Origin of the sequence: Tianweitania sp. (genome assembly GCF_032053605.1) — a bacterium.
In the GTDB taxonomy this organism is placed as follows: Bacteria; Pseudomonadota; Alphaproteobacteria; order Rhizobiales; family Rhizobiaceae; genus Tianweitania.
The window spans coordinates 1-57,671 of the sequence record NZ_DAMBUH010000009.1 but is presented as its reverse complement, the minus strand read 5'-3'; the positions used below and the strand labels follow the sequence as shown (position 1 = coordinate 57,671).

The window sequence follows — 57,671 nt, the reverse complement described above, 5'->3', positions numbered from 1 at the left end:
GCCGCCGGCCGCCAATATATCGGGCAGGCCGACTGGATGACCTACTTCCCCGGCTTTGCCACTATTCTCTCCGTTCTTTCGCTGCAGATGGTCGGCGACGGCTTGAGAGACATGCTCGATCCGAGACTTCGAAAGGACCTCTAGATGACAGGTGAAAAAGCGGGCAAGCCGCTCCTCCTCACCAATGTGAAGCCCATGGCCTTCGGCGACAAAGCTGGGGGCAGCGCATCCGATGGAACGACCGACATTCTGGTCGGCGCCGACGGCAAGATCTCGGCCATCGGTTCGCAGTTGGCAGCCCCCGGCGAGGTCGAGCGCGTTGATGGCAAGGGAGCCTGGATTTCGCCCGGCTGGATCGACCTGCATGTCCATATCTGGCATGGCGGCACGGATATCTCGATCCGCCCGTCGGAATGCGGTGCGGAGCGCGGCGTCACCACGCTGGTCGATGCGGGTTCGGCAGGCGAGGCCAATTTCCACGGCTTTCGCGAATACATCATTGAGCCCTCGAAGGAGCGCATCAAGGCGTTCCTGAACCTTGGTTCGATCGGTCTGGTGGCCTGTAACCGCGTGGCTGAGCTGCGCGACATCCGCGATATCGACCTCGATCGCATCCTTGAATGCTATGCTGAAAACAGCGAGCATATCGTCGGCATCAAGGTGCGCGCGAGCCATGTCATTACCGGCTCATGGGGCGTCACTCCGGTCAAGCTCGGCAAGAAGATCGCCAAGATCCTGAAAGTGCCGATGATGGTGCATGTCGGCGAGCCGCCGGCACTTTACGACGAGGTGCTGGAAATCCTCGGACCCGGCGACGTCGTCACCCATTGCTTCAACGGCAAGGCCGGGTCGAGCATCATGGAAGACGAGGACTTGTTCAACCTGGCCGAGCGTTGCGCCGGGGAGGGCATCCGCCTCGATATCGGTCACGGCGGAGCGTCGTTCTCTTTCAAGGTTGCGGAAGCGGCGATCGCGCGCGGCCTGATGCCCTGGTCGATCTCCAGCGACCTGCACGGCCACTCCATGAACTTCCCGGTTTGGGACCTCGCAACCACGATGTCCAAGCTCCTGTCGGTCGGCATGCCGTTCGACAAGGTGGTGGATGCCGTCACCCACGCACCGGCCGATGTTATCCGGCTGCCGATGGACAATCGGCTTTCGGTCGGCGATCGGGCCGACTTCACCATCTTCGATCTTATCGACGAGGATCTGGAGGCAACGGACTCCAACGGTGACGTGTCGCGGCTGAAGAAGGTTTTTGAACCGCGCTATTCGGTTATCGGGGCAGAAGCGATCACCGCCAGCCGGTACGTTCCCCGAGCCCGCAGGCTCGTCCGGCACAGCCATGGTTTGTCATGGCGGTAAGCCGGGATTCTAGAGACATCGCATGACAGAAGCTTATCTGAAAACTGAGCCAGCAGGGACGGTTGAAGCGGTGCAGGCGCCTGCGCAAACGCCCTCCGAGCGGCTGGCTGCACTGGGCATCACGCTTCCCGCTTCGCCGCCGCCGATTGCCAATTTCGTGACGCATGTGCGCGAAGGCAACATGCTGTATCTCTCGGGGCAGGGACCACGCGAGGCAGATGGCCATCTTTACACCGGTAAGGTCGGTGGTGATGTGAGCGTGGATCAGGCCTATCAGCATGCACGGCTGACGGGGATCAACCTGCTTGCGGTGATGCAGGAAACGCTGGGTGATCTGTCACGCGTCAAGCAGGTGGTGAAGCTGCTCGGCATGGTCAATGCCGTGCCGCTGTTTGAAGATCATCCGAAGGTGATCAACGGCTGCTCGGATCTGATGATCGAGGTGTTTGGCGAGGCAGGCCGGCATGCCCGCTCGGCTGTTGGCTTCGGCTCTCTGCCCGGCAACATCACCGTCGAGATCGAGGCGATCGTCTCGCTCAACGATTGAGGAGGTCCGTCGTGCGCCAACCCATCAGCTGTTCGATCCGCTGGGCGGACGCGCGCACATGGTCCGTATAATGGCTCTCGTCCGAAAGCACCTTCTGTTCCGGCAGAACGATCGAGATGGTGGCGATGCATTCGCCATCCCGGTCGCAGATCGGCGAAGCGATACAAGCGACGGAATAATCGGACTCGGCAACCTGGATCGACAGCCGCTCATTGAAGGCCTTGCCGGCTGCATCGGAAAGGGTGCGGGCGTTGATCTCGGCGCGGCCGGTGGGCGACGTGCGGGCGCAGCGCTTGAACAGCTCGATCCGCTCGTTCTCAGGCAGATGGCCGACGAGAAGCCGGCCCGACGCCGTCCAGTTGAGGGGAACGCGGGTTCCGACGCGCGAAGCAACCTGGAAATGGCTCAGACCTTCGGCCATCGCGAGAACGAGCATGTGGTCGCGGTCCCGGCCGCAGACCTGCACCGTTTCGCCGGCCGTGCGGCAAAGGTCATGCATTTCCTGCGTCGCTACGCTCATGAAATCGAGCGAGCGGGCATAGGCCAGGCCGTAGTGGTAGAGCCGCGCGCCGAGCCAGATCGAACCGTCCGGATTGCGGGCCAGCATGTTTTTTTCCACCAGATCGTCGATTATGACGTAAACAGTGGACAACGGCGCCTTGACCGCTTTCGCAATCGCGTAGGCTCCGGCCGGAGCGCCGGTCTCATAGAGATAGTCGATCACCTGCAACGCGCGGTTGATGCCGCTGACGCGCGAGCGCCGCGCGCTTTTCGGCTCGAAGTCTTCCACCGCAACGGCATCGTCAGGGAATGCCTGGGATGAGGGTCTGTCGTCCAACTCAACGGTCCTCGCAAGAAGTCGGAGCGTTATTGCATTATTATGGCATAACTGTCGATGGCATTTCGGTGCCAGCATTAGCTTTGGAGAACCAGAATGTCCGATGACATGCGCGCTCAGATCGGCCTCCGTCCGGTCATCAACGTGTCAGGCACGATGACCAGCCTTGGCGCCTCGATCGTCGTTCCCGAGGCTATCCAAGCCATGGCTGCGATCCTGCCGCAATTCGTGGAAATGAACGACCTTCAGCGCAAGGCAAGCGCCGTCATCGCGCGGCTGACGGGAGGCGAAGCAGGTTTCGTGACGGCATCCTGCTCAGCCGGCATCAGTCTGGCCGTGGCAGGCACGCTCACCGGCAACAATCTGCTGGCCATCGAAACGCTGCCGGATGTAGCACCGGAAAAGAACGAAGTGCTGGTGCAGATGGGCCATGTTGTGAGCTACGGCGCACCCGTGGACCAGTCGATCAGACTGGCAGGCGGCAAGGTCGTGCTGATTGGCCAGGCGACCTCAACGCACCGCTTCCACATGGAAAACGCCATTACTGAAAAGACGGCGGCGGCAGTCTATGTCATCTCGCATCACGTGGTCGATTACGGCCTGCTGAACCTGGTCGAGTTCGTCGAAATCGCCCATGCTAAGGGCGTGCCCGTCATCGTGGACGCGGCTTCGGAATATGACCTCAAGCTGTTCCTCGAGCAGGGCGCGGACATCGCTCTTTATTCCGGCCATAAATTCCTGGGTGGCCCGACCTCCGGCATCGTCGCGGGAAACAAGGATCTTGTCCGCAATGCCTTTCTGCAGAATATGGGCATAGGCCGCGGCATGAAAGTCGGCAAGGAAAGCGTATACGGCGTCATGGCCGCTTTGGAAGCCTGGGAAAAGCGGGATCATGCCGGCATCCGGGAGCGCGAAACCGGCTATCTCAACCTTTGGAAGGAAACGCTGGACGGTCGGCCGGGCGTCACGGCGCTGATCGAGCCCGATCCGACCAACAATCCGCTGGACCGCATGCGTGTGATCATCTCCGCGCCCGAAGCGCATATCACGGCGTGGGATCTTGCGGCGGCACTTCGCAGCGGCGAGCAGCCGGTGATCGTGCGCGACCACGAGGTGGAGCACCACTACTTCTATCTCGACCCATGCAACCTGCATCCCGGTCAGGAAACGATCGTCGCCGCCCGTTTAGCGGAAGAACTCGACAAAGCGCGGGCGTCAAACGAGATCATCGCGACCCCGATCGAACTTCTCAGCAAGCATCGCTTCGATGGCATGCTGCGCTGGCCGGACTAAGCCGCAGCCAAGCGGCAGGGATAGAAAGGGAACAATCATGGCTACCGCGCATGTCGAAGCCGTTCGATCCGCTCAGCCCGTTTTGTCCGTGGAGAACCTGACGACGTCCTTCAACGTCGACGGCAGATGGAAGCCGGTGGTGCGTGATATCTCCTTTACGGTCGCGCCAGGCGAGACGGTGGCGATCGTGGGCGAATCCGGATCCGGCAAGAGCGTCACGTCGCTGTCCATCATGCGGCTCTTGCAGGAAGGCACCAGCCGTATCGAAGGCAAGATCATGCTTGGCGGGCGCAACCTCCTGGCATTGTCCGAACACGAGATGCGACAGGTGCGCGGCAACGACGTCGCGATGATCTTTCAGGAGCCGATGACGAGCCTTAATCCGCTCTTCACCATCGGTGACCAGATCTCCGAAGCGCTTCTTTGCCATAAAGCGATGTCGGCGGCTGAGGCGAAGGCCGAGACCATCCGGCTGCTCGACAAAGTGCGCATTCCCTCGGCCGCTTCGCGTTTCGACGAGTATCCGCACCGGTTCTCCGGCGGCATGCGCCAGCGCGTCATGATCGCAATGGCGCTCGCCTCGAAGCCGAAACTCCTGATCGCGGATGAGCCGACAACAGCGCTTGACGTGACGATCCAGGGCCAGATCCTCGATCTCATCAAGATGCTGCAGGACGAGGAAGGAACATCGGTCCTGTTCATTACCCACGATATGGGCGTGGTGGCCGAAATCGCGGATCGCACCGTCGTGATGTATCGCGGCGAGCAGGTCGAAACCGGAGCCACGGCCGACATCTTCCATCGCGGTCAACATCCTTACACCCGAGCGCTGCTATCCGCCGTGCCGGTGCTCGGCTCGATGCAAAACTACCAGCGACCGCTGCGCTTTCCGGTGGTGGACAACGTGACCGGCCTGTCCGACACGCCGGCCGAGGTGGGTGACACGGTTTCCCGGGAACGACCGATTCTCGAGGTCAAGAACCTCACCAAGCGCTTCGCGATCCATTCCGGCCTGCTGAGCCGCCTGGTTGGGCGGGTGCATGCAGTGGAGAACGTGTCGTTTGACCTTCATGCCGGCGAAACGCTGTCGCTGGTCGGCGAATCCGGTTGCGGCAAGTCCACTACCGGCCGCGCGATCATGCGGCTGATCGAACCCACCTCGGGCTCGGTCACGGTTGAAGGACGCGACGTGCTTGCGCTGGACAAGCGGGAAATGCGCGAGATGCGTAAATCCGTGCAGATGATCTTCCAGGACCCTTATGCCTCGCTGAACCCGCGCATGACGGTGGGACAGGCGATTGCCGAACCCTACCTCGAACACAAGATGGGTACGGCAAAGCAGGCCAAGAATGTCGTTGCCGACATGCTGCGCAAGGTTGGCCTGACCCCCGATATGGCTGGCCGCTACCCGCACGAATTTTCCGGCGGTCAGCGCCAGCGCATCTGCATCGCGCGTGCTCTGGCTCTTGAACCGAAGGTGATCGTCGCCGATGAGAGCGTTTCGGCGCTCGACGTGTCGGTCAAGGCGCAGGTCATCAACCTCATGCTCGATCTGCAGCAGAGCCTGAACCTTGCCTTCCTGTTCATCAGCCATGACATGGCCGTGGTGGAACGGGTCAGCCACCGCGTCGCCGTCATGTATCTTGGCGAGATCGTCGAGATCGGCCCACGCGCTTCCGTGTTCGGCAATCCGCAGCACGACTATACGAAGAAGCTGATGGCGGCCGTTCCGGTGCCGGATCCGGATCGTCGGCGTGACAAGCGGGTGCCGATCGGCGATGAGTTGAAAAGCCCGATCCGGGCAGCCGACCATGTGCAGCCGATCCGGAAATATCGTACCATCTCGGACGGTCATCTGGTTGCTGTTTGATAACAGTTCGACTGAAGGGGAATACCTCGTGCAGCAGACATTGCTTTCCGTCGGCGAAGCCATGATCGAGATGTCGGCGGGCACGAGTGGGCAATGGCGCATGGGCTTTGCCGGCGACACGCTGAACACCGCCGCTCATGCCCGCGCCCATCTCGGCAGTGATTGGCGCGTGTCGTATTTCACGGCGCTCGGTAGGGATCGCTATTCGGCAGCATTGCGCGCGTTTATCGAAGAACGCGGCATCGAGACCGATCGGATCATGACGATCGATGATCGCCGGCCCGGGCTGTATTTCATTCATCAGGAAGATGGCGACCGGCATTTCACCTACTGGCGCGACCGTTCCGCAGCCCGCCTCCTCGCCTCGGATGCAACGGCGCTGCAAACAGCCTTCGCCGATGTCGCGATGATCTATGTCTCGGGCATCACCCTGGCGATTCTTGATGCTGCGGGACGTGAAGCGCTTTTTGCAGCACTTGAAACCGCGCGCAAAAGCGGCGCGCGCATTTGCTTCGATCCAAACATCCGCCCCGTTCTTTGGAGCGGTGAAGAGGAAATCCGGCAAACGCTTCAACACTTTGCTTCCGTCTGCGACATCGTCCTGCCGACTTATGGCGATGAGGCGGGGATCTTCAACGACAAGGACATTGCGGCGACACGCGACCGCTATCTCGGCTGGGGTGCGCGGGAGATCGTGGTCAAGAACGGATCAGAGGCAGCGCTTGCAAGCGCGGACGGGCAAGAGGTTTCCGTAGATCCGAAGCCTGTTTCTACGGTTGTCGATGCCACCGGCGCCGGCGACAGCTTCAATGGCGCCTACGTCGCAGCACGCATCCAGGGAGCGTCCTTGCAGGAAGCCGTGGAAAAGGCGCATCAGGTCGCAGCCATCTGCATCGGGCACCACGGCGCTTTGCCGAGCCGACAGACCGCTGACCTTTGATCACCTGATCTGGTCGGCCAATCCAACCAAGAATGCTCAGTGAATGAGCGTCTGGCACCCGATCAGGAAGCCTTTTCGCGCTTCTGTTCGTCCTGCGACTGCAGCAGTTTGGATAGTTCTACTTCGTTTACCGGCTTGGACATCAGGAAGCCTTGCAAGTCGTCGCAGCCGGCGCGTTGCAAGTGCTCTTCCTGTTCGATGGTTTCCACGCCTTCGGCCGTGGTTTTCAAGCCGGTTGCCTGTGCAAGCTTGATGATGGCTTCAACAATGGCCGCGTCGCTGCTGCCGGGCGTGCCCAGACCTTGCACAAAGCTCTTATCGACCTTGATGCGATCGACTGCCAGGCTTTGCAAACGGCTCAGGGAGGAGAAGCCGGTGCCGAAATCATCCAGCGCAATAAGAACGCCGAGTTCGCGAAGGGCCTCGATGTTGGCGGCACAAATCCCGTTTTCGTCGGTCAGGGTGCTTTCCGTCACCTCTAATTCGAGCTGGTGAGGATTGAGCCCCGTTGCCATCAGGATGTTGGCCACTTTCATCGGGTAAAGCGGGTTACGAAGTTCCACCACCGACACATTGACTGCGAGCTTGATCGCGCCCCAGCCGCGGGCGGCCTGACAGGCAGCGCGCAGAACACGATCTCCAAGCTGTTCCACCAGACCGGTATCTTCAGCAACGGGTATGAAAGCATCCGGAGTGATCCAGCCCCTGGTTGGATGGTGCCAGCGGGCAAGCGCTTCGACCCCGGTGATTCGGCGGGTGCCGGCGGAATACAAAGGCTGGAAGAGCACGACGATCTCGTCGTTTCCTTCCAAGGCAATGCGCAGATCATGCTCTACGGCGCGACGCTCCTGAACCAATGCGTCCATGGCTTGGCCGAAGATGGCATAGCGTCCACGGCCGCCACCTTTTGCATGATACAGGGCGATGTCGGCCTTGCGCAGAAGGTCGGTCCGAGTGGAGCCATGAAGCGGCGCGAGCGAAACGCCGATGCTGACGCCGACATTGATGTGGTTGCCGTCGATGTTGAACGGTTGGCTGACTGCGTCGATGATGCGCTCGCAAACACCTTCCACGAACTTGACGCTTTCCACATTCGTGAGCGCGATGGTGAACTCGTCGCCACCTACGCGGCCGATCAGATCGCGAGACCGAATGATCTTGTTCAGACGCTCGGCAAATTGCCGGATCAGCTCATCGCCTGTCGGATGACCCAGTGTGTCGTTCACATGCTTGAAGCGGTCAAGGTCGAGGTACAGCACAGCGATCAACTGGTCGGTCTTTTCGCGACCAAGCAGCAGGTCATCGAGCCCGTTGTTGAAGGTCAGCCTGTTGCCGACGCCCGTCAGAGTGTCGTGTAGGGCGAGATGGCGCACTTCCGCTTCGCTGGCCTGCAGCGTCACCGAGCGTTTGTGCAGGCGCATGATGAGGAAAGCCAGCACGGCTGCCGTGATGAGAAAGAGCAGCCCCAGCACAGGCGCCATGAAGGACATGACGGCAGAGCCGGGCCGGAAAGGCAACCAGATGAGATGGCCAACAGGCTGGCCTGCCTTGGACATCAACGGCTCGTCTGCTTCATGCGACGCCGTGTCGGAAGTCCAGCTGAAGCGGAGTCCATCGAACAGGTACTCGTCGCGAGTATCGTCGAGGAAGGTGCCGTCCAGGTAGCGCAAGGCGACATGCAGGTATTCTGTGCCCGGCTCCTGCCTGATTTCGCCAGAATCGGAAACAACGGGTTCGACGCTGATGATGGTGGGGTGGCCGTGAACGATCGCGAGATCGGTGATGCCGGGGCTTGGCGTGTGTTCGCCGGTGATGCTTTCGCCATCGAGGGTTTTAAGATCACGCCGCAACTGCGCCGTCAAAGGAAGAACCTGAGCGGATATGTCCGAAAAGGCGGGACCTGCAGGAGACACCTTGCCATCGATGAAGGCGTAGGTCGGCACGTCGGCTTGGTCGAGAACAAAAGCGCCGTCATGCCCGAAATAGGTGTGCATCCATGCGCCGAGGTTGGCGTCCATCCATTCAGGGTCGTTTTCCTTAACGCCGCGGATCGCATCATCCCAGACGGTCGCGCTTTCCTGATCATGCGCGACGCTTTCCTGCGCCTGGGAGATCACCAGGCGCATCAAGCTGGTTTGTCGATCAATGGAGATCCGGTCGGCACGAAAGCTCGACCAAAACAGAACGGCACTGACCAGAGCGGCGGCAGCAAGCGCCGCCAGGATAATCGGCAGCGCTGTTTTGATGAGGAAGTGCCGCACCATAGATACTTCCGCCACGCCAGCCATGCCCAAGGTCCAACCCCATTCTCGCGCAGCCTAGACGCGATTCATTAAGGGCTACCCTAGTGTTCGTGATCGGTCTGCCAATGTTTTGAGCGACATTTCCTTGGAGATCAGGATCCCGGCGAGATCATTACCGTTCGCGAAATGGGTTTAAGCCCTTTGCATCGTCAGCTGCAGCGTATCGGTGGCGATCATGCGCTCTTCGTCGGTCGGTATGACGAGGGTGGCGACACGGGCATCTGCGGCGCTGATGTCGGGATGTCCGTTGCGGGCAATCTGGTTCAGATCTTCGTCGATCGCGACGCCGAGTACACCCAGGCCGGAGCAAACGAGCTTCCGGATTTCGGCGCTGTTCTCGCCGATGCCTGCGGTGAAGACGAGCGCGTCGAGGCCGTTCATGGCGGCGACATATGCGCCGATCTGCTTGCGCAACTGATACACGAAGACGTCGACCGCCAGCTGGCACCGCTTGTTGCCGGCAGCCGCTGCCTCGCAGACCTCGCGCATGTCGTTAGACAGGCCGGACAGTCCAAGCAGGCCACTCTTCTTGTAGCAGATGGCCTCGACCTCATCGATGCTCATGCCGAGCGTTTTCACGAGATGGAAGATGATGGCCGGATCGAAGTCGCCGGCGCGCGTGCCCATTGGCATGCCGCAGAATGTGCCAAAGCCGATGCTGGTGTCCACGGACTGGCCGCCTTTCACAGCGTCGATGGTGACGCCGTTGCCGAGATGGCAGATGACCATCGACAGCGCTTCGATCGGCCGTCCGAGGATATCGGCCGCCGCCTGGCTGACATAGCGACAGGACGTTCCATGGAAGCCGTAGCGGCGGATGCCGTGGTCGGTGCAAAGCTCATAAGGCAGAGCGTAGACATGCGCGTGCTGGGGGACTGTCTGATGGAAGGCCGTGTCGAACACCACCACGTTGGGTGTTCCTGGAAAGAGGCGCATCGCTTCCTCGATGCCAGCGATGTTGCAGGGGTTGTGCAGCGGCGCAAAGGTCGAGCATGCGCGTAGTCCTTCCATGACCTGGTCATTCACGATGACCGATTCAACGAATGTCGAGCCGCCATGCACGGCGCGGTGGCCGATGGCGGTGATCTGCGCCGGCTCGGTGATGACGCCGATGTCGGGTGAAAGGAGGTTCTCCATCATCAGTGTGAAAGCGGCCTGGTGATCGGCGATATCTCTGACGACGCGGGTCTTGCCGTCATCGACCTTGTGATCGGCATAGCCGCCGGCTTCGCCGATCTTGGCGATGATACCGGACGCGATCACCTCAGCGAGGTCGGCGCTGTAGAGTTGGTATTTCAGGCTCGAACTGCCGCAGTTGATCGTCAGTATCATGGAGAAAATCCTTTAGACAAAACGGATGGCGGCGCGGCCAGGGTGGGAGGAATAGCCGCGCCGTAGAGACCTCGATCAAGCGGGTCTCGATCAGACCGGCAGCGGAACGAGTGCCCAGAAGCCGAGGAAGGTGAGACCGTTAAAGACCATCGTCATCAGCGCAATGGTGCAGGCTGGCGGGTCGATGTGGGTGTCGCCGTGGCAAAGAAATAGGCGGGCGAAGAATTCGCCGACAAAGGCGCAGACGAGCCCGGCGATGGCCGCCCATAGAATGCTGCCCGAGGAGGCGCCGACGATTGCCGCCGGCAGCATGATGTGGTGCGTCACGGGGGTCAGTACGCCAAGGGTGAGGAAGAGGAGGCTCGAGGCGGCAATGCCGAAGGCAAGCAGCACGCCGGGTGTGCCGTAGGTCACGCCAAGCCAGCCGCCGAGAAGACCGCCGCCGATGCCGATCATCAGCAACTGGCCGCGATGGCTCTGGAATGCCAGCCACCTGGTGGCATCGGTCGGCGCAAAGAACTTCTGGCCGGGTTCAGCCTTGCCGCACAGGCCGCAGGTGCCCCACGCGAAGCGGGCGATGAAGGCCGAGATGACGACAGTCATGCCGGGCAGGTCGGTCCAGGCGAGCGTGGGTGAGAAGTTCGGGATGAAGGTCAGCAGCCAGAAGATCAGGTAGCCAATCGCGCCGAAGATGCCGCCGACCAGCAGCACGTCGGGGCTGTTCAATCCCATGCCCGCTGTAACGATGTTGCGGCCGGTATCGAGCTTGCCTTTCTTGGCTGCGTAAGCCGCCGCCGCGACGCCGGACGCGAAGCCGCCGACATGGGGCCCGAACACGCCGAAGGGGACGCCGAAGAAGTCGGTGGCGTCAGGAGCAACCGCCAGCTGAATGGCGACGCCGAGCATTGTCAGAATGCCCACAAAGGAAAAAGCCGGCAGCGCGCCGATGGCTGCGCCGAATATCCCGCCGCCAAAGGCGACGAGGAGCCCGAGTGCTGTCATGTTAGTCTCCCGGGATATGCGGCCGCCGCGTCTCTGCTTTAGCCGAAGTCCCTTTATTGACGTTGCGGGAGGTCGCATGGTTTTGCGGCCTGATCAGGCACTCTCAGCCAGGTTCACGCACACATTCGCAGCTGGGGAGCGGCAAGCTCCCACCGACGCATCCGTCAGGGCCAAGATGTGTGGGGTCGATCCCGAATTCGGGGTGTTGATCGGCCTCAAAATTACTGAGGCGATGTCGCGACGGTCAACGTGATGGTTTTGGCCTGTAAGGGTAGTTTCTTGTCGCGCTGTGGCCCGAGCGTCGGCGAAACCTTCCGCCCTGCGAAAACAGTAACGATTTCAGCACCGGCTCCTGATGATCACCGCGCAAGGTGCGGCAGTTGTGCCCAGGTCGTGTCCACTTAGCACTTGGCGCCTGTCGTTTCAGGCAGCCGGGACAGGTGCGAATTTGTTCTGCAAGGACAAGAAAACACCTGGTCATAATCAGTTGCTCCCAAGCCTGTCCGGCTTTTCCCAAAGCACGTCGCTGGAAACTCAGTGATTTGAATGAGTTCTGAGGATTTCCCTGTCAGGTCAAGTCTTTACCCGTGCTGGTCAAGGCCGTCGCGTTGACCCTTTGAGGTGCCGGGGCCTACCTTTTCCTCACAAGACGCGGCCTAAAGACGACTGCGCCGGACGGTGAAAACCATGGCGAATTCCAGCGACAACACGATGCCTACGAGCCTCGGGCCTAGGCATCCTTCCGATGCGAACCATCCTGCATCGCGTCGCTCCTGACATCCTCAACTGATCAACACGCTCCCCGCCACGAGGGCTCGGGACGTTCACCACACTGGAGGTCGTAATGATCGAAAAAGGATTTTCTCAACCAACCGACCGCGTCAAGCGGTTGAAGAAGCAGATCATCGAGGCACGACCCTATGTAGAATCGGAGCGTGCGGTGCTCGCGACCGACGCTTACAAGGCCACCGAAGGCCTGCCTCCGATCCTGCGCCGTGCACGGGTCGTTCAGAAGCTCTTCAACGAGCTGCCGGTGACCATCCGCGAAGACGAACTCATCGTCGGCGCAATCACCAAGAACCCGCGTTCCACGGAAATCTGCCCCGAATTCTCGTTCGACTGGGTCGAAAAGGAATTCGAGACGATGGCAACACGTCTCGCCGATCCGTTCGAAATCCCGACACAGACGGCCAATGAGCTGCGCGAAGCCTTCAAATATTGGCCGGGCCGCACAACCAGCGATCTCGCTTCGTCCTACATGTCGCAGAAGACCAAGGACTGCATCGCCAACGGCGTGTTCACGGTCGGCAATTACTTCTATGGCGGCGTCGGCCATGTCTGCGTCGACTACGGCAAGATCCTGAATGTCGGCTTCCGCGGCATCATCGCCGAAGCGATCAAGCATATCGAAATGCTCGATCTGATGGACCCGTCCTATATCAAGAAGCAGCAGTTCTATAACGCCGTCGTCATTTCCTATAAGGCTGCCATCGATTTCGCCCACCGCTATGCTGCAAAGGCTGCGGAGCTGGCAAAGGCCGAAAGCAACCCGACCCGCAAGGCTGAACTCGAGCAGATCGCCAAGAATTGCACGAGGGTTCCGGAATATCCGGCTTCGAACTTCTGGGAAGCCTGCCAGACGATGTGGTTCGTGCAGTGCATGCTGCAGATCGAATCCAGCGGCCACTCGATCTCGCCCGGCCGTTTCGACCAGTACATGTATCCCTTCCTGAAGGCCGACACGTCCATCAGCCGCGAGTTCGCGCAGGAACTGGTCGACTGCATCTGGATCAAGCTGAACGACGTCAACAAGACACGCGACGAAGTTTCCGCTCAGGCTTTCGCCGGTTACGCGGTGTTCCAGAACCTGTGCGTCGGCGGTCAAACGCCTGACGGTCGCGATGCCACCAACGACGTGTCTTATATGTGCATGGAAGCGACCGCGCATTGCAAACTGCCGGCCCCATCCTTCTCGATCCGCGTATGGCAGGGCACGCCCGACGAGTTCCTGCATCGCGCTGCCGAAGTGGTACGTCTCGGCCTCGGTGTTCCCGCCGTCTACAATGACGAGGTGATCATCCCGTCGCTTCAGAACCGCGGCGTTTCGCTGGCCGATGCCCGCGATTACGGCATCGTCGGCTGCGTCGAGCCGCAGGCGATCCATAAGACGGAAGGCTGGCACGATGCCGCGTTCTTCAACGTCGCCAAGGTGCTCGAGATCACGCTGAACAACGGCAAGGTCGGCGACTTGCAGCTCGGCCCGATCACGGGGGACGCCAAGAGTTGGACGTCGATCGACGACTTCTACGACGCCTTCAACAAGCAGATGGCCTTCTTCGTGAAGCATCTGGCCGAAGCCGACAACTGCGTCGACCTCGCCCATGCGGAACGCGCTCCGCTGCCCTTCCTGTCGCCCATGGTCGAAGACTGCATGGGTCGCGGCAAGTCGGTTGCGGAAGGTGGAGCGATCTACAACTTCACCGGCCCGCAAGCCTTCGGTGTCGCCGATACCGGTGACTCCGTCTACGCCATGAAGAAGTTCGTCTTCGACGACAAGAAGATGACGATGGCCGAACTGAAGGAAGCGCTCGACGCAAACTTCGGCCTGGCACTCGGTGGCAAGCCGACCACCGCCGGTGGCGAGTTGACGGAAGGCCAAATCCAGGAAGCCGTGCGCAATGTGCTGGCATCCAACAAGTCAGTCGACGTGGCAACGCTGAAGGATGAGGTCTATCGCACGCTTGCAACGCAGACGGTGCCTGCCGGTTCGTCGAAATATGAGGGCGTCCGCCGCCTGCTCGACTCGGCCGAAGCCTTCGGCAACGACAATGACGATGTGGATCTGATCGCCCGTCACTGCGCTCAGGTTTATTGCAAGGAAGTCGAGAAATACACCAATCCGCGTGGCGGCCAGTTCCAGGCCGGTATCTACCCGGTCTCGGCCAACGTGTTGTTCGGCAAGGATGTCGGCGCTCTGCCTGACGGTCGGCCGGCCAAGGCACCGCTTGCCGATGGTGTGTCACCCCGCCAGGGCAAGGACCGGCTCGGTCCGACGGCTGCGGCGAACTCGGTGGCCAAGCTCGACCACTTCATCGCCTCGAACGGCACGCTCTACAACCAGAAGTTCCTGCCTTCCGCGCTTGCGGGTGACATCGGCCTGCGAAATTTCGCTTCGCTCGTCCGCTCCTACTTCGACCAGAAGGGCATGCACGTGCAGTTCAACGTGATCGACCGAAAGACGCTGCTGGCAGCGCAGGCCGATCCCGAAGCGCACCGCGATCTGGTGGTCCGCGTGGCCGGTTACTCCGCACAGTTCGTGGTGCTCGCCAAGGAAGTGCAGGACGACATCATCAGCCGCACGGAACAATCCTTCGGCTGATGCAAGGACCGGTTCTGCGAGGACCGGTCAAAGGAAAAAGCGCGGGCCGACATGAAGCCTGGCCCGCGACCTTCCACCAACACTGACGAAAACAGGTAATCCGATGCCAACCTTCAAAAGCTTTTCCCCCCGGACCGAGATCGTGTTCGGCGAAGGGCTGCTCGATCGGCTGCAGGCCTATCGCGGCCAGAAGGTCGGGATCGTGACCGACGCGTTCATGGCAAAATCCGGCCCGCTGGACCGCGTGCTTGCTCATCTCGACGGTTGCGAGATCAAGGTCTTCGACGAGGCCATTCCCGAACCCCCGATTGCCACGGTCACCAAGGGCGCCGGCATCTTTGCCGCGTTCGGCCCAGATGTGGTGGTGGCACTGGGTGGGGGCTCGCCCATCGATGCGGCCAAGGCGATCGTTGCCGTGGTCAGGGCGCAGGATCCGTCACGCACCATCCATTTCGTGGCCATCCCGACCACCAGCGGAACAGGCTCCGAAGTCACGGCTTTCGCCGTGATCTCGGACCCGGACAACGGCCGGAAATTCCCGCTGATTTCGCGGGACATGATCCCGGACGTGGCGATCCTCGATCCTGAATTCGTCCGCACCGCTCCCGCCAAGGTGACGGCCGACACCGGCATGGATGTCATCACCCACGCGATCGAAGCCGTGGTGGCAGTGGGCGCATCGAACTTTACCGATGCGTTCGCCGAAAAGGCGCTCGAACTCGCCTTCGCCAACCTGCCGAAGGCCTATGCCGACGGCAACGACATGGCGGCCCGCGATGCGATGCATCAGGCATCCTGCCTGGCAGGCCTCGCCTTCTCCGATGCGGGTTTGGGCATCAACCACGGTCTGGCACATGCCATCGGCGCGCGCATGCATCTGGTTCACGGCCGCATCAACGCGGTGCTGATGCCCTATGTCATCGCCTGGAATGCCGGCCTCGAAGACGACGCGCCGGCGTGCCGCGAAACGCTGAACCGCTACGCCCGCATCGCAGTGAGGATCGGCCTCGATGTTCCCAGCCCACGGGCCGGCGTCATCGCGCTGATCCGAACGATCCAGGGCCTGAACACCCGCTTCTCAATCGCGCCGACGCTTCGCGGCCTCGGCATGGATCACGAGGATTATCGTCGGGCTATCCCCGACATTGCCACAGCTGCCTTGGCAGATGCCTGCACCACAGGAAACCCACGCCGGCCCACACATGCGGAGCTGAAACTGCTCCTCGAACGGGCCGGGGGCTAAGACCGAAGGAAGGATGCTCGCCAAGGCATCTTCCAAAGACGGTCAATCACATCAACAACTTAACATTGAAAGCAAGGACTAAAATCATGCAACAAGAAGCACTCGGAATGGTCGAAACCAAAGGTCTGGTTGCTGCAATCGAAGCTGCCGACGCAATGGTGAAGTCTGCCAACGTCGCCCTCATCGGCTACGAAAAGATCGGCTCGGGCCTGGTCACCGTGATCGTTCGTGGTGACGTCGGCGCGGTCAAGGCCGCAACGGACGCCGGTGCCGTGGCTGCCGAAAAGGTCGGCACGGTCGTGTCCGTCCACGTCATTCCTCGCCCGCACATGGAAGTCGAGAAGATCCTGCCGGAACAGAAGGCATCGGCCTGAACAAAGGCTGACGTCTGAACCCTGAACGCAATTAGGAGAATCGGCAATGAAAAACGATCTTGTCGAACAACTCATGGACGAGGTGATCCGCAAGATGGGCGGGAGCGAAAGCTCCCCGTCCGCCGCGCCAGCCCCCGCCGCTGAGAAACCGGCCGCTCCAAGAGCGGCTCCCGCGACGGCCCCCAAGGCCTGCAACCTCACCGAGTTTGTCGGCACCGCAAACGGCCACACCGTCGGCCTGGTGATCGCGAATGTGGACCCGCTGCTGCACGAGCAGATGAAGATCGACAAGAAGTATCGGTCGATCGGCATCGTCGGCGGACGCACCGGCGCCGGCCCGCAGATCTTTGCAGCCGATGAAGCCGTGAAGGCCACCAACAGCGAAGTGGTTCTCATCGAACTGCCGCGCGACACGGAAGGCGGCGGCGGTCATGGCAGCTTGATCGTGTTCGGTGCGGAAGACGTATCGGACGCCCGCCGCGCCGTTGAAGTCACGCTGTCGGAACTCGATCGCACCTTCGGCGACGTTTACGGCACGCCGGCCGGCCATCTGGAATTCCAGTACACCGCCCGCGCCTCCTTCGCGCTGAACAAGGCGTTCGGTGCCCCGATCGGCCAGGCCTTCGGCATCACCGTCGGCTGCCCCGCCGCAATCGGCGTCCTGATGGCAGACACCGCCACCAAGGCCGCAACCGTGGTGCCTGTGGCCTACGCGACCCCTGGCAATGGCGGCACGAGCTACTCGAACGAAGCGATCTTCATGTTCTCGGGTGACTCCGGCGCCGTTCGCCAGGCGATCCGTGCTGCACGCGACGTGGGCAAGCAGGTGCTTGGCACGCTCGACCCGGCTCCGGTCGCATCCGCGACCAAGCCGTACATCTGAAAAAGGAGACCGTCATGTCGCAGGAAAGTCTTGGATTGATCGAGACCATCGGCCTGGCAGCGGCTGTTGCTGCCGCCGACGCCGCGGTGAAATCGGCCAATGTCACGCTTGTCGGCTACGAACTGAGCAAGGGCGACGGCATGGCGGTCGTCAAGCTTCGCGGCGATGTGGGAGCCGTCCAGGCTGCCATTTCGGCCGCGGCAGCTGAAGCGGGCCGCGTCGGCACCGTTGTGGCGACCCGGGTCATCGCACGACCCGCTCTGGACCTCACGAAGATCGTGGACAGCCGCGAAACGGTGGGAACCAGACGCCAAATTGCGAAAAGCCCGGAACCTGTCGCGGCCATTGAGCAGGAAGAGCCTTCCATCCAGCCGATACCGGCGCCGGAAGTTTCCGAAACGGCCGCGTCCGACACCCCATCCGCGCCTGAAACTCGGACTGAACCGGTGATCGAACCCACCTTCGCAGAGCCGACGGCGTTCGGAAATCCACCGTCGGCAACCGATGTTTCGCCGTCGATTGATCTGTCGCAAGGCCGGTCACCGTCGCGGCCTGATAAACATCAACGCAGACGCTAAGCGCACAACGCCAGCCGGCGGCGGAGAGCAAAATCGCCCGCCTGCAGGCCTCTAAAGACGCCCGGTTGCTTGAAGCGGGCAGGAATGAGCAGGACGAAAACAAATGGAAATCACGCGCTCGGTGCTCGATGAAATCGTCGCCAGACTGCTGGCGCAGGGCCTGAAAGCGGCTGCGGAAGCTGCTCCGAAGAGCGACACGTCGAACAACGATCCCTGGCTGGTGCCGATCGGTGTTTCAAACCGCCACATTCATCTTTCGCGCTCCGACATGGATGCGCTGTTCGGCCCGGGCTCCAACCTGACCCGCATGGGCGCCCTGAAGCAGCCGGGTCAGTATGCCGCCGAAGAAACGTTGGTTCTGCGTGGGCCCAAGGGCCAGATCGCGAAGGTTCGCGTGCTCGGGCCGCTGCGCAAGGAAACCCAGATCGAGATCTCGATCGCCGATGGCTTCACCCTCGGCATCAAGCCGCCGATGCGCATGTCCGGCAAGCTGGAGCAGAGCGCGGGCGTTGAACTGGTCGGCCCCTACGGCACGGTGAAGAAGGAAAGCGGCGTGATCGTCGCGCTGCGCCACATCCACATGCTGCCTTCCGAAGCCGAGCGACTTGGCCTGAAGAACGGCGATGAAGTCGATGTCGTGATCGACGGCGTACGCGGCGGCGTGATGAACCACGTGACGATCCGTGCGGCTGAAGCCTCGATCCCCGAAATGCATATCGACGTCGAGGAAGCCAACGCCTTCGGGCTGAAGAACAACGTGCTCGTGCGGATCCGCAAGGTCTGACGGGAAAGAATGAGCCATGTCCACCGTCGACAAAAAACTTCAGGCTTTCGGTAGACTGGTCCGCAAAGGCACGATCGTGCCAGCGTCCGACCGGGCGTCCGGCCCGCTGAAGGTGGGCGTCGACCTGGGCACGGCCAATCTCGTGCTCGCGGTCGTGGATAGCGAAAACAACCCGGTCGCCGGGGCGACCTATCGGTCCACGGTGGTGCGAGACGGGATCGTGGTCGATTATGTTGGCGCGATCCATGCCGTGCGCAAGATGAAGGCCGATCTGGAAGATCGCCTTGGTCAGAAGCTGCAACAGGCAGCCACCGCCATCCCGCCGGGCATTCATCCCGGCGCTGCAAAGGCGATCGGCAATGTCGTTGAAGCCGCCGACTTCCAGCTGATGCAGATCGTCGACGAGCCCACCGCCGCGGCAAGGCTGCTCGGCGTCAAGGATGGCGCGGTGGTCGATGTCGGCGGTGGCACGACCGGGATCTCGGTGCTGAAGAATGGCGAAGTGGTCGCCGTTTTCGATGAAGCCACCGGCGGCACGCACATGACCCTGGTGCTAGCTGGCGCAAAGAAGCTTCTGTTCGAAGACGCCGAAACCGAAAAGCTCGATCCCAAGAACGAACGCGACGTGTTCCAGCTGGTGCGGCCAGTGGTCGACAAGATGTCGACGATCGTGGCCCGCTTCCTGGCCAACTACCCCGATGTGGACGTGATCCATGTGGTTGGCGGCGCTTGTTCGTTCACGGAATTCGAAGCGGTCATGGCCCAGCACACCGGCCGTCGCGTCATCAAGCCGGTAGAGCCGCTGCTGGTCACGCCGCTCGGCATTGCCCTGTTCGAGACCGGGGGGCAGCAATGACCGACATCGACAGCATGCTCGATCGGATCCTTATCGATCTTCTTTCCGACCGCATCATCGAGCGGATGAACGCAAAGACGCGCTCGGCCCTGTTGCTGTTTTCCGGCACGGATATTGGGCTCGATGCAGCACTTGGTCAGCTACGCCAATTGCGGGCAGGGGGCTGGTCCTTTGAAGCGATGCGCGCACCGGAAGCGCTGTGGCTCGGCAATGACCGGCTTGCAGAGTTGAACGCCAAGGGTGCCGAAGGAGCGATCGGCGATGTGCTTGCGCGCAACGCCATGGTTCTGGTGCCGGCGCTGAGCATCACACTGGCCGCCAAGGTAGCACTCGGCATCGCCGACGATCCGATTTCGGCGCTGATGCAAGGCGCGATCGAACGCGGCAGCCGCATCCTCGCCGCCCGCGACGGGGTTTGCCCGGGCAGCCGTGACCGCCGCGACCGCGGCCTGCTGCCGACCCCGGTTTATCGACAGACGATGAGCCGCCACCTGCAGGCACTTGCGGATTATGGCGTCGAACTGCCTTGGGCCGCACGGCTGGCTGCGGCGGTCGAGGGGACAAATAAGCAAAATGATGCTGCGCCGAAGGCAACGGTCGCGACCACCATTCAGGAAACCGGCGTGTTCGGCCTGCGCGAAGCGCGCGGCCTCGACAGTGCCGAACTGCATCTGGGGCAGGGCGTTCTCGTGACCCCGGCCGCGGCAGAAGAGCTGCGAGCCCGGGACATCCGGCTCGTTAGAGAAAGATAGAGCCATGTATCTGGGCAAGGTCATCGGACGGGTGGTCGCGACCACCAAGGATAGCAGCCTTTCGGGCTCCAAGCTCTTGATCGTCGCGCGTTTGAACGAGCGGCTGGAGGTCGAGGGTAAAACCGACATCGCCGTTGATACGGTGGGTGCCGGCAAGGGCGAGATCGTCATCGTCACCACAGGCAGCGCGGGTCGTCGCGCCGGCACGCTGCAGAATTCGGTGGTGGATGCCAGCATCGTCGGTATCGTCGATACGGTCGAAACCGATGGGCAGGTGGAGGTCTGATCATGATCAGCCTGCCCGACAAGGATCGGATCGCGGCGGTTCTCAGCGACGAACTCGGCAAGCGCGAGTGCCAGTCCGACCCTACACCTCGCAGCTTGACGCTTGCCGATGCCCAGATCCTGGCTGCCGGCGCCCAAGTTTACGCCAAGGTCATGGGCATCCCGGTGTGCATCGCGGTTGTCGATGCGGGGGGCGGACAAATCCTCTTCCACCGCATGGAAGGCAGCCTGCCTGCGAGCGCGCAGCTGGCACCAGCCAAGGCTTGGACGGCAGCGGCTTATCGCATGGGTTCGGACGAACTCGGACGCAAGGCGCAACCCGGCGGCATGTTGTTCGGTGTGGGCCATGTCGGCGGCAGCCAGGATGGCTGCAGGCCGGTTCTTTTCGGCGGGGGCATACCCTGCCGCGCCCGTGGCACCGTGATCGGCGCCATCGGCATCAGTGGCGGCACGGTGGACGAGGACATGATCATCGCTCGCCAGGCGCTCAACGCATTTTCCGAAGCAAGGGGAACGGTCCCCGAGGAAGGAACACAATCATGAACGACACAGACATCAACGACGCCGTCAGCCGCGTCCTCGCTGGCTTCTCGGGAGCCCCCGTTCAGGCCATCGTCCCGGCGCCAACCGCTGCTCCCATCGCCCCCGCCCGCGCTCCTGCGCCTGCGCCAGCCAGCCCCACGGCGTCCTCTTCGATCGATGAGACCGTTGCTCGCATCATGGCCGAAATGGCCGGCACGAAGGTGGCTCCAGCGGCGGAAAACCTCGCAACCGCACCTTTCAGCGATCATTGCCCGACGGGCGGCACCGATTGCACGGGTTGCACCGGTTGCGAGCCTTCGGATGGACTGGTGTCCTTTTCCATCTCCGATGAAGAAGCCGTGACGCTGGGCGATGGCGTGTTCGCTACCATGGACGAGGCCGTCGAGGCCGCAGCCGAGGCGCAGCGCCAATATCTGTTCTGCACGATGCAGGCGCGCAAGAGCTTTGTGGACGGTATCCGGGAAGTCTTCGTCGATGAAGCGTTCCTGGAGCGCATCTCCCGGATGACGGTCGAGCACACTGGCATGGGCAATGTCGGCGACAAGATCATCAAGAACCGGCTGGCAGCGCAGAAGACGCCTGGCATCGAAGACCTGAAGACCGAAGCCGTGAGCGGCGATGATGGGCTGACGCTGGTGGAATATTCGGCCTTCGGCGTGATCGGCGCCATTACGCCAACCACCAACCCGACCGAAACGATCATCTGCAATTCGATCGGCATGCTGGCCGCCGGCAATTCGGCCGTGTTTAGCCCGCATCCCCGCGCCAAGGTCGTGTCCTTGCTCGCCGTCAAGATGATCAACCGCAAGCTTGCGACACTCGGCGCGCCGGCGAACCTGGTTGTCACCGTGCAGGCACCTTCGATCGACAACACCAATGCGATGATGACGCATCCGAAGGTGCGCATGCTGGTGGCAACCGGCGGCCCGTCGATCGTCAAGACTGTGCTGTCCACCGGCAAGAAGGCGATCGGCGCGGGCGCTGGCAATCCTCCGGTTGTGGTGGATGAGACAGCCGACATCGAAAAGGCAGCCAAGGACATCGTCAATGGCTGTTCGTTCGACAACAACCTGCCCTGCATCGCCGAAAAGGAAGTGATCGCCGTCAAGGAGATCGCCGACTTCCTGATCTCGCAGATGCAGAAGAACGGCGCCTACCTCGTCAAGGATCCGGCCGTCATCAAGAAACTGGAAGAACTGGTGCTGACGCCGAAGGGTGGGCCGCAGACCAATTGCGTCGGCAAGAGCGCCGTGTACCTGCTCGACAAGGTGGGCATCACGGTTGGACCCGAGATCCGCGTAATCCTCATCGAACTGCCGAAGGAACACCTGTTCGTTCGCGAAGAGCTGATGATGCCGATCCTGCCGCTGGTGCGGGCGGATCACGTCGATCAGGCGATCGATCTTGCGGTCGAGCTGGAGAACGGCAATCGCCACACCGCGATGATCCACTCCACCAACGTCCGCAAGATGACGAAGATGGCGAAGCTGATCCAGACCACGATCTTCGTGAAGAACGGCCCGTCCTATGCCGGCATCGGCGTTGGCGGTGAAGGCTACACGACCTTCACCATCGCCGGTCCGACCGGCGAAGGCCTCACCTCGCCGAAGTCGTTCGCTCGCCGTCGCAAATGCGTGATGGCCGAGGCTCTCAACGTCCGCTGATGCGGACAAGAGCTTGAAGCTCCGAACAAGCGTAATCGAGGAGATCAGTTATGTCGCACCGTATCATCAACGCCCCGCATCCCGACGCCTTGCAGATGTTGCAGCGTCGCATGCCGCCACATGGTCGCGCCTGGGTTCAGGCCAACCGGGTGGATGCCATCGGTTTGATGCAGGTGTCCGTGGCTGATCTCTTCTACTTTTCGGACATGGCGCTGAAGGCCGCCGATGTCTTCGCGGTCGAGATCTACGGCACCTGTCCGCAGCACGTCACCTCGCTGGCGCTGCTTGGTGAGACCTCTTCCGTGAAATTGGCGATGGAAACCATCGAGAGCGTCCAGAAGGCCGCATTCTAGGTAGCGAGCGGAGGCGCCTCTAGGCGCCCGCCAGCAAGTAAAGGCATTATTCCATGAACACGATCGACTATGAGAAGGAAGGCACTGTCTTCGACATCCAGCGCTATTCCATCCATGACGGCCCCGGCGTTCGCACCATCGTTTTCCTTAAGGGCTGCCCGTTGCGCTGCCTTTGGTGCTCGAACCCGGAATCGCAGAACCCAGAACCGGAACTGTTCTTCCGTCCTTCGGCCTGCATCAAGTGCGGCCAGTGCATCCCCGTTTGCCCCACCAACGCGCTGGCCTACGAGAATCCCGGCTTTGTGGATCGCAAGAAGTGCATCAAGTGCGGTGAGTGCACGAAGGTCTGCCCAACCGAGGCGCTGAAGCGCGTGGGCAAGCGGATGAGCGTGGCCGAGGTCATGCAGGAGTTGCGCAAGGATGCCCATCATTATCGCCGCTCGGGTGGTGGCATCACGCTTTCGGGCGGCGAACCGCTGTTCCAGCACGCCTTTGCCAAGCAGCTGTTGATGGCCTGCCATGAGCAGGGCTGGAACACGGCCATGGAAACTACGGGCTGCACCACGCGTGAGATCGTGCGCGATGTGATCCCGCATGTGGATCATGTGCTGATGGACCTCAAGTCGATCGACCCGGCGGTTCACCAGGCTGCCACCGGCATCGACAACCGGATCATTTTGGAGAACGCGCTGTGCATCGCTGCGCTGACCCATGTCGTCGTTCGCATTCCAGTGGTGCCGGGCGTCAACAACACGGTCCAGGCGATCTCGGCCATTGGCAATTTTGCCAAACTCATGCCGGGCGTGAATACTGTGCATTTGCTGCCCTACCACACCTATGGCGAGAACAAGTACGAGCTGCTCGGACGGCCTTATCCGATGTGCGATGCGCCGAACTTGACGCCGGAAGACATGGCGCCGTTCAAGGCGGTGGTCGAAGGCCTGGGCTTCAACTGCGTTATCGGCGGCTGACGGGAAATATGGAGGTCGAGGGCAGGGGAGCCCTCGACGGAATACAGGAGGCGACCATGGTCGCACGATACACGACGTCCGAATCGGTGACGGAAGGCCACCCGGACAAGGTTTGCGACCAGATATCGGATGCAATCCTCGATGCGCACCTGACACAGGACCCGATGGCGCGGGTTGCGGCCGAGGTCATGGTGTCCGGCAATGTGGTTCATGTCGCAGGCGAGATCACGTCGGCCGCCAAGGTGGATGTGATTGGCATCGTCCGCGACGTCATCCGGCGCATCGGCTACACAGATCCCAATCTCGGCTTCGATGCCAATGGTTGCTTCATCCTGACCGATCTGCACGAGCAATCGCCCGACATTGCGCGAGGTGTTGTTCATGACGACGATTTCGGCGCCGGCGACCAAGGCATCTTCTATGGCTACGCCACCGACGAAACCGAAAGCTATATGCCGGTGGCCATCCACTATGCGCATCGGCTCACGGAGCGGCTGGCCGAAACGCGCAAGAGCGGCTTGCTGCCTTGGTTGCGGCCTGACGGGAAGGCGCAGGCGACCTTCGCGCATGATGCCGAAGGCAGACCGGAGCGGCTGATCGGGCTCGTTGTTTCCACCCAACACAAGGATGACGTTTCGCAGGAAGACCTTCTGCGCGGCGTGATCACCGAGGTCATCGCTCCTGTGATGGGGCAGTGGCTGCGCCGCGACACGCGCATCCTTATCAATCCGACCGGCCGTTTCGTGAAAGGCGGGCCTGCTGCCGATACAGGGCTGACTGGGCGCAAGATCATAGTCGACACTTATGGCGGGATTGGCCGTCATGGTGGCGGCGCATTTTCGGGCAAGGACGCCACGAAAGTCGACCGAACCGGCGCTTACATGGCGCGCTATATCGCCAGGAATGTCGTGGCGGCCGGGCTGGCAAAAAAGTGCGAAATTTCGCTCGCGTTTGCGATAGGTCAGAAAACCCCTGAAATGGTTGGTGTATCGCTCGAGGGTAATTCGAAGGTCGATACGGGCTCACTTGCGGAAGTGATACGCGAAGTTTTCCCACTCAGCGTGTCAGGGATGATCGAAGCGCTTCAGCTGCGTCGTCCCATTTTCGAGAAAACCGCCTCGTATGGTCACTTCGGACGAATGACTGAGGTGTGGCCATGGGAACGAACGGATCGAGCGGAGAAACTGAGGAAGCTCTGCGGAGTACCATCCTCGAACGAGCGCTTTTCCCCGAACTCCTTGCAGTAAAGGCCTACAGCGTTCCTGACGAGGCAGCGGTCGCAGCGGCCGCTCAACGCAAACGCCTTCTTGAACTGATGAGCACCGACATGCTCCAGAAGGTTCAGGACAATTTCAGCGTCGCAGTCGGCGTGGCGATGGTGATCGTCGATCCCGAGGGTGTGCCGGTCACCAAACCGTCTGGGTTCTCGAGCTTCTGCCAATCCGTCCGCGCACGTGGCGAATGGCGCGGACGCTGTTTCCACTGTGATGCTGTCGGCGGAAAGACAGCCCTATCGACCGGTGAACCCTCGATCTATAGGTGCCATGCCCAGTTGGTGGATTTTGCAGCACCGATCATCGTGCGGGGTGAGTATCTCGGCGCCGTGATCTGTGGCCAGGTGAAGCTTGCCCCGGATGAAGTCGCGCCCGGCCTTGTGGACTTTTCGGACATCTTCCCCACGGAAGCGTCGTGGAGCGAGGATCCGCAACTGCTTGAACTGCACAGCCGCGTTGCCGAAGTGACCTATGAAAGGCTCCGCTCGGCCGCTTATTCCCTCTTCTACATCGCTTCCCACATCGTCGAGGAAAGCTACTCGAAAGGTGTCACGGAGGAACTCTACACCAACAATCTGCGCCTGGCCGAAGAGTCGAAGAAGCGCGCCGAACTCGAAAAGCTTTTGCGCGAGGCCGAACTGCAGGCTTTGTCCTATCAGGTGAACCCGCATTTCCTGTTCAACGTCTTGAACACGATTGGACGCCTCGCCCTCGTCGAGGATGCCAAGGAGACCGAAAACACAGTTTACGCCTTCTCGGACATGATGCGCTACATCCTGAAGAAGAACGGCTCGCAATTCGTGCCCTTGCGCACGGAAGTCGACCACATGCGCAACTACCTGCACCTGCTGAAGCTGCGCCTTGGCGACCGGTTCGAGTTCGCGCTGAACGTGCCGGAAGAGTTCATGCAGGTGCTTTGTCCCTTCATGGTCCTGCAGCCCATCGTCGAAAACTGCATCAACTATGCGATCGAACCGCGCGAAGGTGGCGGCCTGATCGATGTGACCGCTTACACCGACGGCGCCGACCTGATCGTCGACGTGGTGGATAATGGCGACGGCATCACGCCTGAGCGCAAGCAGGAAGTGCTGCGCGGCGAGGCCGATCATGGCGACCGAAAAAGCATCGGCATCTACAATGTCGACAGCCGGCTCCGCTACTACTTCGGCGCCAATCACGGGCTGGAGATTGTCAGCCCCTATCGCCACGGACGCGGCACGCTGGTGCGGCTACGCTTCCCCATGACGTTCGATCCTGCCGAGTTCTGACGACTCTAGCCGTCACAACCCCCGAGCCCAATGCCATTCTTGGAAGATCAATGTTCAACATCGCACTTGTCGAAGACGAGGAACTCGAACGCCGTGCCGTGCGATCCATCCTTGAGCGCAATATCGAAGACGTTCATATCGTCGGTGAGGCAAAAAACGGCTCCGAAGCGCTGCATCTGCTCGACACGCAGAGGATCGACCTCATCCTGCTGGACATCAAGATACCGCGTCCCAACGGGATGGAACTTCTGCAGATGATCCGCGACCGGCATTTGCCGACCAAGGTGCTGATCGTCACCGCCTATGATTACTTCGAGATCATGCAATCGTCGATCCAGCTTAAGGCGGACGGCTTCCTGCTGAAGCCAGTGCGGACCGAAGCGCTGCTCGAAGCCGTGCGCAACTGCCAGGCTTCAGCGTCTTCGCTGCCCGCGACACCGCAGCATCCAGATGTCAGCGTACAGGCCGTTGGGCAGTCGCCCGCCGATCCCGCCGAAGACGGCAAGAACATTCGCGAGCGCATCCTGGCCTATGTCGAACAGCGCGCTTATCGCGACTGCCTAAAGCTGGTGCGGCGCAGGCTGGAAACGATCTACGCTCATCGTGAAACCGCTCCGCGCCACGATGTCCTCGACCTAATCGAAATCCTCATCGACATTCTCGCCCAATCCGGCCGGGATCTCACGCCGGTCCTGGCGCGGCAGGTGGATGAACTCGGCAGCCAACGGCTCGACGCACGCAGCCATTACAAGGTCCAGGAACTGTTCAGCCAGGTCACGGACATGCTGTTTGAAGCAAGCGACGAAAGAGGTGGCTCGGCTGCGCAGCGGATCCAGACGGTTCTGCACTTCATCGAGCGCAATGTTCAAAAGGGTATCTCACTGGAAGACGCGGCCGATTTTGCCAATGTCAGCCCGTGCTATCTCAGCCGGTTGTTCCGCAAGGAAATGAACATGACCTTCATTTCCTACCTCAAGGCACAACGTATGGAGCGTGCCAAGGAACTGCTGCAAAACAGCGATCTGCCCATTACCAACGTGTCGCTGGACCTGTCCTACACGGATGCCAACTACTTCTGCAAAGCCTTCAAAAAGGAGGTTGGCGTGTCGCCATCCGAATATCGGCGCCAGTTTCACAAACCTGCGGCTGGAAGTGGCGGCGAGGATCAAGCAGTCGGCGTGCAGTAAGCGGCCAGCGGTTCTTCAATAAACTGAAGTCGAGCATACATCCGTAAGAAAAGGGCGATGAGTTGATCATCGCCCTTTTGGTTTTGCACCGAAGTCGGCGTGCGAACTGACCGAACATTGGCGTCGGTCAGTTCGTGGCCGGCGACTGGCGTGTCACCAGTAGCCGAGAACGCGCCACCAGACGCCGCCGACCGCGGCGAAGATCGCCAGTTCGATGACGCACATCACGAAGCCCACGCCCCACCATTTGCCCATGGTGATGTAGCCGCTGCCGAAGATGATCGGCGAAGTGCCCGTGGCATAGTGCGTCAAGGTCATCATGATCGTCGAGCCGGCCACCATCATCAGCATGAAGGGCGCCTGGTATTCGGCCGGTATCAGGCTGGCGCCGACCAATAGGAAGGCCAGCATCATGGCGCTGACATGGGCGGTGGCACTTGCGAACATGTAGTGCGCGAAGGTGAAGATGAGGACAAGAACTGCAGCTGTAAGCTGCCAGGAAAGCCCGGCCGTCACGATGGCGTTCTTCATTCCCTCGGAAAACCAGGCTATGACTCCGAGCTTGTTCAACTGGTCGGCCATCATGACCAGCGCGCCGAACCAGATCAGCGTATCCCAGGCGCTCTTCTCTCCGAGAACGTCATTCCAGTCGATCGTGCCGGTGATCAACAGCGCAAACAAACCGAGCACTGCCACCATGGTCGGATCGAGCGTGTAAGCCGCCCCGAAAATCATCGCGGGAACGTTCGCCCAAAGAACAAGCAGCATGAGGAACGTGCCGATCATGATCAGCTCTTTGGGCGACACCGGACCCATGAGGGCCAGTTCCCCACGGGCATAGGTGACGGCGTCCGGCGTCTTCTTCAGTTCTGGAGGCGAGAGCACGAACAACACGAGCGGCATGACGAACATAGCCATGAGGCCTGGTACGAGCATGCACAGCGCCCAAGTTGTCCAGGTCAGGTGAAGCGCGCCGTTCGTAGCCTTGGAGACATAGTCCAGGGCAAGCGGATTGGCGGCGGTTGCGGTCAGGAACATGGCCGAAGAGATCGGATTGGCGTGATAGTTCACCAGCGCCAGGTAGGTGCCGACTCGGCCTTGCGTGCCTTTGCCGGGATCCGATTCGAACGCGTTGGCGATGGACTTCATAATCGGATGGATGATGCCGCCGCCACGCGCCGTGTTGCTGGGCGTAAATGGCGCCAGCACAAGCTCGCAGAATACCAGCCCGTAGCCGATACCCAGCGTGCGCTTTCCCAGAAGGGCGATGAAGAGGAGGCCGACACGACGGCCGAGCCCCGTTTTCCTGAGGCCAAGAGAGATCAGGATCGAGATGACGATCAGCCAGATCAGGGGATTGGCAAAGCTGCTGAGGGCATCGGCAACGGCGGCCTTCGAGGTCGGTGACGTCACCTTGGCCAGCGAAACGATGACGATCGCCATCAGCGCCATGACGCCGATCGGCATGACTTTCAGGATGATTGCCAGGATCGTGGTGAGGAAGATGGCGAGCATCACCCAGCCATTTTCGTCGAGGCCGGCAGGCGCTGGAATGGCCAGCAGGGTCAACAGCACGACTGTCGTAATCACGGCCGGGATGATCTTGAAGGGAACTGCCTCCTTCAAGTAGCGGTATACCGCCGTAGCATGTGTAAGCACTTCCGTGTCCTTCGGACATTGCAGGCAACCGCCCGCTTTCTGACCTCCCGCATCGGGGATCGCACAACAGGGATTGGGTGCCCTTGATGTCGATCAAACCAGGCGAGAAAATCGTCGACACGATGTGGTCGGAACGTGATGCGGCTCCTTTGATAGACGCACTCCACATACCGCACGAGCTACCTCATTCTGCGCAGCAGCTTTTCGCGATAGGTGTCGACGATCACAGCGAGAATGATCACAGCGCCGATAATGATCGGTTTATAGTTGTCTCCGACGCCCAGCAGTTGAAGGCCAGTGGCGAGGACCTGGAGGATGCAGGCGCCCGCCAGGGTGCCGATGATGGAGCCTTTGCCACCGAACAGGCTGGTGCCGCCGATGATGACGGCCGCAATAGCGTTCAGTTCGTAACCCACGCCGGCGATCGGACTGCCTATGTTCAGTCGCAGCAAGTACACGATCGCAGCCACGCCTGCGGTGACGCCGGAGATGGTGAAGGCGGCAATCTTGTAGGTATCGGGATTGTGGCCCGACAGGCGCACCGCTTCGTCATTGGCGCCGACGGCATAGATCATGCGGCCGAAGACCGTGAAGCGGAGAATGAACCAGCCGACGGCGATCACCGCGACCGCGACCAAGAAGATCGAAGGTAGAAAGCCGCCAATGATCAGGTTACCGAAATCAACGAAGCCTTGGGGCAAACCGGTGATGGTGGAGTTGTCGGACACCACCCGCGCCGCACCTGCCGCGATATTGAGCATACCCAAAGTGACGATGAACGACGGCACCCTCCAGTAGGTCGAAACTCTGCCATTGATGTATCCACACGCTCCGCCCACTGCGATACAGGCCAGGATTGCCAACGGAATCGACAAAGCGGGCTCCATGCCCGACGTCATGATCAGCGCGCCGACCACAGTGCAAAGCGCCAGAACCGAGCCGACGGACAGATCAATGCCGCCGGTGAGAATGACAAAGGTCATGCCGGCCGCAAGGACCGTGTTGATGGCAATCTGGACGAAGATCTTGAGGGCATTGCCGGACGTGGCAAAGTAGGGCGCGGTGAACGAGAAGACGGCGGTAATCACAACCAGCGCCAGAAAGACGCCGGCGTCGCGAAGAAGGAAGCGCTTCACCTTGAAACGCTCGGCAGTGGGGCCACGGTCGGAAGAAGCGGGTAGATCGGTCATGATTGGACATGTTCCTGATAGGCTAGCGACAGGATCCGTTCCTGGTCGAACTGCGACCGTGGCAACTCGCCCACCAGCTTGCCGTTGGAAAAAACAATGATGCGGTGGCACATGCCGATCAGTTCGGGCAGGTCGGAGGAAACCATGACGATCGCCTTCTGACTGGCCGCCAGCATCCACAGCAACTGATAGATTTCGCGGCGGGCACCGACATCGACGCCGCGTGTCGGCTCATCGAGGATCAGGGTGGATGTGCCGCGGAACAGCCACTTGGCGAGGACCACCTTCTGCTGGTTGCCGCCGGACAGGTTGCGCACCGGCGTGTCGGTAGAGGCTGTTTTGACCCGCAATTGTTTGACCAGCGTGCTGGATGCCGACTTCTCTTCGCGGCGGTTGAGCAGCCCGGCGTGGGCTATCTTCTTCAGGTCGGTAATCGTGCAGTTTATATCTACGGGCATGTCGAGGAGCAGCCCCTGGCTCTTTCGGTCCTCGGTCAGGAAGCCGATGCCAGCCTTCACAGCGTCTCGCGGCGAGCCGATTCTCGTCAGCTTGCCTTCAATCCGGATTTCCCCGGCTGTCTTAGCATCAGCGCCAAAGATCGCGCGCATCAACTCTGTGCGTCCTGATCCAACCAGCCCTGCGACGCCAACGATTTCGCCATGGCGGATCGAGAAGGAGACCGGCGCCGAGTCCGATTTTCGCTTCAGTTCTTTGACGTCGAGCGCAACGGCACCCGGCACGATCTCCGGGTCGAAGCCATATTCGTCGGTAATGTCGCGGCCGATCATCTTGCGCACGAGATGAGGAACGGTCAGTCCCTCCAGGTCACTCGTCTCGATCAGTCGACCATTGCGAAGAACGGTGACCCTGTCGCCGATTTCGAACACCTCATGCAGCCGATGGGAAATGTAGACGATCGTAACGCCCTTGGCCTTTAAGCGCTTGATGATGACGAACAGGCGTTCGATTTCAGGCGGCGTCAGCGTTGCGGTCGGCTCGTCCAGCACCAACAGTTTGCTGTCGTAGCCAACAGCCTTGGCGATCTCCACCAACTGCATCTGGGCGACACCAAGCTCGGCAACCAACGTGCGAGGGTCCACAGCCAGACCGACCTGAGCCAGGAGGTCCTTGGCGTGGCGGTTCAGTGCCGCTCGATCCACCATCCCGAACCGTCGCCTTGGAAGATTCTCAAGCATCAGGTTTTCGGCTATCGAGAGGTAGGGCAGCAGGTTGAGTTCCTGATGAACGATACGGATCCCATGAGCCTGCGCGTCGTGCGGGGTCTTGGGCCTGTAAGGCTGTCCGTCCAAAAGAATCTCGCCGGAATCAGGCTGATAGATGCCGGCGAGCAGCTTGATGAGCGTCGACTTGCCAGCACCGTTTTCGCCCAGCACGACGTGGGTCTCGCCTCGTCGAAGCTGAAGGCTGATCCCTTCGAGCGCGACCACGCCCGGAAAGATTTTCCCGACACCCTGCAGGTCTAAAATTACATCGGCTGACTGCATAGACCGTTCCCTTGAAACTGCGCGCTCGGGAAGGGGAGCGCTCGATCAAGCGCTTCCCTCGCGATTGCTGAGTTTCTTACAGGTCCTTGGCCGTGATCAGCTTGATATCGGTCTTGACCCAACCGGAATGCGTCTCTCCGGCCAGTTCCGCAATCCCATAGTCGATGCCCATTGCTGCCATCTGGGCGCCGAACTGATCAATGGTGGCAAGCATCTTGTTTGCCTTGATCAGCGGCTGAACGGCAGGAATATTGTCGAAGCCGACGACCTTGATCTGGCCCGACTTGCCGGCCGCATCGAGCGCCTTGACCACACCAAGCGCCATCGAATCGTTGGCAGCCATCACGCCCTGGATGTCCTGATATTGCGTCAGGAAATTGGTCATCAACGTATTGGCTTCTTCCGTTTCCCAATGCGCGGTTTTGGAGTCCAGCAGGGTCAAACCTCCTGCTGCAACTGCATCGTCGAAGCCCTTCTTGCGCTCCTTGGCATTGTCGGCTTCTGGATTGCCCTCGAGAATGACGACCTTGGCGCCTTTGCCGAGATCTTGAGCAAGTGCCATGCCGGAGAGCTTCGCGCCTTCACGATTGTCGGGTCCGAAGAAGGCCAGATCGACGCCTGCCTGCTTCTTGGCCTCTTCATCCAGGGCGACATCGATATTGATGACCTTGATGCCGGCCTCAAGTGCTTTCTTAACCGGAGTCACCATGGCCTTGGAGTCCGCTGGCGCCAACACGATGACGTTGAACTGCTGCGTGATGAAGTTCTCGATAGCATCCACCTGCGCGGCGAAATCGCGTTCGTCCTTCATGCCGACGGCGGCGAACTCGAACTTGTCGGTGTTTTTGGCGGCGTAGTCTTCTGCTCCCGCCTGCATTTGCTTGAAGAATTCGTTTGCGAGCGACTTCATGACGAGACCGATTTTTGGCTTATCGGCAGCAAGCGCTTGCAGAGACGGAAGAAGCAGGGTGCCTGCTCCCGCTGCACCAGCGACGAGCAAGTGACGGCGCGAAAGTCGGTATGAACCCGCCCCAGAAGCGGTGAAAAGCTTGGTCATGCATTCCTCCCAAAATGCTCGGCGACGCTAGCCGAAGGCAAGAGCAAGGAGGATGTAGAATGGTTTGCTTGTCAATATGGCTGGCAGGGGGCGTCGGCGATGACGTAGCCGGGCACGTCCGATCAAATAAACGACGCGATGCGTTGCCACAGCGCTTCAGGCGATCCTGTCATGATCAAAGCCAAAGTGAGTGCGACGACGACTAACGCCTGAAGCAGGATGATGCCGCGGAGCCTCGAACGGAAGGGCTCTTTTTGCGTCTTATGCCGGATCGTCTGCTGCGCAATCATTGTTCCGAAGCTACCGCCGATCAAAGCCAGGTTTAGAAGCGTCGTCTCGCGAATGCGTCTTGCGCCTTTCCTGGCCTTGCTCTTGTCGAGCACCATCGCAGCATAGGCGAGCAGATTTACCCCGACGAGGTAACCGATGAACACGAGTGCGAACTGCAAGGCGTCGTCTTTCGTCGTGGAATGAGCGCTGGTAGGCGCCATTCCCACCAAGCGCCAGATGTAAGAAGCTTGATTAAGCTCCTTGATGACTAGCTCTCGGGAGCAATCCATTTTCGGTTACGATTTCGTCGAACTGACTGATCTTTGCGAAAAAGGCGGGTCTCACAGTTCGCAGCTTGCTGCCGTCGATCACCAGGGTTTTGCGAAGCGCGCGCTGCATTGCGATCTGCTTGATCGGCACCTCGTTGAAGTTCGAGCATGTGACGCCCTGCTGTTCGTGTACGCCGCCGGCCGAAAGGATCGCGTGATTGATGCGTAGATGCTCCATCGCGTGGATAGCCTCGTCGCCGGAGAAGGTTTGCGCGGCGGGATGGAACAGGCCCCCCAGAAGGATCATCCTAATGTTGGGCCGCTGAGCTAGACGGTTCGCGATATTCAGCGAATAGCAGACGACGGTCAGCGGCACTTCAATTGGCAAATAGGCAATCAGATGCGGAGTGGTTGTTCCGCAATCCAGGAAGATCGTATCGCCGGGCTCGATCAGGGCTGCAACCCTCCTGCACGCCGCGTCCTTTGCTTCTGCGTGTTCGTCGCTTTCCTTATCTAACCGGTAGAGACCATCACGCTCGGTTTGAGGCGCAAGAATGTAGCCGCCAAGATAGTGGAACGTGTCTGGTGCTGCAGCGAGATCGCGCCGAACCGTCATCTCTGAAACGCCGAGACGCTCAGCAGCCTGCTTGAGGTGAAGCACGCCCTCTGCCTTGAGTTGTGCGGCGAGCATCGCCAAGCGTTCAGGCTTCTTCACCTTAACAATCCTCAGACCTTATCAACCGCCCATCCCATTCGATCCCGCTAATTGTCAAATTGTTCGCTTGACCGGTCAACAGGTTCATGGAAGACATATCACATATTCTGTGAAGATTATCACAGACGGGAGGACAGGATGAGCACGAACAAGGCTGCGGAGGCGAGCATTGAACTCGCTGGGCTCATCGATCATACCGTGCTCAAGCCGGACGCATCGCGGGCCGATGTGGCACGTCATTGTGACGAGGCGTTGGAGCACGGCTTTGCGTCCGTTTGCGTCAACGGCGTCCATGCCGGCTTTGTGGCCCGACGCCTGAAGGGCAGTGCAGTCAAGACCTGCGCCGTTCTCGGCTTTCCTCTTGGGGCGTCTGGAGCGGAGAGCAAGGCGCTCGAAGCCGCAGCTTTGGTAAAGGCCGGGGCAGACGAACTCGACATGGTTCTGGATATCGGCGCTCTTCGTGAAGGCGATCTTGCGCGCGTCGAGGCGGATATCCAAACCGTACGCGATGCTTGTCGGGGCAAGGTCTTGAAGGTCATCCTTGAAACTGCACTGCTCGACGATGCGCAGAAGGAAGCCGCTTGCAGGATCGCGGCTGAGGTCGGTGCTGACTTCGTTAAGACATCGACAGGCTTCTCAACTGGCGGCGCAACGATCGATGATGTCAAGCTGATGCGCCGGATCGTTGGCGACAAGCTTGGAGTCAAGGCTTCGGGCGGTATCCGTGATGCGAAGACTGCGCTTGCGATGGTTGAGGCTGGTGCCAGCCGCATAGGTGCCAGCGCCAGTGTGGCCATCGTATCGGGAGCAAGCGACGCGCCGGCGGGGTACTGACGGTCTCGCGGAAAGGAATGTCGGGCGGCCAGTGTTCGTCCGATCCTTTAATTGAAACATACGGGAGGAAGTAGAATGAGAAAGCAGATCTTGGCTTTGGCGGCGGTTCTGCCATTTTTGGCAGGACCCGCACTCGCCCAACGTGTCGTTGACACCACGAATGCGCGCAAGGACATTTCGGCTGAGGTGACGGGCAAGAAGTTCGTTATCGCCACCGTTGTGAAGGTCGACGGTATCGCCTGGTTCGACCGTATGCGCGAGGGCGTGAAGCAGTTCGGCGAGGACACCGGGCACGACGTTTGGCAGGTCGGTCCGAGCGCTGCCGACGCGGCCGCTCAGGTGCAGCTCGTTGAAAACCTGATTGCACAGGGCGTCGATGCAATCACGATCGTCCCGTTTTCTATCGAGGCCGTCGAGCCTGTGCTTCAGAAAGCACGTGATCGCGGCATCGTGGTGATCGCCCATGAGGCGTCGAACCTGAAGAACGCGGACTATATCCTCGAAGCGTTCGACAATAAGGCCTACGGCGCCAAGTTGATGGAAGTACTGGGCAAGAGCATGGGCGGCGAGGGTGAGTATGTCACCACGGTCGGCAGCTTGACGTCCCAGTCCCAGAACGAATGGATTGATGGCGCGGTTGCCTATCAGGAAGCCAACTTCCCCAACATGAAGCAGGCCACGAAGCGTCTCGAAACCTATGATGACGCCAACACCGACTATACACGTCTGTCTGAAACGCTGACCACCTATCCCAAGCTGAAGGGCATTCTTGGTGGTCCGATGCCAACGTCGGCCGGCGCTGGTCGGTTGATCGCGGAACGTGGATTGAAGGAAAAGCTGTTCTTCGCTGGTACCGGTCTGCCCTCGGTTGCAGGCGAGTATCTGAAGAATGGTGACATTCAATACATCCAGTTCTGGGACCCGGCCGTTGCCGGATACGCAATGAACACCTTGGCGGTCATGGCTCTCACGGATAAGAAGGCCGAGATCAAGGCTGGTTTGAACCTTGGCCTGGGTGGCTACGAGAACCTCACGACACCGCAGGGCGGTGCCGCGAACCTGCTTTATGGGCAGGGTTGGGTCGGCGTCACCGCCGAGAACATGGACAAGTATCCGTTCTAATCGCCGGCAATCTTCAAACGGGGCGCGCAAGCGTCCCGTTTCGTCGTCCGCGAAGGCAAGGAGCGGCCATGCAAGCGCCGTTGATCGAACTAACCTCCATAACCAAGCGCTTTCCCGGAATGACGGCGCTCAATAATGTCGATTTCTCCATCGAGCCGGCAGAGATTGTCTGCCTTGCCGGCGAGAACGGTTCCGGCAAATCGACGCTGATCAAGGTGCTTTCCGGAATCTACCGCCCTGAACAAGGCCGGCTGGTCTTCGATGGCGAAGAGATCGCCACCCTTTCGCCGCGTGAGGCCATCGCGCGCGGCGTTCAGGTGATTTATCAAGATTTCTCGCTGTTTCCGAACCTCACGGTTGCCGAAAATCTCGCACTCAGTCGTTTCCTTGGCGAAAAGCGCCAGTTGATGAACCGGGCTGAGGCGCGCCGCATCGGACAAGAAGCGCTGGATCGACTTGGCGTTTCCATCGATCTCGAAGCTGAGGTCGGTTCTCTTTCAACCGCGGACCGCCAACTCGTCGCCATTGCCCGTGCCTTGATGTCGCCGGTGCGTCTGCTGGTCATGGACGAACCGACCACGGCGCTGACGGGCCGGGAAATCGATCGTCTCTTCGCATTGGTCCGCGAGATCAAAGCAAAGGGGATCGCGGTGCTCTTTGTCAGCCACAAGATGCGCGAGATGCTCGAGATTTCCGAGCGGATCGTCATCTTCCGCAACGGCCGCAAGGTCGCCGAGGGCTCGACCGCCGATTTTACCGAAGGCTCCATAACGAAGGCGATGACCGGGCAAGAGATCGGCGGTGAGGGATACGAAGGTCCGCCCTCTGACGCGCCCATTCGTCTTGCCGTTGCCGGTCTTTCCGTTCCTGGCCGGGTCGAGGATGTTTCATTCTCCCTGCGCGCCGGCGAGATCGTGGGCTTGTCGGGCCTTCTCGGTTCAGGCCGGACGGAACTTGCACTCGCACTGTTCGGCTTGTCTCCTGACCACGGCGGGTGGATCGAAATCGACGGGCATGCGATTGAAGCCAAGGAGGTCAACGCGGCAATCGACGCGGGCATCGCTTACGTGCCTGAGGACCGCTTGTCCGAGGGGCTGTTCATGACGCAGTCCATTGCGCGCAACATCAATGCCGGTGTGATCGACCGATTGTCGAGCGGACCGTTTGTCGACAAAACGGCCTTTTCTCAAGCAGCCGAGGATACGGTGTCCTCGTTGCGGATTGCCACTCCTGGCATCGAAAAGGCTGTCGGGCTCCTGTCCGGCGGCAATCAGCAGCGCGTCGTTATCGGGCGCTGGCTTCAAACCGGCCCCAAGGTGCTCATCCTCAATGGTCCGACCGTCGGTGTCGATGTCGGGTCCAAGGCCGAAATCCACCGACAGCTTCGTAAACTCGCCGTTGAGAACGGACTCTCGGTGCTGATGATTTCCGATGATGTGCCCGAGCTCATTCAGAATTGTAACCGCATCCTCTTGATGCATCGTGGCCGCTTGATCGACGAGATCCAAGCCGTTGGCGTGGAAGAAGACGACATCCATGCCCGTCTCAAAGGGCTCGACTGATGCGCCTCCCAGCTTTTCTGCACCGCTCTCAGGCAGCCGTCGCGCTCGTCCTCCTCGCCGCAATCGTCATCATCGGCGCGATCAATCCCGCATTCTGGCAGCCAGACAATCTTTTCAATCTGGTTCGCGCCAATGTGGTGATCGGCATCATGGCACTCGCGGTGCTTCTGGTGATGATCTCGGGCGGCATCGACGTCTCTTTCCCAGCCTTCGCGGCGGCGGCGATGTATCTGACTGTCATCGCCATGAACCATTTCGGGTATCAGGGGGTCGTTCTTCCATTCATCGCCGCGACGCTCATCGGCGCGTTTTGCGGGCTCCTGAATGCCGTGTTCATCCATACGTTCCGGATGATCCCGCTCATCGTCACGCTTGGCACCGCGTCGGTGGTGCGTGGTCTTCTGCTTGGGCTTGTTGGCACCAGTATCGTGAATATCGACCGGATGCCGCAGTCTCTTATCGGCTTTGGCCGGTCCACGGTTTCGATCGCCGGCAGCCAGTTGACGCTGATGATCTTCGTTTATCTCGGCCTTGCCGTTCTGGTCTGGTTGTTCCTGACCCGCACCATGCTCGGACGCGGCCTGCATGCCTACGGAGGCGATCCGGAATCCGCCCGCCGAGTGGGCTTTCCGACCCGGCGCATCGTTTATGCCGTGTATATTGCGGCAGGTGCGCTGGCGGGTTTCGCCGGTTTGTTGCATGCGTCGATGATCTGGCTGGCAAACCCGCGTGATTTCGTCGGCTACGAACTCGATGTCATTGCAGCCGTCGTGCTTGGCGGTGCCTCGATCTTCGGCGGCCGAGGCTCGGTACTTGGCACGATCCTGGGTGTCGCACTGCTCGTGCTGATCAAGAACAGCCTCATCATCCTTCGCGTCGACAACACCTGGCAAAGCGTCGTCGTGGGCGCGGTTATCGTCGTCGCCACCGCCGTCACGGCTTTGCGAGACCGCCGCAAGGCGAAGGCAGGGAGTTGACCCGTGGGCAAGTTCGATTTTCGCCGGATCATCGACCGGGACAACAACATCGCGCAGCTTCTGATCATCACGCTCGTGATCTTCGCGACCATGTCGTTCCTCGAACCAAGCCGGTTCCTGCGCTACTACAACTTTGAAAGCATCAGCTTCATTTTTCCTGAGCTTGGCATTCTCGCCATTGCGATGATGCTGGCCATGCTGACCGGCGGGATCGACCTTTCGGTGATCGGCGTTGCCAACCTGTCGGGAATTCTTGCCGGTGTGTTCTTTACCCGGATCATGGTGGCTGAGCCGGGTGCCACCGGCCTGGAAGAGGTCATGCGCGTTGGCTTGGGCGCGTTGCTGGCCATGATGGTTGGTCTGATCGCGGGGCTCATCAATGGACTGCTGATTGCAAAAACAAAGATCACGCCGATCTTGGCGACGCTCGGCACGGGCCAGATCTTCGTGGGGCTTTGCGTCGTGCTGACGGGTGGGCCTGCCATTACCGGCTTTCCCGCTTATTGGGGGCTGATCGGGAATGGCAAGATCTTTGGCATTGCCGCCCCGCTCGTTCTGTTCCTGCTTGTGGCCATCACGATCGCCCTCGTGCTTACGCGCACACCCTTCGGCACCAAGCTCATGCTGATCGGCACCAACCCACGCGCCGCCGTCTTTGCTGGCCTGCGCTCGGAGCGGATGATCATCCTGTCCTATATGACAACCGGCGTTCTGGCCTCGATCGCGGGTATCATGTTGTCTGGGCGAACAAACGCGGCGAAGTCCGATTACGGCACCTCTTATCTTCTTCAGGCGGTGTTGATCGCTGTTCTTGGCGGAACCAATCCAGCTGGCGGGCGGGGTACGGTGCTCGGTGTCTCGATCGCCGTGATCGCACTCATGCTGTTGTCCAGCGGCTTTCAGATGATGCGCTTCTCGAATCATTTGATCGACTTCATCTGGGGCGCGTTCCTGCTCATCGTCATCGCGATCAATGCCTTCAGGAACCGCGCACGATGACCATCACCCATCTTCGGCCTGCTTTTTTCGACGAGGTCGAACGGCCATGCGTTCAGCATGGCAAGCTGACCGCGACGCTCTTTCGGTATTCGACGGGCGTGGAGGCGATTCGCCTGTCCCATGCGAGGGGCAGCCTCGTCGTGCTGCCTTATCTTGGTCAGATGATCTGGTCGGCCGCGTTCGACGATGTCGACCTAAAGATGAAGAGCTTCTTCCCCGCGCCCCGTCGGGTCACGACGATCGGGGAAACCTACGGCTGCTTCGCCTTCCATTCCGGACTGCTGCGCAATGGCGTGCCCGGCCCCGAGGATGATCATGCCGCGCATGGTGAAATGCCTTGTGCGCCGATGGATACTGCCGCGATCGAAGCCGGCGAGGATGAGGAGGGTCGGTTTCTCCGGGTCCTGGGCACATATGACTATGCCATGGGCTTCGGCCCGCATTATCTGGCACGACCGAGCGTCACCTTGCGCGAAGGCAGCGCGCTGTTCGACATGGCCATGGTGGTGGAGAACCTGTCGGCCTCGCCGATGGATCTCATGTATATGTGCCATGCCAACTTCGCTTACGCGGAAGGTGCGGAGATCCTCCAGCAAACTCCGTTCGACGCTGTGTCGACACGCGTGCGCCGTGCCGTGCCGCGCCATGTTCGACCAAATCCCGAATACCTGGCCTTCATCGACAGGCTCGCTGCAGACCCCTCCCAGTCACGCTTCCTGGCACAAGGTGCAAGCTACGATCCCGAACAGGTCTTCTATGTCGAAGGACTGGAAACCGACGATACCGGCAAGACCCACGCCATGCTGCTCAGGCCACAGGGTGATGCATTCGCCATGCGGTATCGCCCGGATCAGTTTCGCAAGACCGTTCGCTGGATCCTGAACGGCGGCGATCAGTCCGTGGCGGCATTCGCGCTTCCTTCAACCTGCGAGCCCGAGGGCTACACCGCGGAGCGTGCGAAGAACAATGTTCTCCAGTTGAAAACCGGCGAAACCGCGTCCTTCGACGTGCGGCTCGGCTATCTCAACAAGGCGGAGGCTGTGGCTGAAACCGAACGTTTCGCATCCTATCGCTGAAGAGGCTTCCATGACCCAGAAAATTGCCGTTGTTGGCTCGAACATGATGGATCTTGTGACCTATGTCACGCGCATGCCCGATCCCGGCGAAACGCTGGAAGCACCGAGCTTCGAAATGGGGCACGGAGGAAAGGGCGCAAACCAGGCGGTTGCAGCCGCGCGTCTCGGCTCGGAGGTCATGATCGTCACCAAGGTCGGCGACGACGCCTTCGCGGATGCGACCATCCGCAACTTCGAAGCCAACAAGATCGACACGGCATTTGTGGGCAAGGTGCCCGGTGTCTCGTCGGGCGTCGCTCCGATCTTCGTGGACGCGTCGAGTGAAAACTCGATCCTGATCGTCCCGGGCGCCAACGCCCACCTTCTGCCCGGTGATGTCGATGCTGCCGCGGACCAGCTTAAAGCCTGCAATCTGATCCTGCTGCAGATGGAAGTTCCCGCGCCGACTGTTTACCGTACGATCGCCTGGGCAAAGGCGAACGGCGTGAAGACCGTTCTGAACCCGGCTCCTGCTGCCGCCGACCTCGACGTAGCGCGCATAGCAGCGGTGGATTTCCTGGTTCCCAATGAGACGGAACTCGCCATCTTGTCTGGATTACCGGTCGGTAGCGAAACCGAGGCTGAAACTGCAGCACGCAGTCTGATCAGCCGGGGTGTCGGCACCGTGATCGTGACCATGGGATCGCGCGGCGCGTTACTGGTAGAAGCTGGCCAGACGCAACGCGTCGATGCAGTAGACGTCGTGCCTGTAGACACGACCGGAGCAGGCGATGCCTTCATAGGCGCCTTCGCGCATTTCTTCGCAGGGGGTACCCCCGTCCTAGCCGCGCTCAAACAAGCTGCTGCTTACGCAGCGGACACCGTTACCCGGCGCGGTACTCAGAAGTCCTACGCGACGGCTGAACAGTTCGCCAAACGTCAGGCTGTCGGATAGACGACAGCGAGTGACCTGATCCCGCATCAGCCAAACTGCGAGCTTTCTGGGAAATGGCTGTGCGAGCTATTTCTCGTCGTGGTGGGCGCCTGTGTCCTTAATCTGCAATAAGCCTAGCTTGTTCAGGATGTAAGTATCGAAGTTTTGGGCGATCTGATTGAACAAACAGCTTTCGAGGCGAGGACCGTATTCCCTCGTTATGATATGTCGCCGGTAGCTGGCTATCGGTAGATGGGCATCGTCTCAGCCGCTTCTGAAGCGGAAGCGAACTAAGGCTTCCATTTCTAGGGTCTTCTAAGCCTTCGCGGGCTATCGAGGGTACCGAGAGCGGTCTACGGCCGCCTTTCAAATGCTTCTCTGATCAGCTTTCGGGTCCCCGTGAGTGCGCTCGATCGCGCGGCGCGCTGAATGATGGGGCACCTTGAGCCATGCTATCAGCATGGCTCAAGGTTCGTTCCGGATGCATTCAAACCATTACTGTTTAACGCTCATGTCGAAGGCACGAACCCAGTCGTCGCCGCGCGGCTGCCATGTCACCTTGTTCGAGACGCCGAAGGTGGCTGGCTGCTGGTACAGGAAGACGGAAGCGGCTTGATCGCACATCAGCTTGGTAGCTTCCGCGTAGATGGTCTTGCGCTTCTCAGGATCGGTCGTCGCACGGCCCTCATCCAGCAGTTTGCCGAAATCAGCATTGTTCCAGTAGTCGTAGACGTTACCGGGCGCAAACATCGTGAGCATGCCGTCAGCATCGATTGTCGGCCAGGCAAGACCCTGAACCGCCATCTGTGCCAAATCGCGCGCCTTGATCTGCTTGTTCATGAAAGCGCCGAAGTCGATCTCGCTGATCTTCACAGTAAGGCCAATTTCCTGCAGCTGAGAGGCGATAATTTGCGTTACCTCGTCTCCCTGCAAATAGGTGGAAACAGGAACTTCGACCTCGAGCGGCGTGGAAAGGTCGACGCCCGATTCTTCCAGAAGCTGAGCCGCTTTATCGGGATCGTAAGGGTAGGGCTTGAGGTCGGGGTTGTAACCGAAATAGTCCGGTGAGAGGATCTGGCAGTTAGACACCGTGGCCTTACCGTCGAAGATGGATTGAACGATGCCTTCCTTGTCGATGGCGTAGTTCAGCGCCTGACGAAATTTCAGGTTCTCCATCGGGTTCTTCTGATGATTGATCTTCACCAGCATCGACCGTGTTGAATCAACAGCATCCGCATGAGCATTGCCGGAAGCGTTGATGCGTTCGATCTCTGTCGTGGGAACGCCTGTCACGAGATCGACTTCGCCAGCCATCAAGGCAGCAACCCGGCTGCCGATCTCTGGAATGGTGCGGAAGTTGACGGTATCGAAGGCGGGCTTCTCGCCCCAGTAATCCGGATTGGCCTTCAGCGTGATGTGGTCGCCCGGCACGTTCTCTGCCACGGTGTAAGGGCCGCCCGACATGGTTTCGGATGCCGGATTGTGAGTTTTTGCCCATTCTGGCGGCAACAGGAAGAACATCGACAGTTGGTCGGCGAAAGCGGGGTAGGGCGAAGAGGTTTTCACCTCTACCGTCAGTGGATCAACCACGCGCGCGTCCGAGACCAGTTCGAACCAGGCTGCAATACGCGCACCGACCGCCTTGTCGCGCACGCGATCGAGATTCCACTTCACGGCTGCGGCATCGATCTTTTCGCCATTGGCGAAAGTGGCGCCTTCCGCCAGTTCAAAGCGCCACGTGACATCATCCACCATGGTCCACTTCTTGGCCAAGGCAGGCTGAAGCTTCAGATCCGGGGCGCGCAGGATAAGCGACGGATAGATGTGGCTGAGGACGCTGAGGTCCGAACCCACCGACGCGGTCATGTGCGGATCAAGCGTGTTGACCGACACGCGCATGGCGATCGTGACGGACTTGGCATCCTGGGCCGAGGCCGGCGCAACAAGCGGCAAGGTATAGGCCAGGGCGCCGGCGGCAACGCCGGCGAAGAAGGCAGTGCGGGACATCAACGGCATGCTGCAACCTTTCTAGAGCGGGAAGATCAGGTGAGAACGAAGTGCTGCGGGGCGACTTCCTGCAGGGTTTGTCCGGGCCGGGGACCATGCATTTCGAGGTCGAACTGAACGTGGCGTCGATTGCGCTCAATGTCGGGATCCGGCACCGGGATCGCGGTCAACAGCGCTTTTGTATAGGGATGGCGAGCATCGCCGAAGATCGCCTCACTCGGCGCCATCTCGACGATGCGGCCGCGCAGCATTACCGCCACGCGGTGGCAGAGATAACGGACCATGGACAGGTCGTGCGCCACGAAGAGGTAAGCTAGCCCCAGCTCATCCTGGAGATCCTGGAAGAGGTTGACGATCTGAGCCTGAATCGACACGTCGAGCGCGGTGATTGGCTCGTCCGCGACGATGAAGCTTGGATTGAGCGCGATGGCCCGAGCAATGTTGACGCGCTGACGCTGCCCGCCGGAAAACTCGTGCGGATAGCGGGTCATGAAGCTCGGATCGAGTCCCACCTTGCGGAAGAGCTCAGCTGTACGATCCTGCCGCTCGGAGCCAGGCGCAGTCTTGTGGACGACCATCGGCTCAGCAACGAAAGCGCCGACCGTCATACGCGGATTGAGGGCGGCATAGGGATCCTGGAAGACGATCTGCATTTCCCGCCTGAACGGCTTCAGCTCGGACGCCGACAGTCCGGTGATTGTCTGGTCCTTGAACAGCACTGTTCCGGATGTCGGCGCTTCCAGTTGGAGCAACACGCGGCCGGTGGTGCTTTTGCCTGAGCCAGATTCGCCCACCAGACCGAGCGTCTCGCCCGGAGCAATGTCGAAGCTAACATCGTCAACCGCCGAGATGCCGAAGCTGTTGCTGCCCAACCAAGTTTTGCGGCCGCCATAGCGTTTGACGAGGTTGCGAACGGAAAGAAGAGGGGCGTCGCTCATGCAGGCTTCTCCTGGCGAGCTCGAAGCGCCATCGGGAGATCGTACCAGGCGGCGACGAGATGGCCAGACATGCTATCGGGTACCTGGACCAAGGGCGGAACCTCATGAAAGCAGCGCGGCGTGGCAAACTCGTTGCGGGGCGCAAACGGATCACCTTGCTGCGAGTCAAGGAGGTTCGGCGGCTGGCCGGGAATCTGGTAAAGACGCCTCTGCGTGCGCGCTTCCCCATGTGGCAGAGACCGCAGCAAGCCCCAGGTATAGGCGCTGCGTGGTGTCTTGAAGATCGGGCCAACCGGCCCGCGTTCCATGATACGCCCGCCATACATGACCTGCACCGTGTCGGCCAATCCGGCAACCACGCCCATGTCATGGGTGATCCAGATGACCGTGGTGCCGAACCGCTTCTTCAGGTCACGAACCAGATCCAGCACCTGTGCCTGTACGGTGACGTCTAGCGCGGTTGTGGCTTCATCGGCGATCAGCAGCTTGGGATCGCAGGCAATGCCGATCGCGATCATGACGCGCTGTCGCATTCCGCCGGAAAACTGATGCGGATATTGCCGGATGCGCTCCTTCGCATGGGGGATGCCGACAAGCTCCAGCAGCTCGACGGCGCGTGCCTTGGCCTGCGAGCGCGACAGGTTGCGATGGCGCACCAAGGGCTCCATGAGTTGCCGCTCTACCGTCAGAACTGGATTGAGAGACGTCATGGGATCCTGGAAGACGAAGCCGATGCGCCCACCTCGAAGCTGGCGAAGTTCCGCTTCCGACATCTTGAGAAGGTCTCGACCTTCAAACAGCACCTCACCGGACACGATGCGGCCGGGCGGGCAGGGCACAAGCCCGACCATCGACAAGGCATGGACGCTCTTGCCTGATCCGGATTCGCCGACGATACCGAGCGTCTCACCATCATGCAGGGTGTAGGACACGTCGCTGACGGCATGAACGGTGCCAGCCGGCGTGTCGAAGACCACAGACAGGTCGCGGACTTCCAGAAGTGGCGCGCTCATCGGACGCTCCTTTGCCGCGGATCGAAGTAGTCTCGCAGCCAGTCGCCAACGAGGTTGACGCTCAAGACAGTCAGCACGATCGCGAGTCCTGGGAATGTGACGATCCACCAGGCGCCGGACATATAAGTACGCCCATCCGCAAGCATGCGACCCCAGCTTGGTGCGGGCGGTTGAACGCCGAGGCCGATGAAGGAAAGAGCGGCATCCATGATGATGACACGCGCGAGTTCAAGTGTGGCAACCACAAGCGCCGGCGTCAGGATGTTCGGCAGGATGTGGCTGAACATGATGCGGGCGGTGGAAGCGCCGATCGCCTTTGCCGACAGGACGAATTCGCGTTCGCGAACCGCCAGCACCTGGCCGCGCACGATGCGCGCGTAGCGGATCCAGCTGGTGAGAGCGAGCACGATCACGAGGTTGGTTGTGGATGGGCCAACCGCTGCGACGACGAGCAAGGCGAGCAGCATCAAGGGCAGCGCCAGCTGGATGTCGACCAGGCGCATCAGCAGGCTGTCGACAAAGCCGCGAAAGTAGCCGGCAATGATGCCGAGTGTGACGCCGACGATGCCGCCAAGAACAACAGCGCCGCAGGCAATCAGAAGCGTTGTGCGGCTGCCGAACACGATGCGCGAGAGGATGTCGCGACCCAGTTGATCCGTGCCAAACGGGTGCGGTCCGGGACTGAACAGGCCCGTCCAGGTCGGTGGAGAAAGGCGTGCAGTCAGGCTGCCTCGGATGGGATTCGGCAAACCAAGCCAGGGTGCGGCAATGGCGATCGCCACGAAAACCAGCAGGATAATCCAGCCGAACAAGCCGGCCTTCGAACGAAAGAGGGCGGAGAAGAACGGCTTCACGGAACTCTCCTAACGCCGTTCGCGGATGCGGGGATCGAGCAGGCCGTAAAGCAGGTCGATCGCGAGATTGATCACAACGAAGATGAATGCGATCAGAGCAACGCCTGCCTGGATCACGGGGAAGTCCTTGGCCTCAATGGCCTGGATGATGAGGCGGCCAACGCCGGGCCACGCAAACACGGTCTCGGTCACGACGGAGCCGCCCAGAAGCTCACCGGTAATGATGCCGATCATGGTGACGACGGGGATCAGCGCGTTGCGCCCGACATGCCAGATGAAGATCGTTCGCGGCATCAGCCCCTTGGCGCGGGCGGTGCGCACATAGTCTTCCTTCAAGACGTCGAGAAGGTTAGAGCGCAGAAGGCGTGCGATCGAGGAACAAACGAAGACGGCCAGCGTGACGGCGGGCAGGATCAGATGGGAGATCGTGCCGTAACCACCGGTCGGAACCCAGCCGAGATCGACCGCAAAGAACAGGATGAGCATGATGCCCAGCCAGAAAACGGGTGTCGCCTGACCAAGAAGAGCGAAGATCATCACGATCAGCTCGGCGACGGTGCCTTTCTTTAGGGCCGCGATGGAGCCGGCTACGGCGCCGATCAACGTTCCCAAGATGATGGCAGCGGTCGCGAGTTCGAGCGTCGCCGGCATACGCTCCAGAACAACCTGCATGGCCGGTCGCCCGAACTGGAACGATTGGCCAAAATCGCCCTGAAAGACCTGGCCAATATAGGTAAGATATTGCTCGATCAGCGGCCGATCGAGCCCGAGTTGCGCATTCAAGGCATCGATCTGCTCGGCAGATGCACCAAGTGGCAGCAACAGGGCTGCCGGATCGCCGATGATGCGCGTGACGAAGAAGACGATCGTGAGCACGCCCCAAACCGCGATCAACGCTTCCAGAATCTTGGTCAGAAGATAGCGGATCACGCGATGCCCTTTTTAATCGCACTGCGGAGTAGTGCGCGCAAGGAAGTCGCGCACGGCAGCCATGACGGTGTCCTTCGCCTCGACATGCACCGCATGATTGGCGTTTGGCACTTCCAGCAGCTCTGCGTTGGGGACGCACTCCGCGATAAGGCGGGAGTGATTGGGCGGGCAGATCCAGTCCTGCGCGCCCACGATCACTAGGGTTGGAACCTTGATCTCGGGCAGGCGGTCGCGCAGGTCGTAGCTGCGCTCCTTGAAGAGCGCGTTGTGGGTTTCTGTATGCAGATGCATGGTCCGCACACGTTCCAGCGCCGCATCGGGATCGAACTTCTCGTAATAGAGCGGCTGGAAGGCAAGCCAGATGAGACGCAATTCCGTGTCGTCGATGACGGTGTCGGAGAAGATCTTGCGCAGCATTGCCTCCGACGCACTGGGTGCCTTGTGCAGGCGGGCGCGGAAGTTGTCGAAAGCGTCTTCCTCATTATGGTGGCTCGGCGCTGTGCCGCGCAGGATGAGCCGCGACAGACCCTCCGGATATTTGACCGCGTAGGTCAGCGCGATCATGCCGCCGAACGAACCGCCCTGAAGGATGATCTTGCGTCCGCCGCACTTCTCGATACGGAAGGCTTCGACGTCATCGGCGAACTGCTCGAATGTATAAGGGGGCGTCAGGCTCGTTTCGCCGCAGCCGCGCTGGTCATAGGCAATGACGCAGTAGTTGTCGGTAAGTGCGCTCCAGGCGCCGAACTCACCCTTTCGGTCGCCGATACCCCGCCCACCGTGCAGCGCGATGATCGTCTCGTCATGCTCGGTCCCGGCTTCATCATACACGAATGTGGCGCCGTTCAGGTCGATCGTTGCCAAGATGCAAGCCTCCGAGCGCGACTGCCCCGAGCCGCAGAACCATTGTTGGCTACAATAGAAACAGGAAATGGCGCCAATTTCAAATGCGAATCCTTGCAGTCAGCTAAAAAATATGCACGAGCAATTTTGATGAAGTTTTGAGCTTAGCCCTTGTCGGCCAAGGTGACATGTTTGGCCGTGACTTCTCGCAGGCGAGCGGCATCACGGGTTCTCAAGGCTTCCACCATCTCGAAATGTTCGCGTGCTGAACGTTCCAGCCTTGCGGGCGTGTTTCCGGCACGTTGAACCGCGATGGGGATGCGCCGTCGCAGATCCCAGATGATCTCGTTCATGAAATGATTGCGGCACGCCGTCAGCATCTCGCGATGAAAAGCGTGGTTAGCGCTGTCCTGTTCCATCACCGTTCCCGTCTGCAGCGTATCGGCAAACATTGTGGCGAGGTAGGACAAACGAGCTACAGTATCACTGGTAATATTCGCAACAAGCTCATCCGCAATTGAGGTTTCAACATAGGCACGAGCCTGCATTATTTGTTGCACACTCTCGCGGTCCACAGAAGGAACATAATACCCGCGATTGGGGACTTTTTGGACGATCCGCCTCGTTGTGAGGTGATCAAGAGCATGCCGAAGTGCCAGCCTCGTCGAGCCATATCGCTCTTCGAGGTCGATCTGCTTCAGCCACATGCCCGGAACGAGGACACCGCGATAGATGTCGGCTTCGATCGTTTCCGCTAAGGTCGAAGTGGCGGAAGGGGCGTCTTGCGTCATCAATCCTGATCCCGTCTCAGAGAGTTTGTTCCAGCACACGAAGCAGTGCTTCGGCACGCAGGCTTGTACCCTACCATTTGGCCGTTCGGTTGACAGCGCCTAAAATTGGCGCCAATCTGAGCAACACTGTCCTTGTTCCTCCTTTCCGCGAGGCTTCCATCTTGTCGAGCAGTTCTTCTTCCGGTGCCTCACGCCTTCGCGTCGGCGTGGATTCCGGCGGCACATTCACCGATGTCTGCGTCTTCGATGAAGAAAAGGGCGAGGTCTTCGTGTGGAAGGTCTCAAGTACGCCACATGATCCATCCGAAGGCATCACAACGGGCATCGAACAGGGCTTGAAAGCTCTGCCTGAAGGGGAAGCAGATCCGGCCTCTCTGATCTATTTCGGTCATGGCACCACCGTCGGCACCAATGCGCTGATCACCGGACGCGGTGCGGACACCGGTCTGATCACCACGGAAGGCTTCCGTGACATTCTGGAAATCCGTCGTCAGAAGCGCCCCGATCTTTATGATCTGCAAACCGTAAAGCCGCCGATCCTCGCGTCCCGCGACAAGCGCCTCGAAGTGAAAGAGCGGATCCTGTTCGACGGAACGGTGGAAACGCCGCTGGACGAGGAGGACGTGCGCCGCGCGGTTCGCCGCTTGAAGGAGGAGGGTGTCGGGGCCATTGCCATCTGCACGCTCTTCTCCTTCATCGAGCCGAAGCACGAAGCCCGCATTCGCGCGATCGTGGAAGAGGAATATCCCGAAGCCTTTATCAGCGTCTCGCATGAGATCGCGCCGGAGTTTCGCGAATATGAGCGGCTGTCGACCACGGTCGTGAATGCCTATCTCGGTCCGATCATGAAGGCCTATCTCGACCGCCTTTCGCCGCGGCTGGCTGAGATCGGCGTTCATGCCGAACCGCATCTGACTCAGTCGAATGGCGGTGTCATCTCCTGCGAAACGGCCAAGACGCAGCCGGTCCGCACCGTTCTCTCGGGGCCTGCGGCAGGCGTCATGGCGGCGCTGGCCGTCGGCCGTTCCACGGGCTTCGACAATCTCATCACCTTCGACATGGGTGGTACGTCCAGCGACGTTTCGCTGATTGATCGCGGCCGTCCGCAGATGGCGAACGACATCGAGGTGCATGGCTATCCGCTGAAGGTGCCGATGCTCGACATCCATACGGTGGGTGCGGGCGGTGGCTCCATCGCCCATGTCGACAATGGCCTGTTGAAAGTTGGGCCGCGCTCAGCCGGTGCAGCTCCCGGCCCTGTCTGCTACGGACGCGGCAATGACGAGCCGACGGTGACCGATGCGAACGTCGTTCTCGGCATCCTCAACCAGACCCATTTGCTCAATGGCCGCATGCCGATCGATGCGTCGGCGTCGAAGGCTGCCATGCAGCGGCTGGCCGACAAGCTCGGCATAAGCGTGATGGATGCAGCCCAAGGCATCATCCGCGTCGTTGTCGCCAATATGGCGAAGGCCATCCGAGTCATCTCCGTGGAGCGCGGCTATGACCCGCGCGATTACGTGATGCTCGCTTTCGGCGGCGCCGGCCCGATCCACGCCGCTCGGCTTGCCGCCGAACTCGACATTCCCCGCATCATGATCCCGAAACATCCCGGCATCATGTGCGCCATGGGCCTTCTGCAGTCGGATCTGCGCACCAATATCGCGCTGACCCGCATGACGCGGCTCACCTCGGACGCGCTTCGCCTGCTTGAAGACGGGTTTGCTCAGCTTGAAGTGCGTGCAGCCGACTGGTTCGCCGCTGAAGCGATCGCACCGAAAGCCCGGGCGCTGAAACGTGCCGTCGACATGCGCTATGGCGGCCAGGGCTATGAGCTGACGATCGATTGGCCGGAAGGTGTGGGGGAAGACGCGATCGTCTCTGCCTTGCGCCGCAACTTCGAAGACGCACACCGGCAGCTCTACGGCTATGTCGCAGCCGAAGAACCGATCCAGATCACGACGCTGCGCATCGAAGCGATCGGTCACGTGCCCAAGGCGGAACTGAAAGCCTATCCGGTAGCGGAAGGCTTGGCAAAAGACGCGATCGTCGGCGAACGCCGGGTCTATCTGCCCGAACTCGGCGACTTCGTAGCCGTGCCGCTATATGACCGCGCTTTGCTCGGCCCCGGCCATGTCGTGACTGGCCCGGCGGTCATCGAGCAGATGGACTCCACGACCCTGGTGTTGCCCAAGCAGACCGCCACCGTCGATCCCTATCTCAACCTCATGATTGAGGCCCAGGCATGAACGCCCACCAACCGGTCGTATCCGAACCGCTGCGCGTCGATCCCGTCACCACCGAGGTGATCGGCAGTGCTTTGTCCACCATCGTCGAGGAAATGGGAAAGGCGATTGTGCGCGCGGCCTATTCCACCAACATCAAGGAGCGGCAGGACTGCTCGACGGTGATCTTCGACACCGAAGGCCGCACGGTTGCGCAGGCCGAGCGCATTCCGGTTCATCTCGGCTCGCTGCTCGGCATTTCCGAATGGGTGATGAAGAATGTCGATCTCGCCACGGTGGAGCCCGGCGATGTCTTCATCGGTAACGACGCGCATACCGGCGGCGGAACGCATCTTAACGACATCGTCTTCCTGGAGCCGGTGTTCTTCGAGGGCAGGTTGGTCGCCTGGGTGACGAACCTCGCCCACCATTCCGACTTCGTCGATCGTGGCCACGCCCACATCTATCAGGAAGGCCTGCGTATTCCGCCGATACGCCTTTACCGCAAAGGCGTGTTGCAGCAGGACATCATGGATCTCGTGCTCCTGAACTGTCAGGTGCCGCACGAGCGCATCAACGATTTTCGCGCACAAATGGCCGCCAATCGCCTTGGCGTTCAGCGCTATCAGGCGCTTTGTGCAAAATATGGCGAGCCCACGGTGCGCGCGGCCAGCGCCGAAGTGCTGGATTATGCCGAGCGCAAGACGCGCGCAGGCATCCGCACCATTCCAGATGGCTTGTACGCTTACAGCTGCCGCTTCGACACGCCGTCTTACGACCAGGTGCTCGATCTGAAGGTCAAGGTCGAGGTGAAAGCTGACGAGATCACCATCGATCTGCGCGACAATCCCGAGCAGGTGCGCGCCGGCATCAACATGGTCTATACGGCCACGCTCGCGACCGTCTATTTCGCTGTGAAGTCGCTGGTTGATCCCGACATTCCCGCCAATTCCGGCTTCCATCGCCCGATCCATGTGATCGCGGATGACGGGTCGGTGTTCAAGGCGGTATCGCCGGCTGCCGTTTATACCCGCACAGATATCGGCCAGCGCCTCGTCGACATGATCTTCACTGCGCTCTCGTCTGCCATTCCCGATCGCATTTGCGCTGCCTGTACCGGAGGCGGGCTGGTGACGCTCAGCGGCACGCATCCGCGCACCGGCCGCTTCTATGTCTATAACGAGATGAACGGCGGCGGCATGGGCGCGCGTGCAGCGCAGGACGGGCTGGATGGCGTGCAGGTGCACACCACCAACACCGCCAACATTCCGATCGAGGCGCTTGAGTTCGAACATCCCGTGATGGTCGAGCGCTATGAACTCGTGCAGGATTCCGGGGGTGCTGGAAAATGGCGCGGCGGCATGACCATGCGGCGGCGAATCCGTGTGCTCGACCATCTGGCGACGGTCAATGCCGGCGGCACGAACTCCATCGTTGCGCCCTGGGGCCTGTTCGGCGGACGCGATGCCACGACGACCAATGTGGAACTCGGCGAGGGCGTCGCCCCCTTGAAGAACCGAAACGGGCGTGTCGGTCCCGGCCAGACCATCGTGATGGTTGCGGCGTCGGGCGGTGGCTACGGCGATCCGAAAGAGCGTGACCGTGAGCTCGTGCGCCGTGACCTCAAGGAAGAGCGCATTTCGGAAAAAGCTGCTCGCGAGATTTACGGTCTCGACATCTAGGCCATTGAAGCCGTCCAGCCATTTGTCCCTGAGGTAGTCATGCGCGTAGCGATTTTGGGAGCCGGCGGTGTCGCCTGCGGAATGGCGGCCTTCCTGCACGAGGCCGGGCATGAACCGGTGCTCTGGTCGCCAACGGGGAAAGGCACAGCCGGGCTGCTGAACGATGACCTTGTTTCCACCGGCGCAGTAGAAACGCGTTTCCGCGCCGCCGTCGCATCGAGCGCGGCGGAAGCCTTGGCGGAAGCAGATGTCGCGATTATTGCCTTGCCGGCGAATGGACATAAGGCGGTAATTGACGCTGCTCTGCCGCATATCTGTTCCGGTCAAACGGTGATCGTTAGCGCACAGCTTTCCATGGGGGCGTTGTACCTTGCCAAGGGTCTCGAGGTGCGCAATGTCGATGCCACGGTTGTGGCCTTCGCAACGACCGTCCTCATGGGACGCAAGACTGGACCCGCCAGCGTAACCGTCGGCGGTGTACGGGAACGGCTGGAGGCAGCTGTTCTTCCCGCTTCCGCGGCGCAGGAAGGACTGGCGACCTGCCGCAGCCTGTTCGGCGACCGCTTCCGTCTGGCGGCGAACCTTCTCGCCATCGCACTGTCGAACCTCAATCCGCCGATCCATATGGCAAGCGCGCTTTGCAACCTCACGCGCATCGAAAAGGGTGAGTATTGGGCGAACTACGACGGGATCACGCCGGCCGTTGCGCGTTTGATCGAGGCTCTGGACCGCGAACGCCTTGCCGTGGCCCAGCACTTCGGCGTTTCCGTCCGCACTGTGGAAGAGCACTATCGCCTCACCTTCGGCTTTCCGGAGGGACAAGGCGTGGCTGAAATGGCAGCCGCCGTTCATGAGCGCCGCAAGGGGCCTCCCGGACCGACTTCGCTCGACACGCGCTTTGTGACGGAAGACGTTCCGTTCGGCATCGTGGCGGTGCTGGCCTTGGCGGAAGCCGCCGGCCTCGATCTGCCGCTTCATCGCGCGGGCGTGGATCTCCTCGGCGCGCTTTACGGCCGCGAATTCCGAGCAGAAAACGACCTTCTGCCTTTGGCCGATATCCGCGATCCGCTCGTCTTCGCTCAAGGCTAGATCATGAAGCCCGTCAGCGATTGGGGATGAATGGCATGATCGATCCTGCTGAAGCACGGGCAGAAGGGCTGAAGGCGCTTGAAGCGCAACTTGCCCGCGACTTCCTCAATCTTGAACTACCCGCAAAGCCCTGGGTACCGTCGCGATCTGTTGACGGCCAAATGGTTCGCGACGTTGTCGTAATCGGCGCCGGCATGTGCGGGCTCGCAGCCCTTGCCAAGCTGAAGCTCAGCGGCATCACCAACGTGGTCGCCTATGATGCTGCTGCAAAAGGCGAGGAGGGACCCTGGATCACCTTTGCCCGGATGCAAACGCTGCGTTCGCCAAAGACCCTCGCGGGCCCAAGCCTCGGACTTGCGCAACTCACCTTTCGTGCGTGGTTCACGGCACAGTTCGGCGATGCTGCCTGGGACGCGCTCGACAAGATTTCCAAGGCGCAGTGGATGGATTACCTGATCTGGTATCGCCATGTCCTCGCGCTCCCGGTCCTCAATGACACCCGCATGGTCGGCATCCGCGAAGAAGGCGATCATATCGCGATTGATCTGGAAGGTGCCGAGAATGGCCGTGTCCTCACACGGCATCTGGTCCTGGCAACGGGTCGTTCGGGCCTCGGCGGCTTTTCCGTCCCACCGTTCTTGTCGGAAATCGACCGCCGCTTCTGGGCTCATTCAGCGGATGTCATTGATTTCGATGCACTGAAAGGCAAGCGGGTGGCCGTGATCGGGGCAGGCGCTTCGGCCATGGATAATGCCGCGACCGCGCTTGAAGCCGGAGCAGGGCAGGTTGATCTCCTGATCCGGCGGACAGAAATGCCGCGTATCAACAAGATGACGGGCATCAGCAGCTTTGGCGTCGTTCACGGCATGCAGCACCTGCCGGACGCTTGGAAGTGGCGCTTTGTCGATTACACGCTTTCCAGTCAGACCCCGCCGCCACGCTCTTCGACCTTGCGCGTCTCGCGCCATCCGAATGCCCGTTTCCTGCTGGGCTGCAGCATCAACGGCGTGCGTGTGGACGGGAAAGCTCTCGAACTCGATACGAGCCTTGGCTCAATGAACTATGACTATGTGATAGCGGCTACAGGCTTCACGAACGACTTTGCAGGACGGCCGGAATTCGAAACCATTGCGCCTCACATCCGCACTTGGGCTGACGGGCGGCATACAAGCGAGATGGGACAAGCGCGGCCGGGTCTGAGCGATGCTCCCGACCTTGGTCCCGACTTCGAGTTCCTTGAAAAAGAACCGGGCGCCTGTCCGATGCTCAGGCACATCCATTGTTTCAACGATGCTGCCATGCTCACCCACGGCAAGGTCTCCGGCGATATTCCCGCCGTCAGCGCCGGTGCCGACCGGCTGGTGCGCGGCATCGCAGCCAGCCTCTTTGCGGCCGATGCGGAAACGCATTACGCCAATCTCCAGGCCTATGACACGCCTGAACTTCTCGGCGACGAGTGGGTCGATGCCTCACCCCTTATCAGAAAGGAAGGCGCGCTTTGATGGATGCGATCGACTTGGCCGCGGGCCTTCTCGAAGGAGACGCGCTTCATGTCCTGCGGCGGCGCCGGCCTGAGTTTGTTGGTGGCGCAGAAGCCTGCCGTGCAGCGGTGCTGCATCCGCAAAGCAAACATGGTTTGGGCCGCGATCTGCGTGCTGCATTGGCCTGCCGGATGGTCCGCTTGAATGCAGATGATGAACTGACCTCCGAGTACCAGGCCATCTTGCAAAGTCTCGCGCCCTCACAGGAGCTTCTCGTGCTCGCGGAAGGCGGCCGCATGACCGTCGAACCGCTGGCGACGATCGCACGCCATGTCGATCTGGTGACCCTCACACCGACGGAAGCGCAGGCAGATCATATCCGCCGTTTGGAAGCGGCTGGTTTGACGAACCCTCAGATCGTCGCCCTTTCGGAACTGATCGCCTTCGTCAACTTTCAAACGCGCGTCGTTGCAGGTCTGCGCTTGTTGAGGTCCGCATGAGTGTCAAATCCGTTCGCTTGAAGCCGCTGACCTGGCATCCCCATATCGCGCCTGTCAGCCTGGAAGAAGCGACGGCCGAACAACTCGAGGCGATGAAGGTCACGCCGTCCGCCAAGAAAGTTTCGGAATATGTGCGCACGCTGGCCCATGATCCCGAAAGCTACGTTGCGCGGACCGTCCTCTTCAACGCTATCATGTATGCGGAAGGTGGTCTGCCGCGGCCGGATCGTGAACTGGGAGCGCTCAGCGCCTCGATCGTCAATGGCTGCCGCTACTGCGCCGTCGTGCATGCGCGCCAACATGCTAACCTGACAAAAAGCGACGACGTGGTCACCGCGCTTTACCTGGACCGCCCGATAGACCTTTCTGAAAGAGACCGTGCGATTGACACCTTTGCACGACGCTTGTCGCGAACGCCGTCTGAAGCCACTGAGGTAGACATAGCCGCGCTACGCGTAGCAGGGTTAAATGACATTGAGATCCTTGATCTCATCCATTCGATCGCAATCTTCGGCTGGGCTAACCGGCTCATGCATGTGCTCGGACATTCAACTCGGGCGGCTTAGATGCAACAGGCCGTTCGTTGTTGCTTTGCGCAAAACTGTTTGCTTCAGAAAAGCACTGATATCGACCGGGTTTGGCTGCGGGCAAATCCACAATCATCCGCTTCTTCGGATCTTAACTATGGCTTCCAGTCACGGCCAAGATCAGGCTTTTGTTTACTTCGTTAGCCTTGCCCATCACGGCCATCCTGCTGCGCTTGTGCCGAAGTTGCAATCACTCAAACGCTTCAAGACATAGTATGCTGAAGGGATGCTGCGCGAGAAATTTGGTTCGTCTTCGGCGCGGCTGCCTGACACCCATGGCGGGCGGTTGAAGAACTTGTAGGAGGCTGGAAGCTGCCTTCTTTGCGTTCAGAGCGGCTGCCTTGTGTGTCTAGCGGCATCCGATGGTGGAAACCATGCCGCCAGCATGCAGGCGAGAAAGCTGCAAAAGCCGACTATCGCTATCGCTGAACCACGCTGCTGTCCATCGTATTCGGCGCTGGGGGAATGATACCGGTTTCCCGATTATGTCACGTTAAACCCGCTCTTGAACGGCTTACTGGCCTCGAAGTCGCTGAATGCTGGCAGGAGATGCCTGACTACGCCGATGGCACACCGCCTCTATCTACTCAGCAAAATGTTGTGGGCAGTGTGTCACTACCAACCTTCGGATCTAGGCTCCCGCAGGACCTGAAATGCTTCATCCAGCTTGAGCTGGGCTGCGTCTGCCTTGATCAAGCC

General features: G+C 60.4%; 52 protein-coding genes (1 of these 52 running past the window's edge). 35 read left to right on the top strand and 17 right to left on the bottom strand.

Features of this window, described 5'->3' with window-relative positions:
- The 3 genes in view from RTX98_RS04190 to RTX98_RS04180 are tightly spaced (at most 22 nt apart) and all read left to right on the top strand, a layout consistent with a single transcriptional unit that may run on beyond the window.
- Positions 1–144, top strand: partial view of an ABC transporter permease gene (locus RTX98_RS04190; protein WP_312794810.1) — the final stretch only. 735 nt of this gene lie to the left of the window's left edge; 144 of the gene's 879 nt are visible here — the last part of the coding sequence; the start codon falls outside the window, past its left edge; its stop codon occupies positions 142–144.
- Positions 145–1,365 (top strand): amidohydrolase/deacetylase family metallohydrolase, encoded by a 1,221-nt coding sequence (locus tag RTX98_RS04185; protein WP_312794809.1) that lies wholly within the window; start codon positions 145–147, stop codon positions 1,363–1,365. It abuts the gene before it with no gap.
- Positions 1,366–1,387: 22 nt separating this feature from the next.
- A complete protein-coding gene (locus RTX98_RS04180) occupies positions 1,388–1,912 on the top strand; it encodes a RidA family protein (protein WP_312794808.1) in 525 nt (174 codons plus the stop codon).
- On the opposite strand, the gene RTX98_RS04175 is transcribed toward RTX98_RS04180, so the two are convergent.
- Entirely contained in the window at positions 1,902–2,702 is an 801-nt protein-coding gene (locus tag RTX98_RS04175; RefSeq protein WP_312794823.1) for an IclR family transcriptional regulator, read from the bottom strand. The genes RTX98_RS04180 and RTX98_RS04175 overlap by 11 nt on opposite strands.
- Positions 2,703–2,846: 144 nt before the next feature.
- On the opposite strand from RTX98_RS04175, the gene RTX98_RS04170 reads away from it, so the two are divergent.
- The 3 genes from RTX98_RS04170 to RTX98_RS04160 are packed head-to-tail and all read left to right on the top strand — an operon-like array spanning position 2,847 to position 6,853.
- Positions 2,847–4,043 (top strand): aminotransferase class V-fold PLP-dependent enzyme, encoded by a 1,197-nt coding sequence (locus RTX98_RS04170; RefSeq protein WP_312794807.1) that lies wholly within the window; start codon positions 2,847–2,849, stop codon positions 4,041–4,043.
- Between the two features lie 37 nt (positions 4,044–4,080).
- Positions 4,081–5,913, top strand: a complete 1,833-nt coding sequence (locus RTX98_RS04165; protein WP_312794806.1) for an ABC transporter ATP-binding protein — start codon at positions 4,081–4,083, stop codon at positions 5,911–5,913.
- A gap of 28 nt (positions 5,914–5,941) precedes the next feature.
- The gene (locus RTX98_RS04160; RefSeq protein WP_312794804.1) at positions 5,942–6,853 is read left to right on the top strand and encodes a sugar kinase; all 912 of its coding nucleotides are present in this window, start codon (positions 5,942–5,944) and stop codon (positions 6,851–6,853) included.
- 62 nt (positions 6,854–6,915) lie between these two features.
- Here RTX98_RS04160 and RTX98_RS04155 read toward each other — a convergent pair whose 3' ends face one another.
- From RTX98_RS04155 to RTX98_RS04145, 3 genes are all read right to left on the bottom strand, one after another.
- Complete coding sequence (locus RTX98_RS04155; RefSeq protein ID WP_312794802.1) at positions 6,916–9,132, bottom strand: EAL domain-containing protein; 2,217 nt, start codon at positions 9,130–9,132, stop codon at positions 6,916–6,918.
- 156 nt (positions 9,133–9,288) lie between these two features.
- Positions 9,289–10,488, bottom strand: coding sequence for an acetate kinase (locus RTX98_RS04150; RefSeq protein WP_312794800.1), 1,200 nt, complete (start codon positions 10,486–10,488; stop codon positions 9,289–9,291).
- Between the two features lie 90 nt (positions 10,489–10,578).
- Positions 10,579–11,490, bottom strand: a complete 912-nt coding sequence (locus RTX98_RS04145) for a permease (RefSeq protein WP_312794798.1) — start codon at positions 11,488–11,490, stop codon at positions 10,579–10,581.
- 844 nt (positions 11,491–12,334) lie between these two features.
- Between RTX98_RS04145 and RTX98_RS04140 the strand changes: the two genes are divergently transcribed.
- From RTX98_RS04140 to RTX98_RS04065, 16 genes are all read left to right on the top strand, one after another.
- Positions 12,335–14,869 carry a glycyl radical protein gene (locus RTX98_RS04140; protein WP_312794797.1) on the top strand — a complete coding sequence of 845 codons (2,535 nt, stop codon included), beginning with the start codon at positions 12,335–12,337 and terminating at the stop codon, positions 14,867–14,869.
- A gap of 103 nt (positions 14,870–14,972) precedes the next feature.
- Positions 14,973–16,112: a 1-propanol dehydrogenase PduQ gene (locus tag RTX98_RS04135; RefSeq protein ID WP_312794796.1), complete on the top strand. Its 1,140-nt coding sequence runs from the start codon at positions 14,973–14,975 to the stop codon at positions 16,110–16,112.
- 86 nt (positions 16,113–16,198) lie between these two features.
- Positions 16,199–16,486, top strand: a complete 288-nt coding sequence (gene pduA, locus RTX98_RS04130; protein WP_189502957.1) for a propanediol utilization microcompartment protein PduA — start codon at positions 16,199–16,201, stop codon at positions 16,484–16,486.
- A gap of 46 nt (positions 16,487–16,532) precedes the next feature.
- Positions 16,533–17,369: a propanediol utilization microcompartment protein PduB gene (pduB, locus tag RTX98_RS04125; protein ID WP_312794793.1), complete on the top strand. Its 837-nt coding sequence runs from the start codon at positions 16,533–16,535 to the stop codon at positions 17,367–17,369.
- Positions 17,370–17,383: 14 nt separating this feature from the next.
- Positions 17,384–17,947: a BMC domain-containing protein gene (locus tag RTX98_RS04120; protein ID WP_312794792.1), complete on the top strand. Its 564-nt coding sequence runs from the start codon at positions 17,384–17,386 to the stop codon at positions 17,945–17,947.
- A 103-nt stretch (positions 17,948–18,050) separates the two neighbouring features.
- A complete protein-coding gene (locus RTX98_RS04115; RefSeq protein ID WP_312794791.1) occupies positions 18,051–18,731 on the top strand; it encodes a phosphate propanoyltransferase in 681 nt (226 codons plus the stop codon).
- Between the two features lie 16 nt (positions 18,732–18,747).
- Positions 18,748–19,587, top strand: a complete 840-nt coding sequence (gene eutJ / locus RTX98_RS04110; protein ID WP_312794790.1) for an ethanolamine utilization protein EutJ — start codon at positions 18,748–18,750, stop codon at positions 19,585–19,587.
- Positions 19,584–20,339 (top strand): hypothetical protein, encoded by a 756-nt coding sequence (locus RTX98_RS04105; RefSeq protein WP_312794789.1) that lies wholly within the window; start codon positions 19,584–19,586, stop codon positions 20,337–20,339. Before eutJ ends, RTX98_RS04105 begins: the two co-directional genes overlap by 4 nt.
- Positions 20,340–20,343: 4 nt before the next feature.
- On the top strand, positions 20,344–20,625 hold the full coding sequence (locus RTX98_RS04100; RefSeq protein ID WP_312794788.1) for a EutN/CcmL family microcompartment protein: 282 nt from the start codon (positions 20,344–20,346) through the stop codon (positions 20,623–20,625).
- A gap of 2 nt (positions 20,626–20,627) precedes the next feature.
- Complete coding sequence (locus RTX98_RS04095; RefSeq protein ID WP_312794787.1) at positions 20,628–21,167, top strand: heme-binding protein; 540 nt, start codon at positions 20,628–20,630, stop codon at positions 21,165–21,167.
- On the top strand, positions 21,164–22,831 hold the full coding sequence (locus RTX98_RS04090; RefSeq protein ID WP_312794786.1) for an aldehyde dehydrogenase EutE: 1,668 nt from the start codon (positions 21,164–21,166) through the stop codon (positions 22,829–22,831). Before RTX98_RS04095 ends, RTX98_RS04090 begins: the two co-directional genes overlap by 4 nt.
- A gap of 50 nt (positions 22,832–22,881) precedes the next feature.
- Entirely contained in the window at positions 22,882–23,184 is a 303-nt protein-coding gene (locus RTX98_RS04085; RefSeq protein WP_312794785.1) for a BMC domain-containing protein, read from the top strand.
- Between the two features lie 53 nt (positions 23,185–23,237).
- On the top strand, positions 23,238–24,155 hold the full coding sequence (locus RTX98_RS04080) for a glycyl-radical enzyme activating protein (RefSeq protein ID WP_312794783.1): 918 nt from the start codon (positions 23,238–23,240) through the stop codon (positions 24,153–24,155).
- A gap of 56 nt (positions 24,156–24,211) precedes the next feature.
- A complete protein-coding gene (gene metK, locus RTX98_RS04075; protein ID WP_312794782.1) occupies positions 24,212–25,402 on the top strand; it encodes a methionine adenosyltransferase in 1,191 nt (396 codons plus the stop codon).
- A 68-nt stretch (positions 25,403–25,470) separates the two neighbouring features.
- Complete coding sequence (locus RTX98_RS04070) at positions 25,471–26,697, top strand: PocR ligand-binding domain-containing protein (protein WP_312794781.1); 1,227 nt, start codon at positions 25,471–25,473, stop codon at positions 26,695–26,697.
- Between the two features lie 50 nt (positions 26,698–26,747).
- Positions 26,748–27,884, top strand: coding sequence for a response regulator (locus tag RTX98_RS04065; RefSeq protein WP_312794780.1), 1,137 nt, complete (start codon positions 26,748–26,750; stop codon positions 27,882–27,884).
- Positions 27,885–28,037: 153 nt separating this feature from the next.
- On the opposite strand, the gene RTX98_RS04060 is transcribed toward RTX98_RS04065, so the two are convergent.
- The 6 genes from RTX98_RS04060 to RTX98_RS04035 form a co-directional block, all read right to left on the bottom strand.
- A complete protein-coding gene (locus RTX98_RS04060) occupies positions 28,038–29,543 on the bottom strand; it encodes a DASS family sodium-coupled anion symporter (protein WP_312794778.1) in 1,506 nt (501 codons plus the stop codon).
- Positions 29,544–29,722: 179 nt separating this feature from the next.
- The gene (locus RTX98_RS04055; protein ID WP_312794777.1) at positions 29,723–30,733 is read right to left on the bottom strand and encodes an ABC transporter permease; all 1,011 of its coding nucleotides are present in this window, start codon (positions 30,731–30,733) and stop codon (positions 29,723–29,725) included.
- A complete protein-coding gene (locus RTX98_RS04050) occupies positions 30,730–32,238 on the bottom strand; it encodes a sugar ABC transporter ATP-binding protein (protein ID WP_312794776.1) in 1,509 nt (502 codons plus the stop codon). The genes RTX98_RS04055 and RTX98_RS04050 overlap by 4 nt, the downstream gene beginning before the upstream one ends.
- A 76-nt stretch (positions 32,239–32,314) precedes the next feature.
- Entirely contained in the window at positions 32,315–33,295 is a 981-nt protein-coding gene (locus RTX98_RS04045; protein WP_312794775.1) for a sugar ABC transporter substrate-binding protein, read from the bottom strand.
- A gap of 122 nt (positions 33,296–33,417) precedes the next feature.
- Positions 33,418–33,786, bottom strand: a complete 369-nt coding sequence (locus RTX98_RS04040) for a DUF1294 domain-containing protein (protein WP_312794774.1) — start codon at positions 33,784–33,786, stop codon at positions 33,418–33,420.
- Between the two features lie 31 nt (positions 33,787–33,817).
- Positions 33,818–34,549 carry a DeoR/GlpR family DNA-binding transcription regulator gene (locus tag RTX98_RS04035; RefSeq protein WP_312794773.1) on the bottom strand — a complete coding sequence of 244 codons (732 nt, stop codon included), beginning with the start codon at positions 34,547–34,549 and terminating at the stop codon, positions 33,818–33,820.
- A gap of 138 nt (positions 34,550–34,687) precedes the next feature.
- Between RTX98_RS04035 and deoC the strand changes: the two genes are divergently transcribed.
- From deoC to rbsK, 7 genes are all read left to right on the top strand, one after another.
- Positions 34,688–35,383 (top strand): deoxyribose-phosphate aldolase, encoded by a 696-nt coding sequence (gene deoC / locus RTX98_RS04030; protein ID WP_312794772.1) that lies wholly within the window; start codon positions 34,688–34,690, stop codon positions 35,381–35,383.
- A gap of 75 nt (positions 35,384–35,458) precedes the next feature.
- Positions 35,459–36,505: an autoinducer 2 ABC transporter substrate-binding protein gene (locus tag RTX98_RS04025; protein WP_312794770.1), complete on the top strand. Its 1,047-nt coding sequence runs from the start codon at positions 35,459–35,461 to the stop codon at positions 36,503–36,505.
- Positions 36,506–36,573: 68 nt separating this feature from the next.
- Positions 36,574–38,067: a sugar ABC transporter ATP-binding protein gene (locus RTX98_RS04020; protein ID WP_312794767.1), complete on the top strand. Its 1,494-nt coding sequence runs from the start codon at positions 36,574–36,576 to the stop codon at positions 38,065–38,067.
- Positions 38,067–39,044 carry an ABC transporter permease gene (locus RTX98_RS04015; RefSeq protein ID WP_312794765.1) on the top strand — a complete coding sequence of 326 codons (978 nt, stop codon included), beginning with the start codon at positions 38,067–38,069 and terminating at the stop codon, positions 39,042–39,044. The genes RTX98_RS04020 and RTX98_RS04015 overlap by 1 nt, the downstream gene beginning before the upstream one ends.
- Positions 39,045–39,047: 3 nt before the next feature.
- Positions 39,048–40,043, top strand: coding sequence for an ABC transporter permease (locus RTX98_RS04010; RefSeq protein WP_312794763.1), 996 nt, complete (start codon positions 39,048–39,050; stop codon positions 40,041–40,043).
- Positions 40,040–41,119, top strand: a complete 1,080-nt coding sequence (locus RTX98_RS04005) for an aldose 1-epimerase family protein (protein WP_312794761.1) — start codon at positions 40,040–40,042, stop codon at positions 41,117–41,119. Before RTX98_RS04010 ends, RTX98_RS04005 begins: the two co-directional genes overlap by 4 nt.
- Before the next feature lie 10 nt (positions 41,120–41,129).
- Entirely contained in the window at positions 41,130–42,053 is a 924-nt protein-coding gene (rbsK, locus tag RTX98_RS04000; protein ID WP_312794759.1) for a ribokinase, read from the top strand.
- A 474-nt stretch (positions 42,054–42,527) separates the two neighbouring features.
- On the opposite strand, the gene RTX98_RS03995 is transcribed toward rbsK, so the two are convergent.
- From RTX98_RS03995 to RTX98_RS03965, 7 genes are all read right to left on the bottom strand, one after another.
- On the bottom strand, positions 42,528–44,039 hold the full coding sequence (locus RTX98_RS03995; RefSeq protein WP_312794758.1) for an ABC transporter substrate-binding protein: 1,512 nt from the start codon (positions 44,037–44,039) through the stop codon (positions 42,528–42,530).
- Positions 44,040–44,074: 35 nt separating this feature from the next.
- Entirely contained in the window at positions 44,075–44,977 is a 903-nt protein-coding gene (locus RTX98_RS03990; RefSeq protein ID WP_312794756.1) for an ABC transporter ATP-binding protein, read from the bottom strand.
- Positions 44,974–45,990 (bottom strand): ABC transporter ATP-binding protein, encoded by a 1,017-nt coding sequence (locus RTX98_RS03985; RefSeq protein ID WP_312794754.1) that lies wholly within the window; start codon positions 45,988–45,990, stop codon positions 44,974–44,976. The genes RTX98_RS03990 and RTX98_RS03985 overlap by 4 nt, the downstream gene beginning before the upstream one ends.
- Positions 45,987–46,844 carry an ABC transporter permease gene (locus tag RTX98_RS03980; RefSeq protein ID WP_312794753.1) on the bottom strand — a complete coding sequence of 286 codons (858 nt, stop codon included), beginning with the start codon at positions 46,842–46,844 and terminating at the stop codon, positions 45,987–45,989. Before RTX98_RS03980 ends, RTX98_RS03985 begins: the two co-directional genes overlap by 4 nt.
- Before the next feature lie 9 nt (positions 46,845–46,853).
- On the bottom strand, positions 46,854–47,774 hold the full coding sequence (locus tag RTX98_RS03975) for an ABC transporter permease (RefSeq protein ID WP_312794752.1): 921 nt from the start codon (positions 47,772–47,774) through the stop codon (positions 46,854–46,856).
- A 12-nt stretch (positions 47,775–47,786) separates the two neighbouring features.
- Complete coding sequence (locus tag RTX98_RS03970; RefSeq protein ID WP_312794751.1) at positions 47,787–48,638, bottom strand: alpha/beta hydrolase; 852 nt, start codon at positions 48,636–48,638, stop codon at positions 47,787–47,789.
- Positions 48,639–48,781: 143 nt separating this feature from the next.
- Positions 48,782–49,408: a GntR family transcriptional regulator gene (locus RTX98_RS03965; RefSeq protein ID WP_312794750.1), complete on the bottom strand. Its 627-nt coding sequence runs from the start codon at positions 49,406–49,408 to the stop codon at positions 48,782–48,784.
- Between the two features lie 161 nt (positions 49,409–49,569).
- Here RTX98_RS03965 and RTX98_RS03960 point away from each other — a divergent pair, with 161 nt between their 5' ends.
- The 6 genes from RTX98_RS03960 to RTX98_RS03935 are packed head-to-tail and all read left to right on the top strand — an operon-like array spanning position 49,570 to position 56,951.
- Positions 49,570–51,657 carry a hydantoinase/oxoprolinase family protein gene (locus RTX98_RS03960; protein WP_312794748.1) on the top strand — a complete coding sequence of 696 codons (2,088 nt, stop codon included), beginning with the start codon at positions 49,570–49,572 and terminating at the stop codon, positions 51,655–51,657.
- Positions 51,654–53,315 (top strand): hydantoinase B/oxoprolinase family protein, encoded by a 1,662-nt coding sequence (locus RTX98_RS03955; protein ID WP_312794747.1) that lies wholly within the window; start codon positions 51,654–51,656, stop codon positions 53,313–53,315. Before RTX98_RS03960 ends, RTX98_RS03955 begins: the two co-directional genes overlap by 4 nt.
- 39 nt (positions 53,316–53,354) lie before the next feature.
- Positions 53,355–54,404: an NAD/NADP octopine/nopaline dehydrogenase family protein gene (locus tag RTX98_RS03950; RefSeq protein ID WP_312794745.1), complete on the top strand. Its 1,050-nt coding sequence runs from the start codon at positions 53,355–53,357 to the stop codon at positions 54,402–54,404.
- A 35-nt stretch (positions 54,405–54,439) separates the two neighbouring features.
- A complete protein-coding gene (locus tag RTX98_RS03945; RefSeq protein WP_312794744.1) occupies positions 54,440–55,906 on the top strand; it encodes an NAD(P)/FAD-dependent oxidoreductase in 1,467 nt (488 codons plus the stop codon).
- Positions 55,906–56,385, top strand: a complete 480-nt coding sequence (locus RTX98_RS03940) for a hypothetical protein (RefSeq protein WP_312794743.1) — start codon at positions 55,906–55,908, stop codon at positions 56,383–56,385. The genes RTX98_RS03945 and RTX98_RS03940 overlap by 1 nt, the downstream gene beginning before the upstream one ends.
- The gene (locus RTX98_RS03935; RefSeq protein ID WP_312794742.1) at positions 56,382–56,951 is read left to right on the top strand and encodes a peroxidase-related enzyme; all 570 of its coding nucleotides are present in this window, start codon (positions 56,382–56,384) and stop codon (positions 56,949–56,951) included. Before RTX98_RS03940 ends, RTX98_RS03935 begins: the two co-directional genes overlap by 4 nt.
- Positions 56,952–57,671: the final 720 nt, after the last annotated feature.

Coding starts and splice junctions, on each gene's coding strand:
- RTX98_RS04165 (WP_312794806.1), top strand. CDS start 4,081: ATGGCTACCGCGCATGTCGAAGCCGTTCGATCCGCTCAGCCCGTTTTG.
- RTX98_RS04100 (WP_312794788.1), top strand. CDS start 20,344: ATGTATCTGGGCAAGGTCATCGGACGGGTGGTCGCGACCACCAAGGAT.
- RTX98_RS04115 (WP_312794791.1), top strand. CDS start 18,051: ATGGAAATCACGCGCTCGGTGCTCGATGAAATCGTCGCCAGACTGCTG.
- eutJ (WP_312794790.1), top strand. CDS start 18,748: ATGTCCACCGTCGACAAAAAACTTCAGGCTTTCGGTAGACTGGTCCGC.
- RTX98_RS04140 (WP_312794797.1), top strand. CDS start 12,335: ATGATCGAAAAAGGATTTTCTCAACCAACCGACCGCGTCAAGCGGTTG.
- RTX98_RS03990 (WP_312794756.1), bottom strand. CDS start 44,977: ATGAGCGACGCCCCTCTTCTTTCCGTTCGCAACCTCGTCAAACGCTAT.
- RTX98_RS04105 (WP_312794789.1), top strand. CDS start 19,584: ATGACCGACATCGACAGCATGCTCGATCGGATCCTTATCGATCTTCTT.
- RTX98_RS04170 (WP_312794807.1), top strand. CDS start 2,847: ATGTCCGATGACATGCGCGCTCAGATCGGCCTCCGTCCGGTCATCAAC.
- RTX98_RS04020 (WP_312794767.1), top strand. CDS start 36,574: ATGCAAGCGCCGTTGATCGAACTAACCTCCATAACCAAGCGCTTTCCC.
- RTX98_RS04070 (WP_312794781.1), top strand. CDS start 25,471: ATGAGCACCGACATGCTCCAGAAGGTTCAGGACAATTTCAGCGTCGCA.
- RTX98_RS04005 (WP_312794761.1), top strand. CDS start 40,040: ATGACCATCACCCATCTTCGGCCTGCTTTTTTCGACGAGGTCGAACGG.
- RTX98_RS04150 (WP_312794800.1), bottom strand. CDS start 10,488: ATGATACTGACGATCAACTGCGGCAGTTCGAGCCTGAAATACCAACTC.
- RTX98_RS03985 (WP_312794754.1), bottom strand. CDS start 45,990: ATGAGCGCGCCACTTCTGGAAGTCCGCGACCTGTCTGTGGTCTTCGAC.
- rbsK (WP_312794759.1), top strand. CDS start 41,130: ATGACCCAGAAAATTGCCGTTGTTGGCTCGAACATGATGGATCTTGTG.
- RTX98_RS03940 (WP_312794743.1), top strand. CDS start 55,906: ATGGATGCGATCGACTTGGCCGCGGGCCTTCTCGAAGGAGACGCGCTT.
- pduA (WP_189502957.1), top strand. CDS start 16,199: ATGCAACAAGAAGCACTCGGAATGGTCGAAACCAAAGGTCTGGTTGCT.
- RTX98_RS04015 (WP_312794765.1), top strand. CDS start 38,067: ATGCGCCTCCCAGCTTTTCTGCACCGCTCTCAGGCAGCCGTCGCGCTC.
- RTX98_RS04055 (WP_312794777.1), bottom strand. CDS start 30,733: ATGACCGATCTACCCGCTTCTTCCGACCGTGGCCCCACTGCCGAGCGT.
- RTX98_RS04045 (WP_312794775.1), bottom strand. CDS start 33,295: ATGACCAAGCTTTTCACCGCTTCTGGGGCGGGTTCATACCGACTTTCG.
- RTX98_RS03995 (WP_312794758.1), bottom strand. CDS start 44,039: ATGTCCCGCACTGCCTTCTTCGCCGGCGTTGCCGCCGGCGCCCTGGCC.
- metK (WP_312794782.1), top strand. CDS start 24,212: ATGGTCGCACGATACACGACGTCCGAATCGGTGACGGAAGGCCACCCG.
- RTX98_RS04185 (WP_312794809.1), top strand. CDS start 145: ATGACAGGTGAAAAAGCGGGCAAGCCGCTCCTCCTCACCAATGTGAAG.
- pduB (WP_312794793.1), top strand. CDS start 16,533: ATGAAAAACGATCTTGTCGAACAACTCATGGACGAGGTGATCCGCAAG.
- RTX98_RS04025 (WP_312794770.1), top strand. CDS start 35,459: ATGAGAAAGCAGATCTTGGCTTTGGCGGCGGTTCTGCCATTTTTGGCA.
- RTX98_RS04080 (WP_312794783.1), top strand. CDS start 23,238: ATGAACACGATCGACTATGAGAAGGAAGGCACTGTCTTCGACATCCAG.
- RTX98_RS04050 (WP_312794776.1), bottom strand. CDS start 32,238: ATGCAGTCAGCCGATGTAATTTTAGACCTGCAGGGTGTCGGGAAAATC.
- deoC (WP_312794772.1), top strand. CDS start 34,688: ATGAGCACGAACAAGGCTGCGGAGGCGAGCATTGAACTCGCTGGGCTC.
- RTX98_RS04040 (WP_312794774.1), bottom strand. CDS start 33,786: ATGGCGCCTACCAGCGCTCATTCCACGACGAAAGACGACGCCTTGCAG.
- RTX98_RS04145 (WP_312794798.1), bottom strand. CDS start 11,490: ATGACAGCACTCGGGCTCCTCGTCGCCTTTGGCGGCGGGATATTCGGC.
- RTX98_RS04065 (WP_312794780.1), top strand. CDS start 26,748: ATGTTCAACATCGCACTTGTCGAAGACGAGGAACTCGAACGCCGTGCC.
- RTX98_RS03945 (WP_312794744.1), top strand. CDS start 54,440: ATGATCGATCCTGCTGAAGCACGGGCAGAAGGGCTGAAGGCGCTTGAA.
- RTX98_RS04085 (WP_312794785.1), top strand. CDS start 22,882: ATGTCGCACCGTATCATCAACGCCCCGCATCCCGACGCCTTGCAGATG.
- RTX98_RS03965 (WP_312794750.1), bottom strand. CDS start 49,408: ATGACGCAAGACGCCCCTTCCGCCACTTCGACCTTAGCGGAAACGATC.
- RTX98_RS04180 (WP_312794808.1), top strand. CDS start 1,388: ATGACAGAAGCTTATCTGAAAACTGAGCCAGCAGGGACGGTTGAAGCG.
- RTX98_RS03950 (WP_312794745.1), top strand. CDS start 53,355: ATGCGCGTAGCGATTTTGGGAGCCGGCGGTGTCGCCTGCGGAATGGCG.
- RTX98_RS03955 (WP_312794747.1), top strand. CDS start 51,654: ATGAACGCCCACCAACCGGTCGTATCCGAACCGCTGCGCGTCGATCCC.
- RTX98_RS04095 (WP_312794787.1), top strand. CDS start 20,628: ATGATCAGCCTGCCCGACAAGGATCGGATCGCGGCGGTTCTCAGCGAC.
- RTX98_RS04090 (WP_312794786.1), top strand. CDS start 21,164: ATGAACGACACAGACATCAACGACGCCGTCAGCCGCGTCCTCGCTGGC.
- RTX98_RS04120 (WP_312794792.1), top strand. CDS start 17,384: ATGTCGCAGGAAAGTCTTGGATTGATCGAGACCATCGGCCTGGCAGCG.
- RTX98_RS03935 (WP_312794742.1), top strand. CDS start 56,382: ATGAGTGTCAAATCCGTTCGCTTGAAGCCGCTGACCTGGCATCCCCAT.
- RTX98_RS04135 (WP_312794796.1), top strand. CDS start 14,973: ATGCCAACCTTCAAAAGCTTTTCCCCCCGGACCGAGATCGTGTTCGGC.